Annotated in this window: 56 protein-coding genes (2 of these 56 only partly in view); 21 read left to right on the top strand and 35 right to left on the bottom strand. The window is 70.5% G+C overall.

Annotated features, from left to right (window positions below; translation table 11 throughout):
• Positions 1-348 carry the 3' end of a sensor histidine kinase gene (locus tag ACFO6V_RS02605; RefSeq protein WP_377131882.1) on the top strand. 879 nt of this gene lie to the left of the window's left edge, so 348 of the gene's 1,227 nt are visible here — the last part of the coding sequence; the start codon falls outside the window, past its left edge; it ends in the stop codon at positions 346-348.
• Complete coding sequence (locus tag ACFO6V_RS02610) at positions 345-956, top strand: response regulator transcription factor (protein ID WP_377131884.1); 612 nt, start codon at positions 345-347, stop codon at positions 954-956. Before ACFO6V_RS02605 ends, ACFO6V_RS02610 begins: the two co-directional genes overlap by 4 nt.
• Here ACFO6V_RS02610 and ACFO6V_RS02615 read toward each other — a convergent pair.
• Together ACFO6V_RS02615 and ACFO6V_RS02620 are read right to left on the bottom strand one after the other, a co-directional pair.
• Positions 953-1,354, bottom strand: a complete 402-nt coding sequence (locus ACFO6V_RS02615) for a YchJ family protein (protein ID WP_377131886.1) — start codon at positions 1,352-1,354, stop codon at positions 953-955. The two genes, ACFO6V_RS02610 and ACFO6V_RS02615, sit on opposite strands and share 4 nt — an antisense overlap.
• A 15-nt stretch (positions 1,355-1,369) precedes the next feature.
• Positions 1,370-2,203 carry a helix-turn-helix transcriptional regulator gene (locus tag ACFO6V_RS02620; RefSeq protein ID WP_377131888.1) on the bottom strand — a complete coding sequence of 278 codons (834 nt, stop codon included), beginning with the start codon at positions 2,201-2,203 and terminating at the stop codon, positions 1,370-1,372.
• A 101-nt stretch (positions 2,204-2,304) separates the two neighbouring features.
• Here ACFO6V_RS02620 and ACFO6V_RS02625 point away from each other — a divergent pair, with 101 nt between their 5' ends.
• Complete coding sequence (locus ACFO6V_RS02625; protein ID WP_377131890.1) at positions 2,305-3,072, top strand: SDR family oxidoreductase; 768 nt, start codon at positions 2,305-2,307, stop codon at positions 3,070-3,072.
• Positions 3,073-3,202: 130 nt separating this feature from the next.
• Here the strand turns inward: ACFO6V_RS02625 and ACFO6V_RS02630 are convergent, their stop codons facing one another.
• The 7 genes from ACFO6V_RS02630 to ACFO6V_RS02660 form a co-directional block, all read right to left on the bottom strand.
• Entirely contained in the window at positions 3,203-4,480 is a 1,278-nt protein-coding gene (locus ACFO6V_RS02630; protein ID WP_377131892.1) for an endo-1,4-beta-xylanase, read from the bottom strand.
• 146 nt (positions 4,481-4,626) lie between these two features.
• Positions 4,627-6,552, bottom strand: coding sequence for an ABC transporter ATP-binding protein (locus ACFO6V_RS02635; RefSeq protein ID WP_377132144.1), 1,926 nt, complete (start codon positions 6,550-6,552; stop codon positions 4,627-4,629).
• Positions 6,553-6,706: 154 nt separating this feature from the next.
• Positions 6,707-8,518, bottom strand: coding sequence for an ABC transporter ATP-binding protein (locus ACFO6V_RS02640; protein ID WP_377131894.1), 1,812 nt, complete (start codon positions 8,516-8,518; stop codon positions 6,707-6,709).
• Complete coding sequence (locus ACFO6V_RS02645) at positions 8,518-9,282, bottom strand: TetR/AcrR family transcriptional regulator (protein ID WP_377131896.1); 765 nt, start codon at positions 9,280-9,282, stop codon at positions 8,518-8,520. The genes ACFO6V_RS02640 and ACFO6V_RS02645 overlap by 1 nt, the downstream gene beginning before the upstream one ends.
• Before the next feature lie 144 nt (positions 9,283-9,426).
• The gene (locus tag ACFO6V_RS02650; protein WP_377131898.1) at positions 9,427-10,593 is read right to left on the bottom strand and encodes an SPFH domain-containing protein; all 1,167 of its coding nucleotides are present in this window, start codon (positions 10,591-10,593) and stop codon (positions 9,427-9,429) included.
• A gap of 142 nt (positions 10,594-10,735) precedes the next feature.
• A complete protein-coding gene (locus ACFO6V_RS02655; protein ID WP_377131900.1) occupies positions 10,736-11,164 on the bottom strand; it encodes an NfeD family protein in 429 nt (142 codons plus the stop codon).
• A 271-nt stretch (positions 11,165-11,435) separates the two neighbouring features.
• Entirely contained in the window at positions 11,436-12,221 is a 786-nt protein-coding gene (locus ACFO6V_RS02660; RefSeq protein WP_377131902.1) for an ABC transporter ATP-binding protein, read from the bottom strand.
• Between the two features lie 43 nt (positions 12,222-12,264).
• Between ACFO6V_RS02660 and ACFO6V_RS02665 the strand changes: the two genes are divergently transcribed.
• Positions 12,265-13,026 carry a hypothetical protein gene (locus tag ACFO6V_RS02665; RefSeq protein WP_377131904.1) on the top strand — a complete coding sequence of 254 codons (762 nt, stop codon included), beginning with the start codon at positions 12,265-12,267 and terminating at the stop codon, positions 13,024-13,026.
• A gap of 28 nt (positions 13,027-13,054) precedes the next feature.
• Here the strand turns inward: ACFO6V_RS02665 and glgA are convergent, their stop codons facing one another.
• Entirely contained in the window at positions 13,055-14,377 is a 1,323-nt protein-coding gene (gene glgA / locus ACFO6V_RS02670) for a glycogen synthase (protein ID WP_377131906.1), read from the bottom strand.
• A gap of 75 nt (positions 14,378-14,452) precedes the next feature.
• Between glgA and glgC the strand changes: the two genes are divergently transcribed.
• Entirely contained in the window at positions 14,453-15,694 is a 1,242-nt protein-coding gene (glgC, locus tag ACFO6V_RS02675; RefSeq protein ID WP_377131908.1) for a glucose-1-phosphate adenylyltransferase, read from the top strand.
• Between the two features lie 180 nt (positions 15,695-15,874).
• Complete coding sequence (gene serB, locus ACFO6V_RS02680; protein WP_377131910.1) at positions 15,875-16,495, top strand: phosphoserine phosphatase SerB; 621 nt, start codon at positions 15,875-15,877, stop codon at positions 16,493-16,495.
• Between the two features lie 96 nt (positions 16,496-16,591).
• Here serB and ACFO6V_RS02685 read toward each other — a convergent pair whose 3' ends face one another.
• From ACFO6V_RS02685 to fabG, 3 genes are all read right to left on the bottom strand, one after another.
• On the bottom strand, positions 16,592-17,131 hold the full coding sequence (locus ACFO6V_RS02685) for a SixA phosphatase family protein (RefSeq protein WP_377131912.1): 540 nt from the start codon (positions 17,129-17,131) through the stop codon (positions 16,592-16,594).
• Between the two features lie 17 nt (positions 17,132-17,148).
• Positions 17,149-17,919 carry an enoyl-ACP reductase FabI gene (gene fabI, locus ACFO6V_RS02690; RefSeq protein WP_357508011.1) on the bottom strand — a complete coding sequence of 257 codons (771 nt, stop codon included), beginning with the start codon at positions 17,917-17,919 and terminating at the stop codon, positions 17,149-17,151.
• Between the two features lie 160 nt (positions 17,920-18,079).
• Complete coding sequence (gene fabG, locus ACFO6V_RS02695; RefSeq protein WP_377131915.1) at positions 18,080-18,826, bottom strand: 3-oxoacyl-ACP reductase FabG; 747 nt, start codon at positions 18,824-18,826, stop codon at positions 18,080-18,082.
• Between the two features lie 249 nt (positions 18,827-19,075).
• Here fabG and ACFO6V_RS02700 point away from each other — a divergent pair, with 249 nt between their 5' ends.
• The 3 genes from ACFO6V_RS02700 to ACFO6V_RS02710 are packed head-to-tail and all read left to right on the top strand — an operon-like array spanning position 19,076 to position 20,672.
• Positions 19,076-19,441: a DUF3099 domain-containing protein gene (locus ACFO6V_RS02700; RefSeq protein WP_377131917.1), complete on the top strand. Its 366-nt coding sequence runs from the start codon at positions 19,076-19,078 to the stop codon at positions 19,439-19,441.
• 11 nt (positions 19,442-19,452) lie between these two features.
• Positions 19,453-19,704 (top strand): hypothetical protein, encoded by a 252-nt coding sequence (locus ACFO6V_RS02705; RefSeq protein WP_357508005.1) that lies wholly within the window; start codon positions 19,453-19,455, stop codon positions 19,702-19,704.
• Positions 19,701-20,672: an SURF1 family cytochrome oxidase biogenesis protein gene (locus ACFO6V_RS02710; protein ID WP_377131919.1), complete on the top strand. Its 972-nt coding sequence runs from the start codon at positions 19,701-19,703 to the stop codon at positions 20,670-20,672. The genes ACFO6V_RS02705 and ACFO6V_RS02710 overlap by 4 nt, the downstream gene beginning before the upstream one ends.
• A gap of 155 nt (positions 20,673-20,827) precedes the next feature.
• Here the strand turns inward: ACFO6V_RS02710 and abc-f are convergent, their stop codons facing one another.
• Entirely contained in the window at positions 20,828-22,426 is a 1,599-nt protein-coding gene (abc-f, locus tag ACFO6V_RS02715) for a ribosomal protection-like ABC-F family protein (RefSeq protein WP_377131921.1), read from the bottom strand.
• Between the two features lie 320 nt (positions 22,427-22,746).
• On the opposite strand from abc-f, the gene ACFO6V_RS02720 reads away from it, so the two are divergent.
• The 3 genes from ACFO6V_RS02720 to ACFO6V_RS02730 all read left to right on the top strand — a co-directional run bounded on the left by ACFO6V_RS02720 (position 22,747) and on the right by ACFO6V_RS02730 (position 27,221).
• On the top strand, positions 22,747-25,053 hold the full coding sequence (locus ACFO6V_RS02720; protein WP_377131923.1) for a glycoside hydrolase family 43 protein: 2,307 nt from the start codon (positions 22,747-22,749) through the stop codon (positions 25,051-25,053).
• Positions 25,054-25,222: 169 nt separating this feature from the next.
• Positions 25,223-26,437, top strand: a complete 1,215-nt coding sequence (locus ACFO6V_RS02725) for an MFS transporter (RefSeq protein WP_377131925.1) — start codon at positions 25,223-25,225, stop codon at positions 26,435-26,437.
• A 103-nt stretch (positions 26,438-26,540) separates the two neighbouring features.
• Entirely contained in the window at positions 26,541-27,221 is a 681-nt protein-coding gene (locus ACFO6V_RS02730; protein ID WP_377131927.1) for a hypothetical protein, read from the top strand.
• A gap of 82 nt (positions 27,222-27,303) precedes the next feature.
• On the opposite strand, the gene ACFO6V_RS02735 is transcribed toward ACFO6V_RS02730, so the two are convergent.
• The 10 genes from ACFO6V_RS02735 to ACFO6V_RS02780 form a co-directional block, all read right to left on the bottom strand.
• On the bottom strand, positions 27,304-28,677 hold the full coding sequence (locus ACFO6V_RS02735) for an aminoacyl--tRNA ligase-related protein (RefSeq protein ID WP_377131929.1): 1,374 nt from the start codon (positions 28,675-28,677) through the stop codon (positions 27,304-27,306).
• Between the two features lie 156 nt (positions 28,678-28,833).
• A complete protein-coding gene (gene ypfJ / locus ACFO6V_RS02740; protein ID WP_377131931.1) occupies positions 28,834-29,724 on the bottom strand; it encodes a KPN_02809 family neutral zinc metallopeptidase in 891 nt (296 codons plus the stop codon).
• A 78-nt stretch (positions 29,725-29,802) separates the two neighbouring features.
• Positions 29,803-30,351 carry a hypothetical protein gene (locus ACFO6V_RS02745; RefSeq protein ID WP_377131933.1) on the bottom strand — a complete coding sequence of 183 codons (549 nt, stop codon included), beginning with the start codon at positions 30,349-30,351 and terminating at the stop codon, positions 29,803-29,805.
• Between the two features lie 158 nt (positions 30,352-30,509).
• Entirely contained in the window at positions 30,510-31,922 is a 1,413-nt protein-coding gene (locus ACFO6V_RS02750) for a serine hydrolase domain-containing protein (RefSeq protein ID WP_377131935.1), read from the bottom strand.
• 28 nt (positions 31,923-31,950) lie between these two features.
• Positions 31,951-32,265, bottom strand: a complete 315-nt coding sequence (locus ACFO6V_RS02755) for a CHY zinc finger protein (protein ID WP_377131937.1) — start codon at positions 32,263-32,265, stop codon at positions 31,951-31,953.
• Positions 32,262-32,858: an energy-coupling factor transporter transmembrane component T family protein gene (locus tag ACFO6V_RS02760; RefSeq protein ID WP_377131939.1), complete on the bottom strand. Its 597-nt coding sequence runs from the start codon at positions 32,856-32,858 to the stop codon at positions 32,262-32,264. Before ACFO6V_RS02760 ends, ACFO6V_RS02755 begins: the two co-directional genes overlap by 4 nt.
• Complete coding sequence (locus ACFO6V_RS02765) at positions 32,852-33,553, bottom strand: energy-coupling factor ABC transporter ATP-binding protein (RefSeq protein ID WP_377131941.1); 702 nt, start codon at positions 33,551-33,553, stop codon at positions 32,852-32,854. The genes ACFO6V_RS02760 and ACFO6V_RS02765 overlap by 7 nt, the downstream gene beginning before the upstream one ends.
• Positions 33,550-34,785 carry a thiolase family protein gene (locus ACFO6V_RS02770; protein WP_377131943.1) on the bottom strand — a complete coding sequence of 412 codons (1,236 nt, stop codon included), beginning with the start codon at positions 34,783-34,785 and terminating at the stop codon, positions 33,550-33,552. The genes ACFO6V_RS02765 and ACFO6V_RS02770 overlap by 4 nt, the downstream gene beginning before the upstream one ends.
• A complete protein-coding gene (locus tag ACFO6V_RS02775) occupies positions 34,775-35,932 on the bottom strand; it encodes an ANL family adenylate-forming protein (RefSeq protein WP_377131945.1) in 1,158 nt (385 codons plus the stop codon). Before ACFO6V_RS02775 ends, ACFO6V_RS02770 begins: the two co-directional genes overlap by 11 nt.
• Entirely contained in the window at positions 35,929-36,603 is a 675-nt protein-coding gene (locus tag ACFO6V_RS02780; protein WP_377131947.1) for a biotin transporter BioY, read from the bottom strand. Before ACFO6V_RS02780 ends, ACFO6V_RS02775 begins: the two co-directional genes overlap by 4 nt.
• A 63-nt stretch (positions 36,604-36,666) precedes the next feature.
• Here ACFO6V_RS02780 and ACFO6V_RS02785 point away from each other — a divergent pair, with 63 nt between their 5' ends.
• Positions 36,667-37,314 carry a TetR family transcriptional regulator gene (locus tag ACFO6V_RS02785; RefSeq protein ID WP_377131949.1) on the top strand — a complete coding sequence of 216 codons (648 nt, stop codon included), beginning with the start codon at positions 36,667-36,669 and terminating at the stop codon, positions 37,312-37,314.
• Here ACFO6V_RS02785 and ACFO6V_RS02790 read toward each other — a convergent pair.
• A complete protein-coding gene (locus tag ACFO6V_RS02790) occupies positions 37,256-37,909 on the bottom strand; it encodes a DedA family protein (protein ID WP_377131951.1) in 654 nt (217 codons plus the stop codon). The two genes, ACFO6V_RS02785 and ACFO6V_RS02790, sit on opposite strands and share 59 nt — an antisense overlap.
• Positions 37,910-38,038: 129 nt before the next feature.
• Here ACFO6V_RS02790 and ACFO6V_RS02795 point away from each other — a divergent pair, with 129 nt between their 5' ends.
• The 4 genes from ACFO6V_RS02795 to ACFO6V_RS02810 all read left to right on the top strand — a co-directional run bounded on the left by ACFO6V_RS02795 (position 38,039) and on the right by ACFO6V_RS02810 (position 41,338).
• Positions 38,039-39,241 (top strand): sensor histidine kinase, encoded by a 1,203-nt coding sequence (locus ACFO6V_RS02795; protein WP_377131953.1) that lies wholly within the window; start codon positions 38,039-38,041, stop codon positions 39,239-39,241.
• Positions 39,241-39,870, top strand: coding sequence for a response regulator transcription factor (locus tag ACFO6V_RS02800; protein WP_464721165.1), 630 nt, complete (start codon positions 39,241-39,243; stop codon positions 39,868-39,870). The genes ACFO6V_RS02795 and ACFO6V_RS02800 overlap by 1 nt, the downstream gene beginning before the upstream one ends.
• 389 nt (positions 39,871-40,259) lie before the next feature.
• Positions 40,260-40,655 (top strand): DUF2510 domain-containing protein, encoded by a 396-nt coding sequence (locus ACFO6V_RS02805; RefSeq protein ID WP_377131958.1) that lies wholly within the window; start codon positions 40,260-40,262, stop codon positions 40,653-40,655.
• Positions 40,656-40,753: 98 nt separating this feature from the next.
• Complete coding sequence (locus ACFO6V_RS02810) at positions 40,754-41,338, top strand: NAD-dependent epimerase/dehydratase family protein (RefSeq protein WP_377131960.1); 585 nt, start codon at positions 40,754-40,756, stop codon at positions 41,336-41,338.
• Between the two features lie 11 nt (positions 41,339-41,349).
• On the opposite strand, the gene ACFO6V_RS02815 is transcribed toward ACFO6V_RS02810, so the two are convergent.
• The 5 genes from ACFO6V_RS02815 to ACFO6V_RS02835 all read right to left on the bottom strand — a co-directional run bounded on the left by ACFO6V_RS02815 (position 41,350) and on the right by ACFO6V_RS02835 (position 46,249).
• Positions 41,350-42,465, bottom strand: a complete 1,116-nt coding sequence (locus tag ACFO6V_RS02815) for a serine hydrolase domain-containing protein (protein WP_377131963.1) — start codon at positions 42,463-42,465, stop codon at positions 41,350-41,352.
• Positions 42,466-42,600: 135 nt separating this feature from the next.
• Positions 42,601-44,340, bottom strand: coding sequence for a DNA/RNA helicase domain-containing protein (locus ACFO6V_RS02820; RefSeq protein WP_377131965.1), 1,740 nt, complete (start codon positions 44,338-44,340; stop codon positions 42,601-42,603).
• A 157-nt stretch (positions 44,341-44,497) separates the two neighbouring features.
• A complete protein-coding gene (locus ACFO6V_RS02825; RefSeq protein WP_377131967.1) occupies positions 44,498-44,836 on the bottom strand; it encodes a nucleotide pyrophosphohydrolase in 339 nt (112 codons plus the stop codon).
• Positions 44,837-44,964: 128 nt separating this feature from the next.
• Positions 44,965-45,252, bottom strand: coding sequence for a DUF1330 domain-containing protein (locus tag ACFO6V_RS02830; RefSeq protein ID WP_377131969.1), 288 nt, complete (start codon positions 45,250-45,252; stop codon positions 44,965-44,967).
• 211 nt (positions 45,253-45,463) lie between these two features.
• On the bottom strand, positions 45,464-46,249 hold the full coding sequence (locus ACFO6V_RS02835; RefSeq protein ID WP_377131971.1) for a MafI2 family immunity protein: 786 nt from the start codon (positions 46,247-46,249) through the stop codon (positions 45,464-45,466).
• Positions 46,250-46,718: 469 nt separating this feature from the next.
• Here ACFO6V_RS02835 and ACFO6V_RS02840 point away from each other — a divergent pair, with 469 nt between their 5' ends.
• Entirely contained in the window at positions 46,719-47,123 is a 405-nt protein-coding gene (locus ACFO6V_RS02840; RefSeq protein WP_377131973.1) for a hypothetical protein, read from the top strand.
• Positions 47,124-47,136: 13 nt separating this feature from the next.
• On the opposite strand, the gene ACFO6V_RS02845 is transcribed toward ACFO6V_RS02840, so the two are convergent.
• Positions 47,137-47,763, bottom strand: a complete 627-nt coding sequence (locus tag ACFO6V_RS02845; protein ID WP_377131975.1) for an FMN-dependent NADH-azoreductase — start codon at positions 47,761-47,763, stop codon at positions 47,137-47,139.
• A gap of 87 nt (positions 47,764-47,850) precedes the next feature.
• On the opposite strand from ACFO6V_RS02845, the gene ACFO6V_RS02850 reads away from it, so the two are divergent.
• The gene (locus ACFO6V_RS02850; protein WP_377131977.1) at positions 47,851-48,465 is read left to right on the top strand and encodes a TetR/AcrR family transcriptional regulator; all 615 of its coding nucleotides are present in this window, start codon (positions 47,851-47,853) and stop codon (positions 48,463-48,465) included.
• Between the two features lie 73 nt (positions 48,466-48,538).
• Here the strand turns inward: ACFO6V_RS02850 and ACFO6V_RS02855 are convergent, their stop codons facing one another.
• The 3 genes from ACFO6V_RS02855 to ACFO6V_RS02865 form a co-directional block, all read right to left on the bottom strand.
• The gene (locus ACFO6V_RS02855) at positions 48,539-49,087 is read right to left on the bottom strand and encodes a DUF1062 domain-containing protein (RefSeq protein ID WP_377131980.1); all 549 of its coding nucleotides are present in this window, start codon (positions 49,085-49,087) and stop codon (positions 48,539-48,541) included.
• 323 nt (positions 49,088-49,410) lie between these two features.
• Positions 49,411-49,917 carry an HAD domain-containing protein gene (locus ACFO6V_RS02860; RefSeq protein WP_377131982.1) on the bottom strand — a complete coding sequence of 169 codons (507 nt, stop codon included), beginning with the start codon at positions 49,915-49,917 and terminating at the stop codon, positions 49,411-49,413.
• Positions 49,917-50,492: a hypothetical protein gene (locus tag ACFO6V_RS02865; RefSeq protein ID WP_377131984.1), complete on the bottom strand. Its 576-nt coding sequence runs from the start codon at positions 50,490-50,492 to the stop codon at positions 49,917-49,919. The genes ACFO6V_RS02860 and ACFO6V_RS02865 overlap by 1 nt, the downstream gene beginning before the upstream one ends.
• A gap of 409 nt (positions 50,493-50,901) precedes the next feature.
• On the opposite strand from ACFO6V_RS02865, the gene ACFO6V_RS02870 reads away from it, so the two are divergent.
• Entirely contained in the window at positions 50,902-53,715 is a 2,814-nt protein-coding gene (locus ACFO6V_RS02870) for a tetratricopeptide repeat protein (RefSeq protein WP_377131986.1), read from the top strand.
• A 31-nt stretch (positions 53,716-53,746) separates the two neighbouring features.
• Here the strand turns inward: ACFO6V_RS02870 and ACFO6V_RS02875 are convergent, their stop codons facing one another.
• A complete protein-coding gene (locus ACFO6V_RS02875) occupies positions 53,747-54,550 on the bottom strand; it encodes a hypothetical protein (RefSeq protein ID WP_377131988.1) in 804 nt (267 codons plus the stop codon).
• Between the two features lie 258 nt (positions 54,551-54,808).
• Between ACFO6V_RS02875 and ACFO6V_RS02880 the strand changes: the two genes are divergently transcribed.
• Positions 54,809-55,242: the 5' portion of an NUDIX hydrolase gene (locus ACFO6V_RS02880; protein ID WP_377131990.1), read on the top strand. The gene runs 37 nt beyond the window's last position; 434 of the gene's 471 nt are visible here — the first part of the coding sequence; it begins with the start codon at positions 54,809-54,811; the stop codon falls past the right edge of the window.

Here is a 55,242-nt window from a genome sequence, read left to right on the forward strand (position 1 = left end):
GCCGCGAGCCTTCCGCAAGGGCCCCGCAGCCTCCTCGGCCTGGTCGTGCGGGAGGCCACCACCAACCTGCTGCGGCACAGCCGGGCCACACGCGCGGCAATGGTCCTGGTGCCCGACGGCGCGGGCGCCCGCCTCCTCATCGACAACGACGGCGTCCGGCCGGCCGAGCTGGACGGCGGGCAGGTGGGTCTCGACGGCGGGCCGGCCGGGCTGGGCAGCGGGTCCGCCGGCGGCGGTGACGGCACAGGCCTGGTGTCCCTCGCGGAACGGCTCGACGCCGTCGGCGGGCACCTCTCGTGGACCAGCGAGGGCGACCGGTTCGTGGTCACGGCTACGGTGACCGGATGATCCGCCTGCTGCTGGCCGACGACGAGGAGCTGCTGCGCGGAGCCCTCTGCTCCCTCCTCGACCTCGAGGACGACCTCCAGGTGGTGGCTCAGGCCGCCACCACCACGCACGCCGTGCGGCTCGCCGAGCAGCACCGGCCCGACGTCGCCGTGCTCGACCTCGAGATGCCGCCCACCGACGGGCTGCACGCGGCCGCGCAGATCCTGGCCCGGGCCGACGGCACGCCGCCCCGCGTCATCATCGTGACGCGGCACGCCCGGCCGGCGGTCCTGCGCCGGGCCCTCGCCGCGGGCGTGAGCGGGTTCGTGCCCAAGTCCACGCCGGCGGCGCGGCTGGCGCAGATCGTGCGCGACGTCGCCGTCGGGCGCCGGTACGTCGACCCGGAGATCGCCGCGTCGGCGCTCACGGAGAACGAGTGCCCGCTCACCGACCGCGAGCTGGAGGTGCTGCGCGAGGCACGCACCGGCGCCCAGGTCGCCGAGATCGCGGCAGCCGTGCACCTCGCGCCCGGGACGGTGCGCAACTACCTGTCGTCGGCGATGGCCAAGCTCGGGGTCGCCACCCGCCACGCCGCGGCGCATCGTGCCTGGGAAGAGGGCTGGATCTAGCGGTCGTTCGCCTCGCGGTCGCCGTCGACGTAGTACCAGCGGCCGCCCTCACGGACGAAGCGGCTGGTCTCGTGCAGGCTGCCGCGAGCGCCGGTGGCCGGGTAGCGGTAGAAGGCGGTGAACTCGACGACGCCGGTGGTGTCGAAAGGGCCGCCGCGTTCGGTGCGGTGGACGTCCAGGCGACGCCACTGCTCGTCGCCCAGCCCGGCGGTGTCCGGCCGGGTAGTGGGCGCCCACGTGGCGAGCAGATAGGCCTCGTCCCCGACCGCGAACGCCGAGTACCGCGAGCGCATCAGCGCCTCGGCGGTCGGGGCGGTGGCGGCGCCGGAGTGGTAGCGCCCGCAGCAGGCGCCGTAGGTGTCACCGGAGAGGCAGGGGCAGCGGTCGTCGTCGTGCACCAGGTGATCTTCGCACTACGCGAAGGTCTCGTGCCCCAGCACCGCCAGGAGGCGGATCTTCTCCTCGGCCTCGCTGCCCGGCTCGGGCGTCAGCACGAGGAGCGCCTGCGACTGGTCCTCGGTGAACAGCGCCTGACAGGCGACGTCGATGCGGCCGAGCTCGGGATGCACCAGCGTCTTGTGCTCCTCGAAGCGGCGGGACACCTCGTGCAGCTCCCACATCCGGACGAACTCCGGGCTCTCCCGCAGCAGGACGCGCAGCATCTCGTCGGCGGGTGAGCCCGGTCCGGCCGCGCCGTGGGCGGCCCGCAGCGAGGCGACCTGGCTGCGGCCCTGCCGCTCGTGGTCCTCCGGCGGGTACACGTTCCTGGAGTCGGGCTCCATGAACCAGCGGTAGACGGAGCTGCGGGCCAGGCCGGTCTCCGGGGGCGTGCCGAAGATCGCCTCGGCGAGCCGGTTCTGCACCAGCGGCTCCCCCAGCCCCGACAGGATGAGCGCGGGGGTGTCCTCGAGCCGGTCCAGCACGCGCAGCAGGGCCGGCGCCACGTGGGACTCGAGCGGCACACGCCGCGGCACCCCGTGGCCGGCGAGCCGGAACATGTAGTCCCGCTCCTCGACGGTCAGGCGCAGGGCGCGGGAGAGCGCCGCGAGCATCTGCTCGGACGGCTGCGGCCCGCGCTGCTGCTCCAGCCGCGCGTAGTAGTCCACGGACATCCCGGTCAGGGCCGCCACCTCCTCGCGGCGCAGTCCCGGTGCCCGACGGCGCGGCCCCGGCACCAGTCCGACGTCGGACGGGCGCAGGGCCTCCCGGCGTCGGCGGAGGAAGTCGGCGAGCGCTGCGCGGTTCATCTGCCTATCGTGCGCCGCGCCGCGCACGGGAGCCAGGGATCGCGGGTCCCTGGTTCACCGGGTCTCTCCCGCCGTCGGTCCGGGCGGCGCACGGTGGAGGCATGAACATCACCGGTAACACCATCTTCGTTCCCGGCGGGACCCGCGGTATCGGCCTCGCCCTCGCGCTGCGGCTCCAGGCCCGCGGCAACACCGTGATCGTCGGCGGGCGCAGCACCGAGACGCTGGACGCCCTCGCCGCCGACCACGGTCTCGCCGTCGTCCGCATCGACACGGACGACGCCGAGTCGATCCGGACGGCCTCCGCCGAGGTGATCGAGCGGTTCCCCGACGTCAACGTGCTGGTGCCCATGGCCGGGATCATGCGGGCCGAGAACTGGCGCACCCCGGGCTTCCTGGCGGACGCCGAGGCGGTCGTCACGACGAACGTGCTCGGCCCGATCCGGCTGATCGCCGCGTTCACCGAGCACCTGCAGTCCCGGCCGGACGCGACGATCCTCACCGTGTCCTCGGGTCTGGCCCACGCCCCGCTGCGGGTCACCCCGACGTACAACGCGAGCAAGGCCGCGATCCACATGCTGTCGGAGTCGATCCGCCTGCAGTTCGCGGGCACGAGCGTGTCCGTCACGGAGCTGGTGCCGCCGTCCGTGCAGACCACGCTCATGCCGGGCCACGACGAGGACCCGCACGCCATGCCGCTGGACGAGTACGCCGACGAGACCGTGAGCCTGCTGGAGGCCCAGCCCGACGCGCACGAGATCCAGGTCGAGCGGGTCAAGTTCCTCCGCTACGGCGAGGTCCGGGGCGACTACGACCAGGTCGTCGACGCCCTGAACGCGTCGGAGCCGATCGCGGCCCCGGCGAGCTAGCCCCCAGGTCTCGACAGGCTCGACCAACGGATCCCGCTGGTCGAGCCTGTCGAGACCACCGCCCGTTGGTCGAGCCTGTCGAGACCTCTGTACTGACAAGACGGGTCTCGACAAGCTCGACGGGGTGGGTCTACCGCCCCGGGACCACCGCGATCACGTCCACGCTCCCCGCCGCGTCAAGTGTCACGTCGCCGGCACCGCCGTCGGCCGCCTCGATGCGATAGTCCCCGAGGAAGCCGCCGAACCGCACCCGGCCCTCGGCGTCGGTGCGCAGCGTGGTGGGCGGCAGCCACCACTCGCCCTTGACGAGCTCGCGCAGCCGGTCGAACGCGGGCTTGCGCGAGCCGTCCTCCCGGAGCAGCCCGCCCGGGGCGTTCAGCCACATGCCCCGGTCGGACAGGCCCCAGTACGTCATCGCCTCGACGCCCGGGTGCGACAGCAGCGTGCGGTAGTGGCGCTCCACCTCGTCGGCCTGGCGCGCCTCTCCCTCGGGCGTCGACGGCCACGACTCGACCTGCCAGTCGTTGAGGTCCTCGATGTGCGCGGGCATCACGTCGCCCGACATGAGCGTCGTCTCCGTGAAGTGGATCGGGATGTTGTACCGGGAGAACCGGTCCAGGATCTCGAGCGTCTTCTCCTCGCCCCAGTAGCCCTGGTGCATATGACTTTGCAAGCCGAGCCGGTCGATCGGGATCCCGGCCTCCAGCACCGCCTCGATGAGGCACTCGTACGCCGTGGACATGTCGAAGTCGTTGAGCAGCAGCGTCGCGCCCGGGTCCACTGCCCGCGCCTCCTCGAACGCCATCCGGATCATCTCGACCCTGCCCTTGCGGCGCGCGAGGGGCGTGATCGCGTTCTCCTCGGCGGTGAACACGGGCATGATCACCACCTCGTTGATCGCGTCCCAGGTGTCGATCACGCCACGGAACGCCCCGACGTCGCGCCGGATGCGCTCCCGCTGCAGCCGCTCCACCTCGGCATCGGGCAGGCCGCGGAGCCAGCCCGGCTGGACCGTGTGCCACACGAGCGGGTGCCCCTTGACGACGACGCCGCGCTCGGCGAACCAGCGCGCCGCGCCGAGCAGCGGCTCCGTCCGCGGCGCCCCGCGCTCGGGCTCGAACGTGCCCCAGTAGAACGGGAGCGTCGTCTGGTTGAAGACGTCGAACCACGCGTCGGCGAGGCGGCCGTCGTACTCCGGGTCCTGCGAGGTGCCGTTCGCCAGGTCGATCAGGTCGAATCCGATGCAGCCGAACAGGAACGCGTGCCGCGTCTGCCGCACGACGACGTCGTGGTCGGCCAGCGGCGCGCCGTCTGTTCCCCGCAGGGTGACGGTGGCCTCGGCGCGGCGGTGCGCCAGGCTCGGGTCGGGTGTGCGCCCTTCGTCGGGCGCCGTGAAGAGAGAGGTCACGCGCCGACCCTAGCGGCGAGCGTCATCGCCGTGGAGTCACCACGAAGACGTCGCCGGCCGGACGGCGAGATGACCATGCACCTGCTGCCAGTTCTCGGCGGATGCCGGCAGCAAGTGCATGGTCATCTCTGGGTCGCGCGTCCGCGCTACGTCGCCGCCGGCTCCTCCACCGCCGGCGCCGCGAACTGGCTGGCGTACAGCCGCGCGTACGCGCCGTCGGCCGCGAGCAGTTCCTCGTGCGAGCCCTGCTCCACGATGTCGCCGTGCTCCATCACGAGGATCACGTCGGCATCGCGGATCGTGGACAGGCGGTGCGCGATGACGAACGACGTCCGGTCCTTGCGCAGCCGGCTCATGGCCTCCTGCACCAGCACCTCGGTGCGGGTGTCCACGGACGACGTCGCCTCGTCGAGCACCAGGATCGCCGGGTCGGCGAGGAACGCCCGTGCGAGGGTGAGGAGCTGCTTCTCGCCGGCCGAGACCGACGAGCCCTCCTCGTCCACGACGGTGTCGTAACCGTCGGGCAGCGTCCGGACGAACGGGTCCACATGGGTGGCCCGGGTGGCGGCGAGGAACTCCTCCTCGCCCACCGTGTCGCCGTCCGGCACGCCGTACCGCAGGTTCTCCTCGATGGTGCCCTTGAAGAGCCAGGTGTCCTGCAGCACCATTCCGACGGACGAGCGCAGGTCGTCGCGCGACATGTCGCGCGTGTCGACGCCGTCCAGCGTGATGCGCCCGCCGTCCACCTCGTAGAAGCGCATGAGGAGGTTGACCAGCGTCGTCTTGCCGGCACCCGTGGGACCGACGATGGCGATGGTCTGGCCCGGTTCCGCGACCAGGTTGAGCCCGGTGATGAGCTGCTGGTCGGGCGTGTACGAGAACGAGACGTCCTCGAACGCGACCCGCCCGCGCACCGGCTCCACCTTCTGCGACTCTGCCGGGTCGGCGGTCTGCTCGGGTGCGTCCAGGAGGTCGAACACCCGCTCCGCGGAGGCGACGCCGGACTGCAGCAGGTTCATCATCGACGCGACCTGCGTGAGCGGCTGCGTGAACTGGCGCGAGTACTGGATGAACGCCTGCACGTCACCCAGCGACAGCGTGCCCGACGCCACGCGGAGCCCACCGATGACCGCCACGATCACGTAGTTCAGGTTCGCGAGGAACCCCATGGCGGGCTGGATGGTGCCCGAGATGAACTGCGCCTTGAAGCTCGCCCCGTACAGCGAGGCGTTCTCCTTGGCGAAGGCCTCGGCGGTGGACTCCTGGTGCCCGTAGACCTTCACGAGCGCGTGACCCGTGAACGACTCCTCGATGTGCGCGTTGAGGCGTCCCGTGGCCGCCCACTGCTCCACGAACTGCGGCTGGCTGCGCTTGGCGATCTGCATGGTCATGACCACGGACAGCGGCACCGTCACCAGCGCGACGAGCGCCAGGATCGGCGAGATCCAGAACATCATGAAGAGCACGCCGACCACGGTGAGCGCCGCCGTGACGAGCTGCGCGAGGGTCTGCGTGGTCGTCTGGGCCACGTTGTCGATGTCGTTGGTGACGCGCGACAGGATCTCGCCGCGCTGCTTGGCGTCCACGTAGGACAGCGGGATGCGGTGCAGCTTCGCCTCCACCTGGTCGCGCAGGTCCCGCATGGTGCGCTGCACGACGCCGGTGGTGATGCGCGCCTGCAGCCAGCCGAACAGGAACGCCCCGACGTACGCCGCGACCACCCAGCCCAACGTCTGAGCCAGCAGCGCGAAGTCGATGCCCTGCCCGGGCACGACGCCGGGGACGCCGGACAGCAGGTCGGCTTGTCGGTCCTGGCCCTGGGCCCGGAGCGCCGCGATCGCCTGCTCGGTGGTCCCGCCCGCGGGCAGCTGCGCCCCCACGAAGCCGGCGAAGATCACGTTCGTCGCGTCGCCGAGGAGCTTGGGGCCCAGCACGGTGAGCGCCACCGAGCCGACCCCGAACACCATGAGGACCACGACGTTCAGCCGTTCGGGCCGCAGCCAGCCGGCGAACCGGCGCAGCGAGCCCTTGAAGTCCATGGGCTTCTGCACGGGCATGCCCATGTTGCCCATCGGCCCGGGTCCCGGGCGCGGGTTGGGCGGGCCGGGTGGCGCCGACGGCGCGGCCTTGGTGGTCTTCTCTTCCCCGCTCACGCTGCCTCCTCCTGTGTCTTGCGGGACACCCGCACCCGGTCGGCAGGCAAGATCGCGGCTTCGCCATTGTCGATCATGCTGCCTCCTCCAGGCTCATCTGGGACGTCACGATCTCCTGGTACGTCGGGTTGTCCGCCAGCAGCTCCGCGTGCGTGCCCCTGCCGACGATGCGGCCGTGGTCGAGCACCAGGATCTGCTCGGCGTCGCGGATGGTCGCGACCCGCTGCGCCACGATGATCGTCGTCGCGTCGCGCGTCTGTGGCCGCAGGGCCGCCCGCAGCCGCGCGTCGGTCGCGTAGTCGAGCGCCGAGAAGCTGTCGTCGAACAGGTAGATCCGCGGTCTGCGGATCACCGCCCGCGCGATCGCCAGCCGCTGCCGCTGCCCGCCGGAGAACGTGGCACCGCCCTGCGCCACCACCGCCTCCAGGCCGCTGCCGTTCTCGTCGTTGCCCAGCGCCTCGACGAAGTCACGGGCCTGCGCCACCTCGAGCGCCGCCCACATCTCCTCCTCGGTGGCGTCGGGCTTGCCGTACCGGAGGTTGTCCGCGACGGTCCCGGTGAACAGGAACGCCTTCTGCGGCACCAGCCCCATGAGCGAGCCCAGGTCGCGCTGCGTGACGTCGCGGACGTCGATCCCGTCGATGCGGACCGTGCCGCCCGTCGCGTCGAACAGACGCGGCACGAGGTTGAGCAGCGTCGACTTGCCCGCGCCCGTCGAGCCGATGATCGCGGTGATCTGGCCCGGCTCGGCGGCGAACGTCAGGTCGTGCAGCACCGGCGCCTCGGCGCCCGGGTAGCGGAACTCGACGTCCTCGAAGGTGACGCGACCGCGCGGGCCTTCGTCCTCGCCGGTCGAGCCTGCCGAGACCTCGCCGTCCGCCTCGCTGGTCGAGCTTGTCGAGACCAATCGCACCGGGTTCTCCGGGTCGACGACCGACGACTTCGTCTCGAGGACCTCCCCGATCCGCTCCGCCGCAACCGCGGCACGCGGGATCATCATGAAGATCATCGTGGACATCATCACGGCCATGAGGATGTACATGAGGTAGCTCAGGAACGCCGTCAGGGAGCCGATCTCCAAGCCTCCCGTCTCGATCTCGCGCGCGCCGAACCACAGCACCGCGACCGAGGACATGTTCATGATGAGCATGACCACGGGAAACGTGAGGGCCATCAGCTGGCCGGCGCGCAGCGAGGTGTCGTACAGCTCCTCGTTCACCACGCCGAACCGTTCCTTCTCGCGGCGTTCCCGCACGAACGCCCGCACGACCCGCAGGCCGGTGATCTGCTCGCGCAGCACGCTGTTGATGGCGTCGATGCGCTTCTGCATCCGCCGGAAGTGCGGGACCATCCGCCACACGATGACGCCCGCCGTCGCGGCCAGCACCGGCACGATGACCAGCAGGAGGCCGGACATCGTGACGTCCTCGGACAGCGCCAGGATCACTCCGCCGACCAGCATGATCGGCGCCATCACCATGATGGTGAAGGTCATGAGCACCGTCATCTGGACCTGCTGCACGTCGTTGGTGCCGCGCGTGATGAGGGTCGGCGCGCCGAACTGCGCCATCTCCCGCGCAGAGAACGTCTGCACGGTGTGGAACAGGTCGCGTCGCATGTCCCGGCCGAACGCCGTGGCGACCTGCGCACCGAAGTAGACGGCGACGACCGAGGCAACGACCTGACCCAGCGACACGACGAGCATCCAGCCGCCGGTGCGCCAGATGTGGCCGATGTCGCCGACCACCACGCCGTCGTCGATGATGTCTGCGTTCAAGCTGGGCAGATAGAGCGCCGCGAGCGTCTGCACCAGCTGCAGGACGAGCACCGCTACCACCGCCCAGCGATACGGGCCCAAGTACTTTCGGGCAAGCGTGACAAGCATTAAATGCAGTTCCCTTCGAGGCTGGGGGCTGGAGAACCAGGGGTGAGGGCGCCCGGTGCCGCAGTACTGGAGGCTGCTGCGTCCGGGCGTTCAGGGCCAGACTTTTTCGCTGGCTCGTTCGGTGGACCGGCGAGGCCGTTCACGAGGGCGTCGGCCAGGACGTCGGCGGGGATCGTCGGCAACAGGTTGTCGAACCGCATGTGCGCGCCCGCGATGGCCGACTCGATGAGCGAGATCGCCACGTCGACAGGGACGCGCAGTCGGTGCAGGTCGGGCGCCAGGACTGCCGTGATGCCCGCGACGGTGGCCTCGTGCTGGCTCAGGCGCTGGGCCATGAACTTGTCACGGAACGCGGTCATCCGCTGGCGCGAGGTGTCATCGTCGACCGGGGGCAGGGCTGCCTGCAGGTGACGCAGCACGGACATCCACCGCATGACCTCGGCAGCGCGGCCGCGACCCGTCTCGATCACGAGCTCCAGCCGCCGCTCCAGCGGGAGTGCCGAGTCGATGGCGGTGAGCTCGGCGAGCGCCTGCTCAGGCCCGGCCGCGCGGTGCAGCCCTTCGACCGCTACCGCCCCGACCAGCGCCGTCTTGTCGCCGAACGCCCGGAACAGGGTGCCCTCCGCGACGCCGGCCGCCTGCGCCAGCTCGCGGGACGTGACGTCGTTGCCGCGCTCTGCGACGAGCGGGAGCACCGAGTCGATGATGGCCGCCTTGCGGTCCTCCGGCGCCATCGGGGCTGCCCGCCGTCGTGCGTTGTCCATGCCTCGACGCTAAATGAGTGAGCACTCACTCCGCAACTCGTTATCCGGGGAGCGTAAGAGCGACGAAGTAGAGCGCCTGTCCGACTCTCCCCCGTGACACCAGGGAGAGCGGACAGGCGCTCTACTTCGTCGCTTTGCTCAGGCTCAGCCGGCCGGCGGGGCCGGCGGGGCCGGGGGCACCGGCGGAGGCGGCGTCGTGCCACCGGCAGGTCGCTGCCCGCGCTCGTGGCTCGGGTCGAACGGCTCGCCCGACCGGGTGCCGGCGCTCGTCGCGTCGGCCACGGCGGCCTCCGCCTGGCGCTGCGCCTCGGCGAGGGCCTCGCTCGGGTCCTGCAGGAGCGGCTTGTCGAGGACCGGCGCCGCGGTCGGGCGCGGGCCGTCGGACGGGCTGCCACCGCCAGGAGGCGTCGGGATACCCGGCGTGCCCGGCGTGCCGCCGAAGCCCTGGGCGATGCTGCCCAGCGCCGCGGTGAACTCGGTGGGGATGACCCAGGTCGTGTTCGACGTGCCCTGCGCGATCTTCGGCAGCATCTGCAGGTACTGGTAGGCCAGCAGCTTGGAGTCCGCGTCGCCCTGGTGGATGGCGTCGAAGACCTGGAGGATCGCGCGCGACTCACCCTCGGCCCGCAGGATCTGCGACTGGGCGGCACCCTCGGCGGTCAGGATCGCCGACTGCTTCTCACCCTCGGCGGTCAGGATCGCGGACTGCTTGATGCCCTCCGCGGTCAGGATCGCGGCACGGCGGTCGCGCTCGGCGCGCATCTGCTGCTCCATGGCGCCCTGGATCGAGGGCGGCGGCTCGATGGACTTGAGCTCGACACGGTTGACGCGGATACCCCAGCGCCCGGTCGCCTCGTCGAGCACACCACGGAGCTGGCCGTTGATCTGGTCACGGCTGGTGAGCGTCTGCTCGAGGTCCATCGAACCGATGACGTTACGCAGCGTCGTGACGGTCAGCTGCTCGATCGCCGTGATGTAGTTCGCGATCTCGTAGACCGCGGACTTGGCGTCCGTCACCTGGAAGTAGATGACGGTGTCGATCTCGACGACCAGGTTGTCGCTGGTGATCACCGGCTGGGGCGGGAACGACACGACCTGCTCACGCAGGTCGACGCCGGCGCGGACCCGGTCGACGAACGGCACCAGCACGTGCAGGCCGGGGTCGAGCGTCTTCGAGTACCGGCCGAGGCGCTCGACCACGAGCGCCACCGACTGAGGAACGATCCGCACCGCACGGATCACCGCAACGATGCCGACGATCACGACCAGGGCAATGATCAGATAGAGCAGGACTTGCCCGAATTCTGCCACGACGTCTCCTTACGCGGGCACCTAGGCCCGCACGGACTGTTTCAAGCTTCTGACTTGGGACTGCTTCACGCTGGGACCACAACACGCTGGGACTGCAACAACGAGGGTCGCGCCTGGCGCCAGGCGCCAGGCGGTCAAGCGGCTATGCCGGCTCGACGACGGCGGTCGCGCCGTCGATCTGGACCACACGAACGCTAGTGCCGGCAGCCAGCAGAGGCGAGCCGGGTACGGCTCGCGCGCTCCACACCTCGCCGCTGAGCTTGATCAGCCCCGACGCGGTGCTGACCTCCTGGACGACCGACGCGGTGCGCCCCACGTTCGCCTCGGCGTTGGTGGGCGCCTTCGGCGTGCTGTTGCGCAGGTGACGAATGAGCGTGGGCCGCAGCGTCACGAGCAGCACCACGGATGCCACGACGAAGACGATCGCCTGCACCCACAGCGGAGCACCGGACGCGTTCGCCACCCCTGCGGCCAGCGCGCCGCCCGCGAACATGATGAAGACGAAATCCAGTGACAAGAGTTCGATCAACGCGAATATCAGCGCTGCGCCTACCCACCACAACCAGGCCATGGGTGCTCCCTCCGAGCTTCCACTCCGGCTGGTGACCGGTCGTCGGCGGAACCTCTCCGCCGACGGGTCCTCGCGGTGAATCTACCGCCACCTCGGACCTTTGCCCGGACTTTACCAAGGTCCACTGACACTGCGGTAGCAAAACCAGTGTTTCAACTTGGTTTCTTTGTTGCGCTGAATATTTCAGCGTCGACGACGCCGACGCGCATTGATCGCGCAGGGTTCTACGCAGGATGAGCGGCCGGATCAGCCGGCCGGATCGGACCGCGGCTCAGCGGGCCGCGCGAGCGAGCCAGCGCCCGCCGCCGTGGGCCACGATGAGCGGGAGCCCGAACGCCGCCGAGAGGTTGTCCGCGGTGAGGACCTCCTCGATCGGGCCGGCCGCCTGGATGCCCGCCTTCTTCATCAGCAGCAGGTGCGTGAAGCCCGGCGGGATCTCCTCGACGTGGTGCGTCACGTGGACGAGCACCGGTGACAGCCGGTCGTTCGCGAGCTCGGACAGCGCAGCCACCAGCTCCTCGCGGCCGCCCAGGTCGAGACCGGCCCCGGGCTCGTCGAGCAGCAGCAGCTCCGGGTCGGTCATGAGGGCTCGGGCGATCTGCACGCGCTTGCGCTCGCCCTCCGACAGGGTGCCGTAGGTGCGGTCGGCGAGGTGGTCGACGTCGAACAGCGCCAGCAGGTCCTTCGCGCGCTGCTCGTCGAGCTCGTCGTAGGTCTCGTGCCAGCGGCCGGTCACGCCGTAGGCGGCGGTCAGCACGACGTCGCGCACCGTCTCCGCCGTCGGGAGGCGCTCGGCGAGCGCCGCGCTCGAGATACCGATCCGCGGGCGGAGCTCGAACACGTCGACCCTGCCGAGGGTCGAGTCGAGGACCTTCGCCGTACCCGACGTCGGGTGGAGGCGCGCCGCGACGATCTGGAGGAGAGTTGTCTTGCCCGCACCGTTCGGGCCGAGCACGATCCACCGTTCTCCTTCGTTCACCTGCCAGTCCACGGAATCGAGGATGGTCGAGGTGCCGCGACGGACGGTGACGCCCGTGAGTTGGAGAACCGAGCTCATGGGCACCGACGATACCCGAGGAGTAGTCATTTACAGTTCTGCGGTGGACACCGATCAGGACCTCCCCCGGAGCGTGCTGCTCGCCCTGTGGCTGCAGGGCATAGGCGACACCTCGGACGCTGTGAAGTCCGTGGTGGGCGACGACGAGCCGCACACCGTGGAGGGGCTACCCGGCTTTGCCGATGGCACCGACCTCGACACGCTCTTCACCGCCTGGACGACGGGGCCGCGCGAGGTCTGCGCGCTGCTGCCCGCGCCCGGCGACCCGGCGGGCGTGCCCGCGGTCGCCAACCTCGAGGCCACGGAGGCCGGGGAGTGCGTGGTGGTCACGACGCCGGACGGGAGCTGGGCCGCGGTGCCGAAGGTCCAGGCGTTCGGCAGCCACATCGAGCCAGGGCACATGGTGACGTGGCAGGTGCTGGAGGTCCCCGCGTGGACCACCCTGGTGCTCGGCGCCGTCGGCTCGGTCGCCGACGCCGAGCGCGAGCTCCGCACGAGCCTGATGACGGCCACCGACGCGCTCGACCAGCTCGACGTCGCCCGCTGGCGCGACGACGCCGCCGACGCCATCGAGCGGATCCGGTCCGCCAGCACGTCGTCGTGGCCGGTGCCGCACCTGGACGGGCGGCGTGCCCGCGTGCTGGACCTGGCCAGCCGCCTGCGCGCCATCGTCGCCCTGGGCACGGTGGACGACGGCGGCGCGGTGAACGTCTTCCAGGTCGACCAGCGGTCCACGGCGCTGCGCGAGGTCGACCGCACGGCCCGCCACGCGATGAGCGCGGCCACCTACGGCGAGGTCCGCTGAACCGCCGCTGCTCGCCGCGGTCAGCCGCTCAGGCCCGTCCGAGCACCTGCCGGTAGACCTCCATCGTGCGCTCGCCGATCGCCGACCAGGTGAAGTGCTCCTCGGCCCGGCGGCGCCCGGCGGCCCCCATCGCCGCTGCCGCCTCCGGGTCGGTCGCGACGCGGGTCAGCGCCCCCGCGAGGTCGGCGACGAAGCGGTCGGGGTCGAGCGGCGTGCCCGTCCCGTCGTCGGACTGGTCGATGGGGACCAGCAGGCCGGTGACGCCGTCGTCGACCACCTCGGGGATGCCGCCCGTGGCCGTGCCGACCACGGGCAGGCCCACAGCCATGGCCTCCAGGTTCACGATGCCGAGCGGCTCGTAGACGCTCGGGCAGACGAAGACCGTGCAGGCCGCCAGGACCGCGATCAGGTCGGGGCGCGGCAGCATCTCCTCGATCCAGACGACGCCGGTCCGGGACTCACGCAGGCGTTCGACCAGGCGCAGCACCTCGGCCATGATCTCCGGGGTGTCGGGTGCGCCCGCGCAGAGCACCAGCTGCACCTCCGGGGGCAGCTCGGCGGCGGCGCGCAGCAGGTACGGCAGACCCTTCTGCCGGGTGATGCGGCCGACGAAGACGACGGCGGGCCGGTCGGGGTCGATCCCGTGGCGGCGTACGGTCGCCGCGGCGGCGGCCTGCGCGGCGTCGTCGTCCGCGGCGGGACGGCGCCAGCCCGACAGGTCGATGCCGTTGTGCACCACGTGCACGCGCTCCGGGTCGAGCTCGGGGTAGACGCGCAGGATGTCGGCCCGCATGCCCGCCGACACCGCGATGACGCCCGCCGCACCCAGGTACGCGGTGCGCTCGGCCCACGACGAGAGGGCGTAGCCGCCGCCGAGCTGCTCGGCCTTCCAGGGGCGCAGCGGCTCCAGGGAGTGTGCGGTGACCACGTGCGGCACGCCGTGCAGCAGCCCGCCCAGGTGGCCCGCCATGTTGGCGTACCAGGTGTGGGAGTGGACCAGGTCGGCGCCCGCGACGTCGTCGGCCATGACGAGGTCCGTGCCGAGGGTGGCCAGCGCGGGGTTCGCGCCCGCGAGCGCCTTCGGGGTCACGTACCCGGTGACGCCGGACGCCTCGGTCGCGGCGTCGCGCGGGCCGTCGAAGCAGCGCACCCGCACGTCGGCGTGCTGCGCGAGCACCGTGGCGAGCTCGGCCACGTGGACGCCCGCACCGCCATAGACGTGCGGCGGGAACTCGCGGGTCAGCAGGTCGACCCGGAGGCTGTCGGCGGGCCGCTGCGCGGTGCGGGGCGCGGGGCCCGTGGCGGGTACGGAACGGGGGGCGAAGCCTGGGGCGGCAGCGACGTCGGACATCTTGCCAACCTAGCGTGCGCGAAGTCTCAGCGTGCCATCTGACGGACCAGCGCAAAAGGGCCTAATGTCACCCGTATGGCTTCCGCTCCTCGCGTCCTAGCGATCGTCCTCGCCGGCGGCGAGGGAAAGCGGCTCATGCCGCTGACCGCCGCCCGCGCCAAGCCCGCAGTGCCCTTCGGCGGCATCTACCGTCTGGTGGACTTCGCTCTCTCCAACATCGTCAACTCGCGTTACCTGCACGTCGTCGTGCTGACGCAGTACAAGTCCCACTCCCTGGACCGCCACATCTCCAAGACGTGGCGCATGTCGCCGCTGCTGGGGAACTTCGTGGCGCCCGTCCCCGCGCAGCAGCGCGTGGGCAAGCACTGGTATCTCGGCAGCGCCGACGCGATCTACCAGTGCCTCAACATCATCGATGACGAGCGGCCCGACATCGTGGTCGTGGTCGGCGCCGACCACGTCTACCGCATGGACTTCTCCCAGATGGTGGACGCGCACATCGAGTCCGGGGCGCGGGCGTCGGTCGCCGCGATCCGGCAGCCGATCGGCATGGCCGACCAGTTCGGCGTCATCGACGTCGACCCTGCCGACCCCACGAAAATCCGCGAGTTCCTGGAGAAGCCGACCGATCCGACGGGGTTGCCCGACTCCCCCGGCGAGATCCTCGCCTCGATGGGCAACTACGTGTTCGACGCCGATGCGCTGGTCGAGGCCGTCACGAAGGACGCGGCGAACCCGGACTCGCGGCACGACATGGGCGGCGACATCATCCCGGCGTTCGTCGCGCAGGGCGAGGCCGGCGTGTACGACTTCATCCGCAACGACGTGCCCGGATCCACCGACCGGGACCGCGGCTACTGGCGTGACGTCGGCACCATCGACTCCTATTACGACGCCCACGTCGACCTCATCGCCGTGCACCCGATCTTCAACCTCTACAACTACGACTGGCCGCTGTACACGGGCTACACCGGCCTGCCGCCGGCGAAGTTCGTGCACGCCGGTCCGGGGCGCATGGGGCACGCGGCGGACTCGATCGTCTCGCCGGGCGTGCTGATCTCGGGTGCGCAGGCCGCGGGGTCGGTGCTCTCGCCGGGCGTGCACCTGCACTCGTACTCGAACGTGTCGAACTCCGTGCTGATGGACGACGTCCAGGTGCACCGGTACGCGCACGTGCACCGGGCGATCGTCGACAAGAACGTCATCGTCAACGAGCGGGCCCGGATCGGCGTCGACCACGACGAGGACCGCGCGCGGGGCTTCACGGTCACGGAGTCGGGCCTGACGGTGGTCCCAAAGGGCACGGTCGTCGACTGACCCGGCGCCGGCGCCCCGTCGTGAGGCGTCGAACGTAGGGGTGGTCGCTGTCTGGAGGTCCGGACGGCGACCACTCCTACGTTCGGCGCCGGTACCGCGACCGGGCCTCCGTTCGACGCGTGTGAGCGCAGCACGTGGACCGCTCGGCGGAGCGATGCGGTGCTCCGGCACACTGGTCCCGTGAAGCGACTCATCGTGACCGACGTGGACTCGACCTTCTTCCGCCAGGAGGTCATCGAGCTCATCGCCGAGCATGCGGGCACCCGCGACGAGGTCGCGGCAGTGACCGAGCGGGCGATGCGCGGCGAGCTGGACTTCGCGGCGTCCCTGCGGGAGCGCGTCGCGACCCTCGCCGGCGTGCCCGTCGCGGCGCTGGACAAGGTGCGCGCCGCCGTCGAGCTGACGCCGGGCGCGCGCGAGCTGGTGGCCGAGTGCCAGGCGCGCGGCTGGGCGTTCGGGCTGGTGTCCGGCGGTTTCGCGGAGATCGTCGAGCCGGTCGCGCAGGAGCTCGGGATCACGCTGCTCCGCGCCAACCGCCTGGAGGTCGCGGACGGCGTGCTGACCGGCCGGACCGTCGGCCCCGTCATCGACCGCGCGGCGAAGGCCGCGACGCTGCGCGAGTGGGCCGAGGACCTGGGCATCCCGCTGGAGCACACGGTCGCCGTGGGCGACGGCGCGAACGACCTCGGCATGATCGAGATCGCGGGCGTAGGCGTGGCCTTCAACGCCAAGCCGGTGGTGCGGGAACAGGCCCCCCACTCGATAGAGGACCGCCTGGACAAGGTCCTAGACCTCCTCTGAGCCACCTGTCAGAAACCGACGGACGTGTCAGACGCTCAGGTCACCAGGGTGATCTGTACGTCTGACACGTCCGTCGGCGTCTGACACGTCGTCAGGTCAGGCGGGGCGGGTCACCTCGGTCAGGCGGGCGAGCTTGCGGTCCCAGTCCGACCATGGGACGTCGGCCTCCAGGACGGAGTACGTCGCCGTCGGGACGCCCACACGGACCTGCGCGAGCGCGTCGTCCTTCGACCCCGGGCCCGCCAGCAGCTCGGCGGTACCCGCCATCGCGGGCTCGTGACCGATCACGAGCACGGTCCGGCTGGCCGGGTCGAGCTCGCGCACGAGCGCCAGGACGCCGCGCGGCATCGCTCCCAGGAGCTCGTCGGTGTACGCCACCGGCGGCTCCCCCAGGTGCTTGCGCGCGAGGTCCCACGTCTGGCGGGTGCGCACCGCCCCGGAGACGAGGACGGCGTCGGGCACGAGGCCGGACGCGACCAACGCCGCACCGACCTTCGCCGCCTGGTCCCGGCCACGCAACGCGAGCGGCCGGTGCTCGTCGGGAAGTTCCGACGGCGGCTCCGCCTTCGCGTGCCGGAGCAGCACCAGTCGCCGCACCGGCAACGTAGTGGGCTCCGTGCCCGACGCTCTGCCCATCAGTGCCTCCTGCCCATCTATTGACCCATGGCGTGCACGCCGCCGTCGACGTGCACGATCTCGCCGGTCGTCGCCGGGAACCAGTCCGACAGCAGCGCGCACACGGCACGTGCCGCCGGCTCAGCGGTGGTCTGGTCCCAGCCGAGCGGGGCTCGGGTCGGCCAGGCGTCCTCCATCGTCGCGAAGCCCGGGATGGACTTGGCGGCGGTGGTGCGGATCGGCCCTGCCGAGACGAGGTTGCAGCGGATTCCTTCGGGGCCGAGGTCGCGCGCCAGGTAGCGGTTCGCGGACTCCAGGCCGGCCTTGGCCACGCCCATCCAGTCGTAGACCGGCCAGGCGAACTGCGCGTCGAACGTCAGCCCGACGACGGCGCCGCCGTCCGTCATCAGCTCACGCGCGGCCACAGCTATCGACTTGTACGAGAACGTGGAGACGTGCAGCGCGGTGGCGACGTCCTCCCAGGTACCCGTGAGGAAGTTGCCGCCCATGACGGACTGCGGGGCGAACCCGATCGAGTGCACCACGCCGTCGAGCCGGTCGAAGCCCTCCGCGCGCACGGCGTCGGCCAGCGCGTCGAGGTTCTCCTGGCTGGTCGCGTCCAGCTCGACCACCGGCGCCTCGACCGGCAGCCGCTTCGAGAAGGCCTGCGTGAGCTTCATCTGCCGCCCGAAGGACGAGAGAATCACCTCGGCGCCCTCGTCCTGAGCGAGCCGGGCTGCGTGGAATGCGATCGACGAGTCCGTCAGCACGCCCGTGACGAGCAGCTTCTTACCTTCGAGGAGACCCATGTTGTCCTTCCGATCGGGCGCAGGCGTGCCGAGGCGACCCCTGCGCTGGGTGCGAGCGTAATGCGAGTTGCGGCGTGGAACGAAACTCCGCGCCGTGCCGCATGGCAAAAGTGGTGGATATGTTCGGGCAAAACCGCAGGCCGCGGCGCCAGAGTACGGCTCAGTGCCCCATCCCGAGACCACCGTCGACCGGGATGACCGCGCCGGAGACGTAGCCGGCGGCGTCGGACGCGATGAACGACACCACGGATGCGATCTCGTCCGCCGACGCGAAGCGCCCGGCCGGGATCGTCTTGAGGTAGCTCGCGCGCACGTCCTCGGACAGCGCGGCGGTCATGTCCGTCTCGACGTAGCCCGGCGCGACGACGTTCGCCGTGATGCCGCGCGCGCCGAGCTCGCGCGTGATCGACCGCGCCATGCCCACCAGGGCGGCCTTGGACGACGAGTAGTTGACCTGGCCGGGGCCGCCGGACATGCCGACGATCGAGCCGATCAGCACGATGCGGCCCTTGCGGGCCCGGATCATGCCCTTCGACGCGCGGCGCACGCAGCGGAACGTCCCGGTGAGGTTCACGTCGACCACGGACTCGAACTCGGCGTCGCTCATGCGCATCAGGAGCTGGTCCTTGGTGACGCCGGCGTTCGCGACGAGCACCTCGACCGGCCCCATGTCCTTCTCGATGGCGGTGAACGCGGCGTCGACGGCGGCGGAGTCGGTGACGTCGGCCACATAGGCCTCGACACCCTTGGGCAGGTCGCCGCCGCGGTAGATGGTGGCGACGCGGTCGCCGTCGGCCACGAAACGCTCGGCGATCGCGCGGCCGATGCCGCGCGCGGCGCCCGTCACGACGACTACCCGGCCGGTAGGACCTGCAGCGATGCTCTGTGTGTCGGGCGTGGTGGTCACCTGAACTCCTCGATGCTGTGATGATGCACGTTCGCATGAGGCCGCGCGAGGCTGGGGCGGCGGCCGGTACCTGGCTCGATCCGGGTCCGTTGCGACGCTACCCCGCGCGTCGGGCGGACGCCGCGCGCGGCGGGCCCACAGGGATCCACTGGTCCTTGTGGGTTTTCTACAACAACCTGTGAGCAACGCCGCGCGTGCGCCCGTCCGGCGGCGTGTCTGACGGGCACGTCCCGGACGTAGACTGGCGAGATGAGCGAGCCGGTTCCGTCCATCACCTCGGCCCCAGAGCCGCTGGCAGTGGACCAGGCGCGCCGCACGCGCAGCTATCTGATCCAGATGTCCATCCGCGTGGTGTGCATCATCGGCGCGGTGCTGGTGGACGGCTGGGTCCGCTGGGCGCTCGTCGCCGCCGCTGTGGTACTGCCCTACTCGGCGGTGCTCATCGCGAACTCCGGACGGGACCAGGTCACGCACGACACCTCGCCCGTGACGCCCGCTGCGGCGCCCGCGCTCACCGAGCTGTCCGACATCGCCCCCGACGCGCCGCGGGCCCCGGACGCGCCCGCCCCGGACGCGCCCGGCGCCGGGCGCGTCATCGACCACGTCGACGACTGAGGGAACTACTGATGGACCTCCTCGGCCTCTCCGGCCCCGCACCCGACCCCGTACCCGAGGGCGAGCTCATCTGCAGCGCCAAGGGCTGCCGCGAGCAGGCGGCGTGGGGCCTGCTGTGGAACAACCCCAAGCTGCACACGCCCGAACGCCGCAAGGTCTGGCTCGCGTGCGACGAGCACCGTGAGCACCTCGAGCAGTTCCTCGCATCGCGGTCGTTCTGGAAGCAGACGGTGGCGGTGGCGGAACTGGACCGGGTGTCGTGAGCGACGGCGCTGCGACCGACCGTTCGGGCGTGATGAGCGACGGCGCCGCGAGCGCCCGGGGCGACGAGTCCCGCGGCCCGCGCACGACGCGCCAGTGGGTGATCCTGGCGGTCGCCGCCGTGGTCCTCGCCGCCCTGTGCCTGGTCGCGGGCCGCTGGCAGTGGGACCGCGCCGAGTCGCGCAATGCGGAGATCGACCTCGTGAACGCCAACTGGTCGGCGCCGGTGGTGCCGGTGGACGAGGTCCTGGCCGGGCCGGGCGCCGTCGTACCGAAGGACGAGGTCTGGCAGCGGGTGGAGCTGACGGGCGAGTACGTCACCGACGCGACGGTGCTGCTGCGCAACCGGCCCGTGGGCGGGCAGGGCGGGTACCACGTGCTGGTCCCGTTCGAGGCGCGGGTCGGCGGGCAGGACGTCGTCATGGTGATCGACCGCGGGTTCGTACCGCTCGGTGCCGACGGGTCGCGGCCCGACGCCGTTCCCGCGCCGCCGTCGGGCACCGTGACCGTCGTGGCGTCGCTGCGGGCCGACGAGCCCGCCTCCGACCGCGACGCGCCGCCCGGGCAAGTGCAGGCGATCTCGACCGAGCAGGTGCTCGCGGCGGGGCCGGACGGCGCAGCCTGGGCCGAGGGTCGCACCGTGGGCGCGTACGGCGCGCTGCGGGCCGAGGAGCCCGCGCCGCAGACCGGGCTGGCGTCCCTGCCCAAGCCGGACACCGACCCCGGGTCGCACCTGTCGTACGCGTTCCAGTGGTGCATCTTCGCGATCGGCGCGATCAGCGGGTACGTGCTGCTGTGGCGCCGGGAGCGCGGGGCGCTGCGCGGGGAGACCGTGTCGGCGGGTGACCTGCTGCTGGCCTCCGGCGAGGCGGCGGACGGCGAGGGTGTGCGGGCGCGCAGGCCGGCCCGGGAGCGGCGTCAGACGGCCGAGGACGAGGAAGACGCACTGATCGAGGCCCAGCTCCGCTGACCCTTGTCGCCGAAGTAGAGCGTGTGTCCGGACACACGCTCTATCTCGCGTGCCGGGCGTCGCCGAAGTAGAGCGTGCGTCCGGACACACGCTCTACTTCGGCGAAGCCGGGTCAGGCTCTTTCCGTGTCGCCCGAGCCGGCGGTCCGCTCCGGCTCAGGCAAGGGAGACGAGCTCCTGGTAGCTGTCGTTCCAGAGGTCTTCGTCGCCGTCGGGCAGCAGCAGGACGCGCTCGGGCTCCAGCGCCTCCACGGCGCCGTCGTCGTGCGTGACCATCACTACCGCGCCCTCGTACGTCTTCAAGGCCCCGAGGATCTCGGCGCGCGACGCCGGGTCGAGGTTGTTCGTGGGCTCATCGAGCAGCAGCACGTTCGCGCCGGACACGACGATCGTCGCCAGCGCCAGGCGCGTCTTCTCGCCGCCGGACAGCACGTTGGTCGGCTTGTAGGCGTCGTCCCCGCTGAACAGGAACGAGCCCAGCACGGACCGCACCTGCGTGTCCGTGAGGTCGGGCGCGGCGTGCCGCAGGTTCTCCACGACCGTCACGTTCATGTCGAGCGTGTCGTGCTCCTGCGCGTAGTAGCCGAGCTTGAGCCCGTGGCCGGGCTCGACCTCGCCCGTGTCGGGCGCCTCGACGCCCGCGAGGATCCGCAGCAGCGTCGTCTTGCCCGCACCGTTGAACCCGAGGATGACGACGCGGGACCCGCGGTCGATCGCCAGGTCCACCCCGGCGAACACCTCCTGCGACCCGTACGCCTTGGACAGCCCGCTCGCGGTGAGCGGCGTGCGCCCGCAGGGTGCCGGCGTCGGGAAGCGCAGGTTGGCCACGCGGTCGGACACGCGCTCGGCCTCCAGGCCGCCGAGCATCTTCTCGGCGCGCTTGATCATGTTCTGCGCCGCCGTGGCCTTGGTCGCCTTGGCGCGCATCTTCTCGGCCTGGGCGAGCAGCGTGCCGGCCTTCTTCTCGGCGTTCGCCCGCTCCCGCCGGCGACGCCGCTCGTCCGTCTCGCGCTGCTCGAGGTACGCGTCCCAGCCGAGGTTGTACTGGTCGAGCTCGCCGCGGTTGGCGTCCAGGTGGAACACCTTGTTCACGGTGGCGCGCAGCAGGTCGGTGTCGTGGCTGATCACGATGAACCCGCCGTTGTACGCCTTGAGGTAGTCGCGCAGCCACATGATGGAGTCCGCGTCGAGGTGGTTGGTGGGTTCGTCGAGGAGCAGCGTCTCGACGCCGCTGAACAGGATGCGCGCCAGCTCGATCCGGCGGCGCTGGCCACCGGAGAGCGTGCCGAGCGGCTGCGCCAGGACGCGCTCGTCCAGGCCCAGGTTCGCGGTGATGATCTGCGCCTCGGACTCCGCGGAGTAGCCGCCGGCCGCCAGGAAGCGCGCCTCGAGCTTGGGGTAGCGCTCCATCGCGGCGTTCTGCGTCGCCTCGTCGAGGGACGCCATCTCGCCCTCGGCCTGGCGCATCTTGGAGATGACCTTGTCCAGGCCGCGCGCGGACAGCACGCGGTCCATCGCGAGGACCTCGAGGTCGCCGGTGCGGGGGTCCTGCGGCAGGTAACCGATGTCGGTACCGCGCACGATCTGCCCGCCCGACGGGAGGGTCTCGCCCGCGAGGGTCTTGGTCAGCGTGGTCTTGCCTGCACCATTACGGCCCACCAGACCGATCCGGTCGCCCGAGGCGACCCGGAAGTTCGCCTCGCTCAGCAGCACGCGCGCGCCGACGCGCAGCTCGACGCCATGGGCAGTGATCACGCAGGTGTTCCTCACGGTTGGGGTGGTGGGTGGTCGTTCGGCCCACAGCGACGGGGGCCCTTCCAGTCTACGGGGTCAAGGCCAGGGATTACGGTGCGTTGCCTCACTCGGACGCCGGGCAACCGGGCGACCCCGACACGGTGCACGGAATCGTCGGCGTGTCGCGTGCATCGTGTCGGGGTCGTCGCTCGGTCCTGGACGGGACCGCCCGGCGACGGTACCTTCACGTCTGGTACTACGTTGTACCAGATACTCCGTCGTGACGATGCGGCGGCCACGTCGCCGGTGACGTGGTGCGACCGCCCGAAGGGATGAGACACATGGAGATACGGTTCGTCGCCGTGCTCGCCTCGCTCGCACTGGCCCTGGGTGCCACGGCGCCAGCCGCGGCCGCACCACCGCCGTCCCGCAGCGCGCAGCCGCCGTCCACCACCTTCACCAACCCGATCACCGAACCGTTCGCCGACACCTATGCCGATCCCGCGATCATCCGCGGCAAGGACGGCTGGTGGTACCTGTACGCGACGAGCGACCCGCTGGTCTCGGGCGGTCCGTTCGGCAACATGCACGTGTCGAGGTCCAGCGACCTGGAGTCCTGGGAGTACGTGGGCACGATCTTCGACAACGAGAACCGGCCGTCCTGGGCCGCGAGCGCCTCGTACTTCTGGGCGCCGGACATCCGGTACGTGGACGGCCAGTACGTCATGTACTACACGGTGACCGACACGGAGGCGAACCCGGACCCGTGGGACTACACGATCGGGGTGGCGACCGCGCCGACGCCGACGGGGCCGTGGACCGACTCCGGCGGGCCGGTCCTGGACCCGCGCCCGGCGGGCGGCGACACGTACCTGAACACCATCGACCCCGCGCTGTTCGCCGACGACGACGGGTCGCGCTACCTCTACTTCGGCGGCTTCAACGGGGGTCTTTGGGTCACGCGGCTGGACGAGTCGGGCACGCGGGCGGTGGGTGAGCTCACGCGGGTGACCGTCGCGGACCGGTACGAGGGCGCGTTCGTGGTCAAGCGGGACGGCTGGTACTACCTGATGGGGTCATCGGCGAACTGCTGCGCCGGGCCGGTCACGGGGTACAGCGTCTACACGGGGCGGTCGCGGTCGCCGCTGGGCCCGTTCACGGATCACGAGGGCGTGAGCCTGAACGAGTCGCGGGTGGGCGGCACGCAGGTGGTGGCGCAGAACGGGAACCGGTGGATCGGCGTCGGACACCACGCGGTGCTCACCGATGCCGCCGGGCAGGACTGGATGCTGTACCACGCGATCGACAAGGACGCCGCCTGGCTGGAGGAGCCGGGCGGCGTGAACCGGCGTCCCACGCTGATCGACCGGATGGACTGGATCGACGGCTGGGCGGTGGTCAACGCCGGCGCGGGGCCGAGCGAGGGTCCGCAGGCAGGGCCGGTGGCCGCGAGCGGTCTCGGCATCGTGCGCGGCGACCCGGCGTCGGGGTCCGGTCTGCGGCGGGTCGCCGGCACGTTCACGCGCGGCTTCGACGACTCGGGCGACGCGGGCGCGCTCGCCCGGCTGGTCCCGGGCCGGCGGGATGCCGCCGTCGTGCGGACGGCTCCTGCGCCCCGCGACGTGCGGGTCGAGGCCGACGTACGGCTGCCCGACGCCGACGCCTCGTTCACGGCGGCCCTGGGCGGGTCCGGCCGGGCCGCCGTGCTGGTGCGGCTCGACGCGGAGGCGCGCGAGCTCGTCGTCGGACAGGGGCGGCGGGAGCTGCGGGCCGCGCTGCCCGTGAACGCGGACCTGCGCGACTGGCACGTGCTGACCGTCGAGGCGCGGGACGGGGCGGTCAGAGCCCGGCTCTCGTCGAGCGGTCTGGGCGACGTCGACGCCGAGGTGCGGTTCGAGCCGCGTACCCCGCTCCCCCGGCAGGCTCCCGTGCACCTGACGGCCGACGGCGGCGAGGCGCGGCTCGACAACCTGACCGTCGTGCCGGCGCACGAGCCGGTGACCCGGCGGGTCGCCGAGCCGCGGGCGGGGGCGGTCACGTTCGCCGAGGAGTTCGACGGCGAGCTCGGCCCGGGCTGGGACTGGCTGCACGCTCCGTCGGCCGGACCGTCCGGCGTCGAGATCACGGACGGCGCCCTGTCCTGGCCGCTGACCGGCCACGACCTGGTGGGGTCGGCCAACGACGCACCCGCTCTGCTGCGCGACGCGCCGGAGGGCGACTTCGTGCTGGAGGCCACCGTCACGCTGCCGCTGGGCGAGAACACGGTGCGCAACTACCAGCAGGCGGGCCTGCTGGTGCACGCGGGCGACGACGACTTCCTGCGGCTCGCGCCCGTGTCGATCTGGCAGACCCGTCAGGTGGAGTTCGGCAAGGAGCTCACTGCCGACGGGCGTACCTGGTTCGGCGGGCACGTCTCCGGGCCGGTCGCCGACACGATGCACCTGCGCCTGTTCCACACCACCGACCCGGCCACGGGCGAGCACGAGTACCGGGCGGCGTCCTCGCGCGACGGCCGGACCTGGCGCTTCGGCGCCACCTGGACCCTCCCGGCGAACACCACCCCCAAGGTAGGCGTCTACGCGGGCGGCGGCGCCACCCCGGCGACGACGGCAACCTTCGACAAGGTGCAGCTCCGCGAGCTTGGCTGACCCCCGCGCGGGTCGCCGGGCGCACCTGTCAGACGCTCCGGCATGTGTCAGACGCTCAGGTCACTCGAGTGATCTGAGCGTCTGACATGTGCGGCGGCGTCTGACAGGTGGGTCACATGTCGGCCGGTCGCCTTGCCAGCGGGGCTCGGCCTGGTCTGGGATGGAGCTCATGCCTTCACCGAGCCACCGGACCGCACCCTGGCAGCCCGGCGACGTCCGCGAGGCGGCCGGCGGGTTGTTCGCTCTGGCGCTCGCCACGTTCGTCGCCATCACGACCGAGCTGGTTCCAGTAGGGCTGCTTCCCCTGATCAGCGACGACCTCGACGTCTCCGAAGGTGTCGCCGGGCTGCTCGTGACCGCCTACGCGTTCATGGTCGCGGCGCTCGCCGTGCCGCTGACGTCGGCCACACGCAAGCTGCCCCGCAAGACGCTGCTGCTCACCACGCTCGGGATCTACGTCCTGAGCAACGTGATCGTCGCGGTCGCGCCCACGTTCGCGCTCGTCGCGGTGGCCCGGGCGCTGGGCGGCGCGGCCCACGCGGTCTTCTTCTCGGTGAGCATCGGGTACGCGTCCCGGCTGGTGCGCCCGCACCTCGCGGGGCGCGCGCTCGCACTGGTCACGCTGGGCGCGTCCGCGGGCTTCGTGCTCGGCGTGCCGCTGACGACGTCGCTGGGCACCGCCGTCGGCTGGCGCACCTCGTTCCTGGTGCTGGCCGGGGCGTGCGCGCTCGCCGGGGTGCTGACCGCGCTGCTGCTGCCGTCCGTCGCCGGGGGTGGCACTCCCCCGGCCGACGCCGCCCGGGGCGCCCGCCGCACCGCGCTCGCCCAGGTCACGTCGGCGAACGCGCTCGCGTACCTCGGCCACTACACCGTCTACACCTACGTGTCGGTGCTGCTGCTGGCGGCCGGCCTCGCGACGGCGGCGCTCGGCCCCGCCCTCCTCCTGATCGGCGCGCTCGGCCTCCTCGGCGCCTGGTACGCCGCGGCCCGGCTCGACGTCCGGCTCCGGCAGACGACCGTCGTCACGCTCGGGGTCGTCGCGGCCGGGATCCTCGCACTCGGCCTCACCTTCCCAGGCACCGTGGGCACGCTCGCGGCAGCCGCGGTGTGGAGCATCGGTTTCGGCGCGGTCGCCGCCGTCTTCCAGACGGCGGCGATCCGCACCCGCGGGGCCTCGCCCGACGTCGTCGGGGCGCTCGTCAACTCCACCGCCAACATCGGGATCGGTGGCGGGGCGGCGCTCGGGGCGCTGGTGCTCGACGGCGTCGGGCTCCCCGCGGTGCCCTACGTCGGTGTGGCCCTCGTCGTGGCGGCGCTGGTCGTGGTGCTCGTGGCCCGCCGCGCGTTCCCGGCCGGGCCAGCCGTGGAGCAGACGGCGGAGTAGGACGTCGGGCCGCTCACGAGCACCACGGACGGCCACGGGTGATAGGGCCGACGTTTCACCGCCAGAGCGCGCGGTGGAACCGTCTCGGACGTACGGTCCGCCCATGGGCACAGACTCCCCGAGCGTTCCCGTCACCGTCGCCGACGCACTACCCAATCTCCGCACCGGCCGGCTGGCCCGCGGAGATGACCTGACGAACAACCGACCGGCCAAGCACCTCCTCGATGAACGTAGCGCCTACACCCGGCAGCACCTCACGTCGGTGCTGCGCGGCAGGCTCACCGGACGACCCGACGAGCGGCACCGGGCACTGAGCCGCAGGATCGCCGGCGTGCGGGCCGTCGCCCAGGAGCTCTGGGAGCTCGTGGCCAAGCGTCCCGTCTGGCGCGTCCTCCAGTCGGTACGCTCGGCCCCCACCACACGCTCGGGGCAGCGCCCCGCCGAGCTCGAGCTCGACCAGCTCGTGATCGGGCCGTCCGGCGTCTACACCATCCACTCCGTCTACCGCCCCACCCAGGACGTGACCGCCGACCTCGCCCGGGACGCCGCGCGCCGCACCCAGGAGATCCTGGGCCGCGCGACCCGCGTGCCGATCAACGTGCAGGCGCTCATCGTCTTCGTCCGGACGGATCAGCCCCGCGTGGAGGGTCCGCGCGACGGCGTCGAGGTGCTGACGGCGAACGAGCTGGTGCCGTGGCTCGAGAGCCGGCGACAGATGCTCACCGAACGTGAGCTCGAGATCATCCACCTGGCAGCCCGGGACTACCGCACCTGGGCCCCCTGACCCCGCCTCCTGTGCTGGTCGAGCTTGCCGAGACCCCCTGCTGGTCAAGCCCGATACCGCTGGTCGAGCCTGTCGAGACCCCTCACAACCCGACCCGCGCCACCCGCTTCCTTGCCGCCTCCGCAAGCCTGTCCCCCAGCTCGGAGAGCAGTACAGAAGACTTCACGCCCGACGCCGGGTCGGTCACCGCGAGCACCCCCGCCTCGATCTCGCGCGGCCCGAGCACCCCCAGCAGCGCGTCCCGGCGCTGACGCGCGAGCCGGATGCGGTTGCCGAGCGAACCGTCCCGTTCCACACGTACGCGCAGCCCGCGGGCGCGCAGGTCGGCGGCCAGCTCATCGGCCTGGTCCACCGCACCGCCGCCGACCCCGGAGTCGTCACCCGCACCGCCGTCACCCGCTCCGCCGTCGACCCCCGAACCGCCCACCGGCAGCAGGCAGACCTGCACCGGCGCGAGCCAGAACGGCAGCCGGCCGGCGTGCCGCTCCAGGAGGAACGCGACCATCCGCTCCATCGCGCCGACGGTCCCGCGGTGGATCATCACCACCCGCTCCCGCTCGCCGGACGCCGCCACGTAGGTCAGGTCGAACCGCTCCGGCTGGTTGAAGTCGAGCTGCACGGTCGCGAGGGTCTCCTCGTGCCCGCGCGCGTCGAGCACCTGGACGTCGATCTTGGGCCCGTAGAACGCCGCCTCCCCCGCCTCGGCGCGCCAGTCCAGCCCGCCCGCGAGCCGGGTCAGCACCGCCCGGAGCGCCTCCTCCGCGGTTGCCCACTCCTCGGGCGCGCCGAGCCACCTGCCGGAGTCGTCCCGGCCGGACAGCCGTAGGTACGACACCTCGATCCCCAGGGTCTCGAGCACCTCAAGGACGGCGGCCAGCGCGACGTGCACCTCGTCCGCCACCTGGTCGGGGCGGCAGAACACGTGCGCGTCGTCGAGGCTGATCTGCCGCACCCGGCTCAGCCCGGACAGGACGCCGGACCGTTCCGCCCGGAACATCGGCGCGAGCTCCGAGTACCGCACGGGCAGGTCGCGGTACGAACGCGGCTCGGACGCGTAGATCTGCGCGTGGTGCGGGCAGTTGGCCGGGCGCAGCACGAGCGGGTCGACGTCGGAGTCGCCCATGGCCATCGGCGGGAACATGTCGTCGGCGAACTTGGCCCAGTGACCCGACCGCTCGAACAGCGACCGCTTGCCGAGCACTGGCGAGTACACGGGTTCGCAGCCGGTGCGCAGCGCCACCTCGCGGGCGTACTGCTCCAGCTCGTACCGCACGGCCGCGCCGGCGGGCAGCCACAGCGGCAGGCCTGGACCGACGAGCGGGCTCGACTCGAAGATCCGCATGTCGCGGCCGAGCTCGCGGTGGTCGAGGACCGGTTCGCGCCGGTCGGCGCCCGGCTCGTGCCGGCCGGGCTGATCGTGCCGATCGTGCTGATCGGCGATGACGGCGTCGTTCATGGTTGCTCCTTCGATGGAGGAACCGCCCCGGTGCCGGGCAAACCAAAAGCCCCGGAGCGAGCTCCGGGGCTTGGGTTGCTGAGTACAGGGTCAGCGCGCGCCGGAGGGGTCCGGCGTCGTCGTGCGTGCGCTGAGGTGCATACGCCAACCGTACGGTCAGAGGGACGACGCGTCCAGCGCGTTGCAGTCCTGGATGGTCCCGCCGTTGTAGCCGATGCTGAACCACTTGACGCGCTGCTCGCTGGAACCGTGCGAGAACGCCTCGGGGTTCACGTCTCCGCCCGAACGCCGCTGGATGTTGTCGTCGCCGACGGCGGCCGCCGCGGAGAGCGCCTGCTCCAGCTCCTGACGCTCGATCGGTTCGAGGAACGGGACGCCCGTGTCCGGGTCCTCGGTCGTGGCGGCGGTGCCCGCCCACATGCCGGCGAGGCAGTCGGCCATCAGCTCGATGCGCACCGAGTCGGACTCGGGACCGGTGCCCGACCGGTCGGCCCGCTCGAACAGCCCGAGCTGGTTCTCGATGTGGTGCCCGAACTCGTGCGCGGTCACGTACATCTCGGCCAGCGGTCCGCCCTCGGCGCCGAACTGGCTGGAGAGCTGGTCGTAGAACGCGAGGTCCTCGTACACGGTGGTGTCGGCCGGGCAGTAGAACGGCCCGGTGGCCGACGTCGCGGAGCCGCAGCCCGTGTCGACGGCGTCGGTGAAGCTCACGACCTCGGGCATCTGGTACTCGACGCCGCCCTGCTCCGGAAGGGTCGTCGCCCAGTAGGCGTCGAGCGACTGGACCGCGGCGTTCAGGCGGCACTCCGGGTCGGTGTTGGCCTGCTCGGCCGTGCACTCCCCGATGTAGCCCGCCTCGCCGGTGTCCCCGGCGCCCGACGTGGTGCCGCCGAGGATGTCCTGCGGGCTGTTGCCGGTCACCAGCATGTACACGAGCGCGATGACTATCGCGATGCCGCCGCCACCGCCCACGGCGACGGCGCCCCGGCGTCCGCCGCCCTTGCGGACCCGACCGCCCTCGAACTGACCGCCCTCGTTGAAAGTCACCTGCCAACGCTACCGCGACGGGGAACCAGTCACCCGGAGACCCCGCCCACCGACCAGCGGTGGGGCGGGGTCAGCTGGTCAGCAGGGGTCGATCTTCCAGACCGGGTTCCAGTAGATGTTCTTGCCGGTGTTCGGACCGATCGTGTCGACCACCGAGTTGTCGGCCCGCAGGAACCGGGCCGTCACGTTCTGGCTGTTCTGGGCGTAGACGGTGCCCGTGAAGTTCGTCAGCTCGTAGTACTGCCCAGGCTCCAGGCAGTAGTAGAGCGCGTACGCGGACCAGAGGCCGTCGGCCTCCTGGTTGCGCACGCACAGGTGGGACAGCGGGCAGTCCTCGACCCGCTGCTGCGACTCCGCCGCGCTCAGGTTGGTCTGGACGATGCTCGGCTTCGGCCAGATCGACGGGTCGCCCTTGGCCGGTGCGTACGACGCCGCCTCGTCCGACGCCGACCAGCTGCCACCGCCGTCGAGCTGCGCCGCGCCCGCGGGCGCTGCCACGCTCACCCCGAAGACCGACAGCAGCGCGACGACGACGGCGACCAGCCGCCGCACCGACCTCGTCCCGCCGGTGCGCCTGCTGCCGCCCGTACCCACGCCCTCGCTCAGACCAGTGCTGGATGTGCTCATCCTTCTCAGTCCTCCCGTGCTCTCCATTGGCCTGCCTCTCAGGCCGTGGCGAGCGTAGGGTCGCGTCGCGATGCGCCTCCAGACAGTTCGGTGCAGGCCGAAAAGGGGGTACGGACCGTACTTTTCGCCCGCGTCCCGGACTCTTCTAGCGACCGCCCCTACTGGCTGAGCACCCGCGTCCGGTACTCCTCGACCGGCCACGCCGTCATCGCACCGAAGCGGGCGGCGACGACGGCGCCGGCGCCGTCCCGCTCGGCCTGTACCGGCTCGCCCACCGCGCCGAACCCGGCGACGGACTCCTGCGCGAGGCGCCCGTCCGACACGACGAGCCGCTGCGCGACCTCGGCCGGCTGCGGGTGGCGCGGGTTGATGGTGTGCAGGATCCCGCCGAGGTCCGCGACGTCGAACACGCCCCACAGGTTGGCGAACCGTCCGACGGGCGCGTCCGCGGGGACGGCCGGCAGCGGGTTCCCGCCGGCCGCGGCCGCCGCGACCTCGTCCGCCGCCGCGAGCGCCAGGTTGACGATCTGGATGACGCCGTTGGCGATCTGGGTGGCGATGCCGTCGACGGCGTTGGTCAGGGCGGAGACCACGAGGCCGTCGACGGGGTCGATCCAGGTGCGCGTGATGTGGCCGGGGTAGCCGCCGGAGTGTCCGACGAGCTCCCGGTCCCCGACCTTGCCGAGCTCGATGCCGACGCCGTACCGGCCCAGCTCCTTGCCCCGGACCGCTACCGTCGACTCCTCGCGCTGGACCAGGCGCTTGCTCTTGTCGGTGAGCAGCGTGGTGTCGCCGAGCATGTGCGTGGCGCCGTAGCGGACCATCTCGAGCGCGGTGGAGTACCAGCCGGTGGCCGCGGCCATGGCGCGGGTGTCGACGTGCGGGATGACGCGGCGGGCGTCGTCGTGCGAGATGCGGCCGGTGTGGCCTGCCGCGTACTCGTCCGCGCGGGCGGGGTCGAGCTCGGTCCCGGTCCGGGTGAGCCCCAGCGGTTCGACGACGGCGGCGCGCGCCACCTCGTCGTACGTCTTGCCGGTGACGCGCTCGATGATGATGCCGAGCAGGCTGTAGCCGATGTTCGTGTACTTGAAGTGCTCGTTCGGCTCGAAGACGACGCCCTCGGTGCGGACGCACTCCAGTACCTGCTCGCGGTCGAGGAAGGGGCGCTCGTACTGCCAGAAGTCGCCGTCCGACGAGTCGCGGATGATGCCCGCCTGGTGGCCCAGCAGCTCGCGGACGGTGATCCCTGCTGCTGTGGCGTCGCCGAGCTCCGGGACGAGCGCGCCGACGGCGTCGTCCAGGCGCAGCTCGCCGCGTTCGACGAGCTGCATCACCAGGACGGTCGTGAATGTCTTGGAGTGGGAGGCGACGCGGAACAGGTGGTCGCTGGTGAGGGCCTCCCCCGTCTCCAGGTTCGCCGTGCCCCAGGCCAGGTCGACGAAGACCTCGCCGCGGCGGCCGACGGCCAGCTGCAGGCCGGGCATGCCGTGGTAGGCGGCCTGGAACGAGGCCCAGTCGGCCAGGTAGGGGGCGATGGAGCGGAGGGTCTGCGCGGTGCGGTCGTCAGTCACGGGGACGACTCTCTCAGGTCGGTGCCACTTAACCGAAGTAGAGTGAATGATGGCGAGCGCAGCCGGGGTTGAACGGGGCCGCGCAGGCCGGGCAGCTTCCCGCACCCACGTACTGGGTGACGGTCAGCTCCGTCCAGCACGCCCCGCAGAGCACCGCGCGCTGGCCGCCCGCGCCGGGTGGCCACGGCCGTGACGGGTGGTCGGCGGTCTGGTCGTGGCACAGGTGGCACGGGTAGTACCGGCCGCAGCACGCGAACCGGATGGCGACGATGTCGAGCGGCGTCCGGTAGTGGACACACCTGGTCTGCTCGTCGACCGTGGGGCCGAGCACCTCGGGCCTCATCGCACGCCCCGGGCGGCAAGGGCGTCGCCGAGCTGGTCCGCGTGCTTGAGCGCCATGACGAGGAACGGCATTGCGAAGTGCCTCAGGCTCCGCCCGCCGCCGCGGGCCCGCTGCGCCTCGCGCACGTCCCGGGCCAGGCCGGCGAGCACCGGCAGCGTGCTCAGGGTTACCGACAGCGTCAGCGCCGCGCGCCGCGGGTCGATCCGCAGCCACGCCAGCGGCTGCATCGCCCGCTCGATGGTCTCCAGCAGCTCGGTCGCCGGGGTGGTCAGGGCGAGCAGCGCGGCGAGCGCGCAGGCGACGGCGACCCGCGTGGTGTTCGCCGCGGCGCTCTCCGGGCCGAGGAAGACGAGCTGGCCGACGAGGGTCAGGCCGATCACCCAGCGGATCGTGACGAGCTGCCGGCCGAGCTCACGCAGCCCCGCGCCGGGCACCGCGTAGCACGCGAGGCAGACGACGGCCATGACCCCGGCGGCCCACCACGTCACCGGCAGCAGGCAGATGCCGAGCACTATCAGCAGGAGCAGTGCGGTCTTCGGACCTGCCCGGAGGCGGTGCCACGGGCCGTCGCCGGGGCGGTACAGGGTCACCATCTGATGCCCGCCTCGTACGTGGCGATCACCTGCGCGGGCGCCCCGATCTCGGCCACCCTCCCGTCCTGGATCAGCACCGCCGTGTCGCAGCGCTGGGCGAGCCCCAGGTCGTGCGTGACCAGCACGAGGCGGTGCGAAGGGTCCGAGTGGGCCGCGTCCGCGAGCAGGTGGTCGGCGACCCGGCGGGCGTTGCGCGCGTCCAGGTAGGCGGTGGGCTCGTCGGCGACCACCAGGTCCGGACGCCGCACGAACGCGCCGCACAGGGCGAGCAGCTGCTTCTGGCCGCCGGACAGGTCGTGCGACGACCGGTCGGCGAGCTCGGCCAGGCCGAACTCCTCGAGGGCGGCCGCGACCCGGTCGGCCTTCTCGGCGCGCGGCAGCTTCTCGCTGCGCAGCGAGAAGGCGACGTCCTCCGCCACGGTGGGCATGATGATCTGCGCGTCCGGGTTGCTGAAGATCACCGCGACGCGGCGGCGCAGCTCGGCGGCCTGGCGCACCGGGTCCAGCCCGAGGACCCGCACGGTGCCGGCGGTGGCGGGGACCAGGCCGCTGAGCAGGCGGCCGAGCGTCGACTTGCCGGAACCGTTCTCGCCGATGACGGCGATCGTCCGCGCGTCCAGCGACAGCGTGACGTCGCGCAGCACCTCGGTGTCGCCCAGGCGCACGCCCGCGCCCTCAAGGTTGATACCGCTCATCGGACCACCTCGAAGACCGCCGCGACGCCCAGCCCGCCGCCCACCGACGCCGCCGCGACGCCGAGCGTCCCGGCGGGGGCGCCCGGCGTCCCGGCAGGGGCGCTCCCGCGGACGAGCCGCCCGAACAGCCGCACCACGCTGATCGCGCCGCTCGCGCCCCACGGATGACCCAGGGCCAGGGCTCCGCCGTCTGCGCACACGCGCGGGTCGTCGTCGGCGAGGCCGAGGCGGTCGAGCACGGCCAGGGACTGGGCGGCGAACGCCTCGACGATCTCGAACGCGGCGACGTCACGGAGGCTGGCGCCTGCGCTGTCGAGGGCGGCGCGCACCGCCGGCGCGGCCCCGACTCCGGGCAGCGCGGGGTCGCAGCCGACCACCGCATGCCCCCGCAGGACGAGGCCCGGGGCGCGGCCCGCGAGCCGGCGGGGTACGACGGCGACCGCCGCGGCCCCGTCGCTGATCCGCGTGGCCGTCCCCGCGGTGAGGGTGCCGCCCTCGAACAGGGCGGGCAGCCGGGGCAGCAGCGGCTCGGCGACGCCGATGGAGTCGTCGGCGGTCAGTCCCGCGAGCGGGACGAGCTCCGCCTCGAAGCGTCCCGCATCGCGGGCGGCCCGGGCCCGCTGGTGGCTGCGTGCGGCGTGGGCGTCCTGCCGTTCCCTGCTGATGCCGTCGGCGGCGGCCAGGTCCTCGGCGGCGCGCACCATGTCCGGGTCCGGCCAGCCCTGCGGGGCGAACGGGGCGCGGTCGTAGGGCACGCCGTCGAGCGACCGGACCGGGGCCGTCGAAGGGCTCTCGACGCCGCCCGCGATCCGCGGCCGGTCGTCCCCCGCACGGATCGCCGTCGCGGCGTCGAGCACCGCGGCGAGGCCGCTGCCGCACTGCCGGTCCACGGTCGCGCCGGGGACCTCGACCCCTAGCCCCGCCGCCAGGGCGGAGATCCGCGCGGGGTTACCGCCGGGCCCCATGCAGTTGCCGAGCACGACATCGGCGATCGCAAGCCGGCGTCCCGGCGGTGACACTACCAATCCGAGGTCGGTTGCTCTGCGTAGACGTTGTCTACTGACAGCAACCGACCTGGGATTCGTAGTGTCACCCACCGCTGCCTCAGCATCGGCGAGCGCGGCGCGCAGGACGGGCGCGGCGAGCTGCTCGACGTTCAGGGCCGCGAGCGCCCGCCCGCGGGTGCCGATCGGCGTCCGGCGGGCGGCGATGACTACCGCTTCATCCGGCAACCCTGGTCACCTCCCCGGCGAGCGCCCGGCGGACGATCTCGGCGCGTGCGGGCTTGCCCGACGCATTGCGCGGCAGCTCACCGGTGAACCAGATCCGGGGCCGGTGCGCCGGGCCCAGCCGGGACGCCGTGCTGCCGCGCAGCGCGCCCGCGGTGATCGCGGGGGAACCGGGGGCCGGCTCGACCATCGCGGCGACGAGCGACCCGACGTTTCCCGCGGGAAGTCCGAAGACGACGGCGTCCGCGACGGCGGGAAGCCGGCGGAGCTCGGCCTCTACCTCCTCGGGGATCACGGTCGCCGAGGCGGTGATGATGGCGCCGTCGGCGCGGCCGCGGAGCCGGAGCGTGCGGGTCCCGGTATCGACGCCGGTCGAGGGATCGAGCTCGGCGAGATCACCGACCGTCGCCCAGTCCCCGTCGGTCCGCAGCGGCCCGCCGGCCCCGAGGTACCCGAGGGCCGCGTACGGGGACCGCACCCACAGCTCGCCGTCGCGCACGTCGAGGTCCACCCCGGGGAAGGGGCGCAGGCCGGAGCCGTCGTCGACCGCGACGAACGAGAGCTCCGCCGCGCCGTAGTAGGCGATCACGCGGATGCCCCGGGACTCGGCGTCGGCCCGCAGGTCCCGGTCCAGGTGGGAGCCGCCGACGAGGGCGGTCCGCACGCGCGGGAGCCCTCCGCCGTCGAGCAGGGCGCGCAGCGCCTGGGGCGTCCCGTGGAAGGAGGTGGCCTCGGCGAAGCCGTCGCCGTCCTGCCCCGGGAACAGCGGGCGCGGGCCGCCGCCCAGCGCGTGCGCCAGGGAGAACAGCGTGAGCGAGGACGACGGCGGCGCGGGCAGGGCGACCAGGCGTTCGGCGTCCGGCACGGCGTCGTCGTAGAGAAGCGCCGAGACGGCGGGGAACGACTGGGCCCAGGATGCGGCGGTCCGCAGCACGATGCGCGGCATGCCGCTGCTCCCCGACGTGAGCGTCGCCCAGGCCGCGTCGGCCGGAGGACGTGCGTCCCGCACGAGGGCACGCACGGCCGCCCGCTCCGCCTCGGGCCGGCGGACGTCGTCGACGAGCGGGATGTCGCCGGCCGCGCGCACCGCACGGAGCCGGTCGACCAGCCCGTGCGTGGCGCCGTCCAGCACGACGATGCGTGAGGTCATGGGGCCGGCGGTGTCCGGTCGTCGGTTTCCCGGCTCTCGATGTCCGAGCTCTCGGCTCCCCGGCCCTCGGTCTCCCGGCTCACTGCCGACCGCCAGTTCCGCCGGAACGCGCGGGGATACGCACGCAGCAGCGTGGAGACGGTGACCGTCGCCAGCACGGCCTTCACCAGGTCACCGGGGACGAACACCAGGCTGGCCACCGCCGTCTGCGGGAGCGACAGCCGGGTCACCAGGCTCTGGACGGGCAGGCCGAAGGCGTAGATCACGAGGATGCCGCCGACGACCATCGCGAGCGCTGTCCGCCAGATCGTCGGCTTGCGGGCGGACGAGTGCACGATCAGGCCGACGACGAACGCCCCCGCGATCCAGCCGATCAGGTAGCCCGCGGACGGCCCGACGAAGACGCTGATGCCGCCGCGCCCGCCGGCCAGCAGCGGGAGCCCGGCCGCGGTGAGCGTGAGCAGGGCGAGGACCGCGAGCGCCCCGAGGCGCGGCCCGAGGATGGCACCGGCGAGCATCACCCCGAAGGTCTGCGCGGTGATCGGCACGCCGCCGAAGACGCTGAAGCTGCCCGGCAGGCCGAGGGCCGCGATGAGGGCGGCGAAGACCGCGACGCGGGCGAGGTCGCTCGCCTCGAACGCTCTGCGCGGTGTTCCGTGGTCGTCTCGCACTTGAGTCCTCGCTTCATCCTGAACGGTGTTCACCTGAACGGCGTTCTGCACCATACTGTGGCGATGAGCGGATCACCAAGACACAGCCGTGACGACGTGTCGGACATGGCCCTCCGCCTCCTGGACGAGTACGGGCTGCCTGACCTGACGATGCGGAACATCGCCACGGCGCTCGAGGTGCGGGCGAGTGCGCTGTACTGGCACTTCCCGAACAAGCAGGCGCTGCTGGCCTCGGTCAGCGCGCGGATCCTCGGCCCGATGGCGGACGTGCGGGTCGAGGACATGACGGTGTCCGAGGCCCTCCGAGGGCTGGGCGCGCGTCTGCGCGAGTGCCTGCTCGCCTACCGCGACGCCGCCGAGCTGGTGTCGAGCTCGCTGGCGCTCGGGCTCGTCGACTCGCCCGTCCGGCCGCAGCTGCTGGCGGTCACCCGCCGCGACGGGGTGCCGGACTCGCTGTCGCGGGTCGCCGCGGAGGCGGTCATGCACTTCGTCGTCGGGTACACGTTCCACGAGCAGCAGCGGCTGAGCGCGGACTCGTTCGGGCTGCTGCCCGCGGCCGAGTCGCTGGACCCTCAGAACGCGAGCACGCAGCCCGCCCAGAGCGGGGACTTCGAGGAGGCGCTGCGGATGATCGCCGAGGGCCTGGAGACGCTCAGCGCTTCCGCACGTGCCGGGGCGAGTCCTGGTCCTGGCGACCGCGCAGCGTCTTGACCAGCCACCACACGACCAGCGCCACCACGACGACGATGACTACCTTCTGGAAGACGCCGACGCTCTCCTCGACGATGTGCCACTGGTCCCCCAGCAGGTAGCCCGCGCCGACCAGCAGGGTGTTCCACACGCCGGAGCCGAGCGTCGTGAAGGCGAGGAACCGCCAGATCGACATGCGTTCCACGCCCGCGGGGATGGAGATCAGGCTGCGCACGATCGGGATGAGCCGGCCGATGAGCACCGCCTTGTCGCCGTGCCGGGTGAACCAGGCTTCGGCCTTGTCGACGTCCTCCAGCGACACGAGCGGCATGCGGTCCACGATCGCGCGCAGGCGGTCGCGGCCGAGCCACGCCCCCAGGCCGTACAGGAGGACGGCGCCGACCACGGAGCCCGCCGTCGTCCAGATGAGCACGTGCCACAGGACGAGGGTGCCCTGCGCGGCGGTGAAGCCTGCCAGCGGCAGGATCACCTCGCTCGGCAGGGGCGGGAACAGGTTCTCGAGGGCGATTGCTACGCCAGCGCCCGGTGCGCCGAGGGTCTCCATGAGCCCCACGGCCCAGTCGGCGACGGTCGTGGCGAAGCTTTGTGTCGTCATGGGCCCTACGCTATTTGACTGCGAGGGGGTCGGTTGACTGCGGTTCCCCGTCAGGTCGTGCGGGTATGCCGCAGGTGGGGTGTGGTTTTCCGCAGTTCGCTCGGGACGCGGCGTCCCTATCCTGGCGAGGTGGACCCCGCCCCCGCCGTCTGGCGCAGCACTCCCGCCCGCATGCTGTGGGGCGCGACCCTCGGCGCGGTGACGTGGCCCGTGGACCTGGTCTTTTCCGTGGTTTCTCTGCTGCGCGGGCCGACGCCGTTCGGGCCGGTTCGGTCGCTGGTCGCCTGGCACCGCCGTCGTACCGTGCGTTTTCTCGGGTGGGCCGACGACGGGGTGGTGCTCACCTCTCCCCGGGCTGCGCGGTATCTCGCGGCGCGGGCTGTTGTCGGTTTCGTGGGCACGCTGGTGCTCGGGCTGCTGGCGTACGGGATGTTCGCGGTGGTCGCGGGGCTGGCGTCGTGGCTGTTCGACGTGCGGCTCACTGTCGACGAGGCGTTCCAGGGTGACGGGCTGTCGACCGCTGGCCTGCTCGGGATGATCCCGGTCGGCGCGATCCTGCTGTACCTGGACCTGATGGGGCTCGTCGGGGTGGCGCTGCTGGACCGGTCGGCGGCTGCAAGGTGGCTGGCGCCGAGCCGGAGCGAGCGGCTGGCGGCGCAGGTCGAGTCGCTGACGGTGAGCCGGGCGGATCTGCTGGCGGCGCTGGATGCGGAGCGGGGGCGGATCGAGCGGGATCTGCATGATGGCGTGCAGCAGCGGGCGGTGGCGCTGGGGCTGCTGGTGAATCGGGCGCGGCGGGCTGTTGGTGCCTCGTCTGGTTCGTTGTTGTTGGAGCAGGCCGCGCGGGAGGCGGAGCTGCTGGTGACGGACCTGCGGGATGTCGCGTGGCGGGTGCGGCCGACGACGCTGGACACGCATGGGTTGGCGCCGGTGCTGGCGGAGCTGGTGTCGCGTGCTGAGCCGCCGACGGTGCTGGAGTGGGACTCTCCGGAGCGCCTCCCCTTGGCTGTCGAAACAACGATCTATTACGTGGTGTCGGAGGCTCTGACCAACGTGGCCAAGCACTCGGGGGCTGGCGAGGCTCGGGTGCGTGTCTCCGTTGGTCAAGCTGCCGCATCCGACCCGGCCACCGTTGGTCGAGCTCGTCGAGACCTCCCGATCTCGGAAGTCCACGTCACCATCACCGACAACGGCACAGGCGGCGCCCTCCCCCACCCCGGCCACGGCCTGGCCGGGCTCACCGGCCGAGTGGCTGCCGCCGGCGGCAGCCTCACCATCGACAGCCCGCCCGGCGGCCCGACCAAGATCGAGGTGACCCTCCCGTGCGAGTGATGCTGGCCGAGGACTCCGCCCTGCTCCGCGAGGGCATCCGCAGCCTCCTGACCGACGAGGGGCACGACGTCGTCGCCGCCTACGGCTCCGCCGAGGGGTTGATGCAGCGGCTGGAGGCCGAGCGTCCCGACGTCGTCGTGCTGGATGTGCGCATGCCGCCCACCCACACCGACGAGGGCGTGCGGGCCGCGGTCCAGATCCGGGCGCGCTGGCCGGAGGTGGGGATCCTCGTGCTGTCGCAGTACGTCGAGCGGGAGTTCACGCAGGTGCTGCTCGGGGATGACGCGCGCGCCGTCGGCTACCTGCTCAAGGACCGGGTGATGGGCGTCGACGACTTTCTCGACGCGCTGGACCGGGTGCAGGCCGGCGGGCTGGTGCTGGATCCGGACGTGGTGCGGCAGCTGTTCCGGGACACGTCGCATCCGCTCGGGATGCTGACGGAGCGGGAGCGGGAGGTGCTGGGGTTGATGGCCGAGGGGCGGACGAATGCGGGGATCGCTGCGACGTTGTTCGTGTCGACGTCGGCGGTGGAGAAGCACTCGAACGCGATCTTCGACAAGCTGGGGCTGCTGGCTGAGGACGGGTACAACCGGCGGGTGCAGGCGATCTTGCGGTATCTGGAGTCGTGACTTTCTCAGGAGCGGTTAAGGGCTCGGACCGTCGACCCCCCGACGGTCCGAGCCCTTCGCTTTATGCGCTCACCACAGGCCGCCGCCCTTGCGGCGCTTGGAATTGCTGCTCCCCCACAGCCTCTTGAACAGGCTCTTGCTGCGGCCCTTTGTCGTGCTTCCCCACGTGCCGCGCTTCAAGCTCTTCGCGCGAGACTTCCTACCCCATAGACCAGCCATCAGCGACCTCCTCGCGTACGGACAGGCTTCAAGGCTACGTAAACCTGCTGGCCACGTGAATCACACGCCGCAATGAAGATCACCCGCCATCTGGTCAACTGCGCGTCGGCGGTCGGCTTTCATTGGGGAGGCGCGACGACGTCGCACTGCGAGACGACACAGGAGACTCAGTGACGCACCCGAATTCCGCAGGCTCGGCCGGTCCAGGGTGGTACCCGGATCCGATCGACCCCGGTGTGGAGCGCTGGTGGGACGGATCAACATGGGGTGCGCCCAAGACTCCATTTGTACCTCCCGCACAGGCACGGCGGCCCCAGCCTGCTTCGACAAGCACTCTCCGCGGAACGGCCCGGGCGCGTTGGGCGCTGGGCCTCGGGATAGCGGCCCTCCCCATGCTGCTTATCCCACCCTTCGGTCCGTTGGTTGCGATGGCTGGCCTGACCGTCTCGGTCCTCGAGCTCCGCTCCGGCAATCGTCAGACCAGCGTGGTGTGGGCCACCGCTCTCAGCGGGATCGGGGTCGCGCTTACCCTCCTCGTCGTCGCGGTGGGCCTCGCTTCTAGGTGATCGGCGCCTTCTGCACGGGTGGTTCGCTACGGGTCGTGGTCCGTGGGCAACTGGCCGGGCTCGGCCGCACGATGCGGCACGTCTCCTAGGGTTGTCCAGTGCGCATCTTCCTTGCCGGGGCGACCGGTGTGATCGGGTCCCGACTGCTGCCGTTGCTCGTTGCTGCCGGCCATGACGTCACAGGGACAACGCGTTCGGCTGAGCGCGCGGGCATGATCGAGAAGGCCGGCGGCACTCCGGTCGTCGTGGACGTGTACGACGTCGAGGCGCTCACCGCCGCCGCCGTCAAATCCCGGCCTGAACTGGTGATGCACCAGCTCACGGATCTGCCTGACGATGCCGCAGACATCCCGGCGCGGGCTACCGCGAACTCACGGATGCGGACCGAGGGGACGGCCAATCTGCTCGCGGCAGCATTGGCTGCGGGTGGAGCGCGGATGCTGGCGCAGTCGATCGCGTGGACGCCGCCTGGGCGGGGCGACGCCGTGGCCTGGCACGAGGCTGCCGTTCTGGACGCGGGTGGGGTCGTGGTTCGGTACGGGCAGCTCTATGGACCGGGGACGTATTACGAGACCGAGCCGCCCGCGCCCGCGCGGATCCGCGTAAGCGATGCCGCGCAGCGGACGGTTCCGTTGGTGGAGGCGGCTTCGGGGGTTGTTGTGCTGGCCGATCCAGAGGACTGACTAGCTGCCTGTCATGTCAGGCAGTACGCCGCGCCGGTGGCGGCTGCGAACGAGACAAAGCCGTCGTCTTTGCCGGAGGCGAGGAGCATGGTGAGGCTCCGGCCGTCGTCGCGCCGATAGGCGTAGGTGACGTAGCCGAGGAGTTGGCCGCCGTGTCCCCAGAGCTGGCCGCCGCAGGGCAGGTCGAAGCGCTCCAGGCCGAGGCCGTAGTGGAAGCCCATGCCCATCGGGACGGTGGTGCGCATCTGTGCGAGCGAGTCCTTGCTGATCAGGACGCCGCCGAGGAGGGCGTCGAAGAATGCTTGCAGGTCGCGGGTCGTGGAGATCATCTCGCCGGCGGCCCAGTCGAGGGAGACGTTCTGCTCGGTGACGTCGACGGTCTTGCCGTCCTCAAGTGTGGTGCTCGCGTGGATGGCGGGTTCCGGGATCGATGGTTCCGAGCCCGGGAACGATGTGTCGGTCAGGTTCAGCGGCCTCAGGATTCGCTGCTCGATCACGGTGCTGTACGGCTGGCCCGTGACCGTCTCGATGAGCTTGCCCGCGACGATGTAGTTGGTGTTCGAGTAGCGGAAGTCGGCACCTGGCGCGAAGTACGGCTCGTGCCGGAAGGCCTCGGACAGCAACTGGTCGGGCGAATAGGTGGTGAAGCGTTCGCCGCCGCGCCACCGGTTGGTGGACCAGCCTTCGCCCTTCATGTAGTCGTAGAGGCCGCTGGTGTGGTTGAGGATCTGGCGGACGGTGATGTTGGTGCCGTTCGGCACGACTCCAGTCAGGTAGGTCTCGATGGGTGCGTCGAGGTCGATCCGGCCGTCGTCGACGAGCTGCAGGATTGTCGTCGCCACGAAGGTCTTGGTGATACTGCCGATGCGGAAGTGCTCGGCGCCCGACGGCCGTGCGGCGCCGCCTGGCGGCGGAGAACCGGACGTCCAGGACCCGGACGGCCCCGGTTCGCTGACGGCGAGGAGGGACGACGAGGTCGACGCCGCCGTGCTCACCGCAACTGCGGCAAGCGTCTGCTTGCGCGCGAGCGTCATGGAGACGGTGAGGGCTGTGGTCGCGGCGACAGCGATGACCAGGAGCATCGCGATGACACGCGGGGCACGGCTAGGTCTGGGAGTCGTAGACATGCCGTTCAACGTAGAAATACGAGACTTGAAGGAGACTGCGCAAAGCCACACGAGGGCATGCAGGAATACTCAGATGTGGCTGGTGCCGCCGCACGGACCCCACTGCGGCTTTGTGCCGGGCCCAGCCCGTCCAGGTCACGTCAACTGAGGCGGAGCCGTCGAGAGGTACGGCCGCAGCCGTTCCCGAAGAGCTGGATCGCAGACGTAGACGTAGGTCCCGATGATGCCGCGCGTGAGCAGAACTCCGTAGACGTTACGGATGAAGCGCAACAGGTCCTCGTCGGTGTAGACGATCCCGAGCTGACGGTTGTTCTCCTGCCCCTTCTTGTCGAAATAGTTGGCGCGGTCCATCGTGACCCGCCCGCTTGCGTCGAGACGCAGGTCGGGGCCGATGATCACGCCCGCGTAGTTCAGGTCGTATCCCTGGATGGTGTGAATCGATCCGACTTCCTCGAGCGACGTCGGCGAGTCGACCCAGTCAGTGGCCCTTCGGTTCCAGCGCAGTCGCTGGCCGTCGATCTCGATGTCGTACAGCGCGTCGTCGGTGAGGTCGTCCTTGCTCAGCCAGGGCCAGGCATAGCCAGCAACCAGGCGTGCCAACCCGTGCTCGCGATCCTTCTCCCGGATCGCCGACACCATCTCTCCCAGATCATCGAACATCCGCAGGTCGTAGGGGACGAATGATGTTCCGGCTGGCTCACGGGGGACATCTGCCAGCACATCGCGCACGTACTGCACATAGTCCGAGCCCGCCCTGACGCGCATCTGCGAGGTGAGTGCGTACAAGCGCTTCCCGCGACGCGCCACCTCGACCACAGCCTTCTGCTCGGCTCGCGGGATGTCGGCGGGCATGACGCTCTGCTCGCCGTCGAGCATGAGCACCTGGTGCTGGCTCCGCGCCCGGATCCAGTCGAGCTGGGTGTATCCGGGGTCGTCATCGCCGAACAGCCGCTTGTTGATCTCTGCGAACTGAGTGTTCATCGCGCCATTCGACTGACTCGCCCGCTGTCCGAGCCTGTGCGCCTCGTCCACGACGAGCAGGTCGAACTTCTCCGTCGCGTTCCCGACCGCGAAAGGGCTCAGCACCATCGAAGGGCTCAGCCCCGCCGTCGTCCGGAAGACCCGCTGGATCGTCTTGCGCAACGACTGCTGCGGCACCACGAGCCCGAAGCGTTTGCCCCGCACAAGGTCCGGGTAGCCCTCCGTGAACAGGTCCGAGAACATCTCGTCGCCATCGACCAGCTCCGGATGTTCGGTGTCAGCAACATCCTTGAGGAGCTTCAACAGGAATACTCCCACGATGGTCTTCCCGGTGCCTGGCTCGCCCTGAATCACCGAGGTGGTGCTGAGGCCGGCTTCAATATCTTCGAAGAGTCCTTCCGCGACGCTCTCGACGACGCTCGCCTGGTTCGGGGTAAGCGCCTTGAACGGCGAATACTTGAACAGGTCGGAGTTCTCGATCTCCTGGATGCTCCGTCTGAGCATCCCCAGCCCACGCAGCGCTTCGAAGATCTTGTCGAACGTCTCCCGATACTCGCGACGTCGGTAGTAGTCGGCGTCGGTGATCCCGCCGTTGCGGTTCCGGACCGTGTATCCATCGCCTGCGAGATAGGTGATGAGCTTCGACTCGAGATCGAGGCACACCGACTTGTGGAATGTGTCGTCCAGGACGATCCGCAACTGCTTCAGGTCACTCTTCAGCCGCCTATGCTGGTCCATACGGCTCGCGAGATTGAACGTCTCACCCACGTACACCTCGCGCCGCCTGCTGAGGACGTAGACGGCTGGCCAGTTCGTGTATCTGCCGCCGCGCGACCGCAGATGCGCACCGGTCTTCGTGGTGTACGGCAGATCCTCGATCTCGAAGTTGCTCATGCTCCACCCCACCCCGAGGCTCCGGCAGTTCCCAGCTCCAGCTCTGCCCTGCGTCCGCCGGAAACCACATCGCGCAACCCACCATCCACCATGTGCCGAGGGTATCGGCCGAGGTCAGAGCGCACTACAAAAGCCCCACAGCCGCCGTCCCAGGACCTCAGGATGAGGCCTCCAGCGGCGGGAACCTGCCGTCGTTCCTCGTGATCTTCGCGTGCGCCGCCCGTATCAGGTCCACCCCGCAGACGTCGGCAAGCTGGACGAGGTAAAGGAAGACGTCGGCAAACTCCTCCTCGACGGCGCCCCGGGTGTCAGGGTCCGCCAGCCGCTCGTGGACCTGATCGTCCGTCAGCCACTGCATCTCGGCAAGGAGCTCACCCACTTCCCCTGCGAGCGCCATCGCGAGATTCTTGGGCTTGTGGAACTGGCCCCAGTCCCGCGCTACAGCAAAGTCTCGGAGCCGGTCGCGTACGGACTCGATCGTTGCGTCGTCGTTCACGGGTCGATTGTGCCCGTTGCCGCCGGTGACGAGTGTAGGTGGCTCGGACTGTCGTACGCCGATTCCAACCGACCCCGCCATAGGCAGCGCGGTGAGGCCAGCTAGTCAAACCGTCACGCGACCAGCCCTCAGACGCCCTCTACGAGAACGACGCGAAAGGTTGCACCGTTGAAACGGTGCTTCGCCGCAGCCTGGTAGGCGGGGCTGTCATACCAGGCACGCGCCTCGTCCATGGTGGGGAACTCAATCACCACGACCCCCTCCGGCTCAGGGCCTTCAAGCACCTGCTGGGGACCGTACGCCGCGAGGATCTTCGCTGAATGCCCCTCGAACGTCTTTCCGACGTTCTCCAGATAGTTGTCGACTTCGGACTGGTCATGCGTGCTCTCTTTGAGGAACACGATGTAGGCACTCACGACAAGGCTCCTTCGAATGATTTCTAGGGCAGCATGCAGGCGGGAACGACTGGCCGACGGGCCACCTCATTCCTTCGGGCCACGAGCCTAGCGCCTGGTCACGGCCGTGCCCCGCCGAAACCACCGGGGCGCAACCGGCGCTCGCAACCGTTCCCTCGACCCTGTCGAGTCAGCCCAGCCGGTCGTTGGACGATTCTGAGATCAGTACCGACTACCCGCGGGCGGCACGCACAAGTTCGGCGTATTCGGGGCTAATTATGTCGAGTATCTCGATACAGGACGCTGCAACGTTTTGGTCGCCGTTTACAGCTTCCCGCACGAGCAGCCAACTGGCGGTCGCCGCCTCGTCCACGCACCGCGCTCCAAGGTCGTCGTCGCGGTAGCTCGCGGCATGAACGATGTGGAAGATTAGGTCCAGGATGCCGAGCTGAGCCGACGCGTCAACTCCGTCGGCCAGCGCCGCGAGGAGAACCCTCAGGGTTGGCTCGGCGGCACTGAAGATGTCGTCCCGTGAGAAGACATAGCTCTCCATGGTTGCCCAGAGCGCAGGCCACTGGTCAACCGGCGCGTTCGCGATGAAGGCGCTGAGAACCTTGCCGAATTCCGACACCGGTCCATCCATCAGCTCGTACCGCGACCACTCGGTCGTGTCGACTAGCCTCTGCGCGATCCCCGCAGCCGGTCTGCGGTGCGGACGCCACAGGTCAGGCAGGGCCGGTTCCTTGCGCAGATAGACCCACATCTCTTCGGCAAGCAGTGACCGCGACTCGGGCGGAATGGCAGCCACGGCGTCAAGGCTGACTGCAACTTCCTCAGGGAAGTCGGCGATGACGTAGGTCTCCGCCAGCGAGCAGTCTTCATGGTCCGTGGGGCCAGGAACGTGGTCATAGATCATCCGGCCCTCGATACGGGCCTCACCGAAACGAACCGCCACGCCGCGCAGCCCGGGTGTGACCGCGTCCCAGAGCGCGCTCTGCAGCGAGAGGAGAACGCTCATGCGTGAGAGTTGGGTGGTCACGGGCGCCTACCAGCCCATGTCCTGCGCGACGGCCGACTGCGCTTCGTCGATCTCCGCCTGCGTCACACCCGGGAGTACGGTCTCCGTCTCGAATCTTGTCAGCAGATCCATCAGTGCCTGCTTCTGCGCAGGGTGCGAGATAGGAACAGCGTCCAGGTCAACCGACATGAGTCAGTCAAACAATACGACCGCGTCGGCACGCCACAGGTCCACCCGCACAAGCGGCAAGTCCGAGTTCATGTCCGGATCATGGCAGGCGGCAAGCATCGGCCATCGCACGTCGCTCTTCCGAGTCGCGGCGCCTGCCTGACGCTGATGTGCCGCGCGCGCTTAGACCCGGTGAGATGTGTAGCAGTCCGGGCGAAGGCGCATCAATGCTGGGCCGTACCATCCAGGCTATGACGGCCAGACGCGAACCCACACAACGCGGGGACCAGGAGCAGTCGCGATGAGCAGCCGGGATGACGAACTCGCCAACCCAGGTCCCGGCGTAGCCGGCGAAGCCGTCGGATCGCTCGCCGCCCTCTTCGGCCCTGTGGCACTGCTGATGAACGTGTGGAACGCCTACGGATTCCTGACGGAGTCCACACCCGAGCCGCGGCACACGATCTTCTACGCGGTCGTCGCCGCAATCATGCTGACCGGGGTCGCCTGGACTTTCGTCTCTGCCCGACGGCGGAACGCGCGCGTTATCGCGTACGTCTGGCACCTGCTGGTCGGCATCTGGGCGGTCACGGCGATTGCGCTGCTGATCGTGCCCCAGGTGGACTGGCGCTCCCTCAACGATCCCTCACCCGTAGAGCAGAACGTGGACTACAACCCCTGCTACTCGGGCGGAGATCCCTGCGGCTGACCAAGCACCGAGGTCAGAACGACCCAGCGACCTCAAGCACCGCAGCATGCGCCTTCTTGCGCGCCAGATCGACGTCCGCCGCGGCAAGGTTCGGCTGGAACCGGACGCTCGCAATGTCGCTGACCCCCGCCCACCGCAGCCACCCCTCGAAGAACGGCTTCTGGAAGTCGCTCCCGAACTCCGGCCCACGACCGTCGCCCCAGACCGCACCGGTGTAGATCACCGCGGCCTTCTTGCCCGTCAGCAGCCCCTCATAGCCCGTCACGGGGTCGAACCCGAACACCATGCCCGGCTGCGAGACGACGTCGATGAACTGCTTGAGGACGTAGGGCACGCCCGAGTTCCACATCGGGACGCTGAACAGGTACCGGTCGGCGGCGTCGAACCGGGCGAAGGCCGCCTTGGCCGCCGACCACGCGGCGACGCCCTCCCCACTCGGCTCCACGCCCGCGAAGACGTCCATCTTCACCTTCGCCGCGGCGGGCCCGAACTCAGGCAGGGTGCCGTCCCACAGGTCGAAGTGCTCGACGTCGACGCCGGGGTTGGCCTGGCGGTAGGTGTCCAGGAACGCGGTGGCGAGTCCCAGGGACTCGGACGCCTCGCCGCGTGGGGAAGCGCTGATGTGCAACAGTCGGGTCATGGTCAGCTCCGGTGTGTCGGCTCGACGGCAACGCGAAAACGGAATAGGTTCCGCTTCATGAAGGAAGTTAGCGGAACAGATTCCGCTTTGTCAACGAGTCTTCCCCTGCCCGTGCACGGGCAGCCCGAAGGCGCGGCCCGATCCCGGCGCGCAGACGCCGCCCGCAACCAGGGCAAGGTCCTCGACGCGGCGGAGCGGCTCTTCGCGCGCGACGGTGTCGAGCGCGTGACCATGCAGGCCGTGGCCAAGGAGGCCGGCGTGGGCGTGGGCACGCTCTATCGCGGGTTCGGCGACAAGGCCGGCCTGGCGATGGCGCTGCTCGGCGAGCGCGAGCGCCAGTTCCAGGAGCTGATGATCTCCGGCCCGCCTCCGCTCGGCCCTGGTGCCGAGCCGGTCGATCGGCTGGCGGCGTTCGTCGCCGGGTACACCGAGCTCGTCGCCGAACAGCTGGAGCTGGTCCTGCTGTCGCAGACGGCGGCTCCGGGCGCCCGGTTCCGCAGCGGGGCGCACGGCCTCTGGCGCACGCACTGCCGTCACCTGCTGAGCCTCGCCGGCACGCCCTCCCCCGTGCTGCGCGCGGACGCACTCCTGGCGGCGCTGTCGGGCGAGATGATCGCGCACTGGCTGACCGAGGAAGGCAGGGACCTCGCGGAGGTCACCGAAGCGATGGTGAAGCTGGCGCGGGCGTTCGCCTCCGAGTGACCCCGGACCCAGCGCGCCGGAGCGCGGCCTGCCCGGCAGATCATGCCGGACAGGCCGCACTCCCAAGCAGGGTTCAGCGCTTGAGCGTGAAGGTGAAGTCGCCGGAGAGCTTGCCGCTCAACCGGACTGCCGAGACGAGTTTCCCCGTCAGGAGCAGCCTCTCGACCTCGCCCCGCGACAGACCGCAACCGTCAGCGATCAGTCGCACTGGCCGGACGGGGATCCGCGCCGCGAACCGGACCGAGACGTCGACCACCTCGTGGTCCAGGTCATCCGGTCCGTCGGTGTCGAGACGCCAGGCGCCGTCCCAGTCCAGGGTGATGCGATTGCGGCGCTGCACCGCCGGATCCTGGAGCACCTCAGGCACCAGGCCAGGATCGTTGTTGTGCAGCCGGTCCAGTAGCTCCGGCCGGATGGAACGCACCTTGACCCGTTCCAGAACCGTGAGCTTGATGGTCTCCTCGCAGACGGTACAGAGCGCGAGAAGCCATGCGTCGATGAGTTTGTGGTGTGCGTTAACGCGGAATTTTCCGCTTGCCCCGAAGCGCTCGGAATCGCACGCGTGACAACGGCGGCGAACGAGCGGCAGGCAGGTGGGCACGACTGCCCAGGTTTTGAGCATAGAAGTACACCGGTCTCAGTGAGAGGTCCGCAGCAAAAAGGTGCGCGGCGCACATTCGCGACGCGCGACACATCAGCACTCGGGAAATCTCACAGGGTGTACAACGGCACGACCTTGGCTCGGGGACTCGGTTGGGCAGCACGCTAATGGTGCACAGCAGCGCTGATCTACTGCTTTTCGGGCTTCCGCGATAGATCCACGACCACTCTCGACCGTCATCCAGCACGCTCCGGAGCACCAGAACAACCCGTCAGATGGACTCCCTCAGCCTGCTGAACACGAGTCAGGTCGTGCCGACCGTGCGGCCTGGTGAAATGCGCTCCTCATCGCCCCACGTCCCGCACCCACGCCGCGACCACATCCAGGTCATCGGCAGTGACTCCGACGGTGGAGTCCACCTTGTGCAGCAACGCCTCACCTGCATGACCGACCTCGACGAACCGCCGGCCCGTCTCCCCGATCACATCGTCGATCCACACGAACGGCCGCCCGTCCGCGATCCGCACCTGCGCCTCGGTCTTCCACTGCAGGCGGCCCTCCCCGATATCGCCGACGTAGGCGGGCAGGTCAGCCACCGGCAGCCGCCGCAGGCCGAGCAGGGTCCCGATCACCTCGTTGGCGGCGTCCATCCACGCCGTCGCCCACACCAGGTCACATCCGAGTCCGGTCAGCAGCGGGCCAAGCGCCCGGTCGATCCGCGCCAGATAGGGGTTCGACGACGCCGTCCACACCTTCGGTGCGTCCGGAACCGCCAGCATGCCGGGACCATCGAACGGCAGAAGCGTTCCGTCGACGTCGAGGAACAGGATGGGGCGCGAGGCACCGGTCACTACGCCACGCCCACAGCTTCCTTGAGCGTCCTCGCGGCCAGCCGGGCAGCGCACTCCTCCACCGCGCCATGGCGTTTCCTGTTGCCGCCTTGCTGGGATGGACAGAGTGCGACGGCGGCGACATCAGCAAGCAGACCAACCTGGTCGACCGGACCGAGCGGAGACGCTGGCAACAGTACGTTTGCGATGAGACGATCTGCTGCCTTGGAAGCCATCTTTCCAGCAATCACTGAGCCAGTGCGTTCAGCGACCCTGTCACCGACAGCTGTGGCGACATCGCCGATGAGCTTGCCGGGCAAACTACACACCTCACCGACCATTGCTGCGATCGCGCACTTGACGTGCTTCTCGTCCGATGCGCCGAGCTGCCGAGCGAGAGCCATGCGCTCCCTGCTACTGAGCCGCTCCCACTCAGCGATACACGCCAGTTCGACCTCTTGTGCCACCAGTTGCCGGAGCTGCTCGATGCCGCCAGCTTCCGTAAGGTCGATCTGCTCCGCAGCGGCCACGACCAGTGTGTTTCCTGTGGTCGCTTGCATGATCTCGAGGACCGCAGAGACTCTCTCCGCAGGCACGAACCCCGCCTGGTGTCCCAAGAACCTGATCGCGACAGTCTTCTTGGCACAGCGGTATCCGCCTCTGGGATCACTGCTCGCTCGACACATGACGCCCCCTTGATCCGAACCAAAACCGCCGCCAAGCAAGGGTTTCATCCGGCTTGCATCAGGTCCAGGTAAACCAGAGCGTCGATCTCCTCAGACCTCCTGCTTCCAGGCACCTCCGCTCGGCAACTCACGCCGCCAAGGTCACGGCCGGTCACAACCAGAAGCACCCACCTCCGCATGCCGCGAAAATGCACGCTTCCCGAAATATCCGGTTCCTCGTACTCTCAAACCTGTGACGGCGGCGGGGTCCGGGGGGCCCACGGGCGAGAGCGGGCGGCGCCTGTGGGTATACGGCTTCGCTTCGACGCTCGCGGTCATCGTGGGAATCGCGGCTGCGATCCTGCCCGAGTCAGTGCCGACCTGGGTGCGGCAGACGATGGTCGCGGGTGCCGTTGTCGGTGGCGTTCTCGGGGCGACGCTCCTCGAACGCTGGTTCACCCTGCATGACCGCCGCCAGGAGGCCGCGGACCGAAAGGCGCACGATCGCCTCGCCTCACAGCAGCTCGGTGTGCGTCCACCAGGGGACGAGGACGCACCGGGCCGATTGCTCTCCCCCGTTCGGGACGGCGACCAGCAGATAGTCCGGTTCGTTGGCCGCGAGGGCGTGCTTCAGCGGCTCGTCGACTGGTGCGCCGACGGCTACGAGCCGGGCAAGCGATCGCTGAGGGTACAGCTGGTGACCGGGTCGGGTGGCGTCGGCAAGACCCGCCTGGCGCAAGAGCTGCAGGCGATGATGCGGACGGCGCACGGCTGGGAGTGCCGCAATCTACGCACCGGCGTCGAGGCAGAAGCCATGCAGGTGCTTCGCCGCGCCCACCCCGAGGCGCCGGTGTTGTTCGTTGTCGACTACGCCGAGAACCGAAGTGATGGGGTCGCCGAGCTCTTGCGCCAGGCGAACAGCGATCCGGGGACGGTACGCGTCCTCCTCCTCGCCCGACGAGGCGGGCGATGGTGGTCCGACCTGTGCCAGGAGCCCGACGTCGGCGCCGTCCTCGGCACGTACGACCCCATCGAGCTCTCCGAGCGGGTCGTACCGCACGACGCGGACGGCGGGCGCCTCGCTGAGCAGCAGCGGATAGTCGATGTCGCGGTCCAGGATTTCGCCGCGTACCTCGACAAGCGCCCCGTGCCGGTGACACTGCCCGATGTCGTGCCCGGCGCGCGGATGCTCGATCTGCTGTCCATCGCTCTGGTCCAGGTGCTGCGTACCGACAACGGGCTGTCCGGATCCGCCGTCCCTCGACACACTCATGCAAATGTCTCGATGCAGGCCGTCTTCGACGAGCTGCTCCGCCACGAGGCACGGAGCTGGACCAGATCAGCGCACGAAGCTGGTATCCCCACCGACGCACCAACTCTCCGGACCCTTGTCGCGGCCGCGTGTCTTCTCGGGGCGGAGAGCCAGGCCGAGGCCGAGGCGCTGGTTCAGCGCGTGGCGCCGTTGTGCCCGCCCGGCACTCGACTAGACGCCCGGTCGGCAGCCCGGTGGCTGCGCGAACAGTACCCGCCCACGGACGGCCTGCCGGAAGGCTCGGACGGCCCGGTGCTGGTCGGAGACCCCGGTTGGGTCGGGAGTCTGCACCCCGATCGCCTCGCCGAGCACCTAGTCGTTTCCATGCTGATGGGCACCGACGCCACCGACGCCACACGAGCCATGGTGAGCTCGGAGCGGCGAGTTAACCTGCTGCGCGACCTGAAGGAAGATCAGGCCGTCCGAGCCATGATCGTCCTGACCCGCGCCGCATCCGACCCTTCGCGCAGCCAGAACTACGGCCCGACGGCCACGTCCGCGTTGCAGAGCCCTGATTACGACGCCGCTCGCGTACCCCGCGCAGGCCATCTCGATCCACGGCGAAGCGACGACGTCGCCCAGCTCGCCCTCGATCTCGTCCACGGTATCGACGTCAGCTGGAGCACGGTGACCGCGGTCCACGAGCAGCTTCCCTGGCCGGACCCGCCGAGCGCGCTCCACGACGTCGGGCACCACGTCGCCGAGCTGCTCGTTCGTGCGGTCGACAGCGACCGGCTTCTCGAGCACACCGGCCGGACCGCGCACGCTCAGCATGTCCTCGGCAACTGGACGTTCACCCTTGGCCGTTATGACACGTCCCTGGCCGCACGAGAAGAGGCAACCCGCCTCTACCGGAAGCTGGCCAGGCAACGACCGAAGCGATACTGGCCGAACTTGGCCCAGTCGCTCGACAACCTCGGAGACTCGTTCGCCGCTCTCGGCCGCAACAGGGAGGCGCTTGAGGCGTGTCATGAGGCGGTGGGCAGGTGGCGCCAGCACGCACATGTGGATCCTGACCGCTTTCTTCCAGCCCTGACGAAGTCGCTGCACAACCTCGGAGTCTCCTACCGCGACCTCGGCCTGCCTCGCGAAGCCCTCACAACGCACCGAGAAGCGCTGGCCGTGCGCCGGCGTCTGGCCGAGCAGCATGATCGCCATCGAGCCCCGCTTGCACGATCGCTGAGCTCGATCGGGCGATGCCACGCCGACCTCGGCGCCGTCGAGCAGGCACATTCCGACTATCTAGAAGCGCTGGAGCACTGGCGGCGGCTGGACACCGAGACACCCACCCGTTACGAGCCAGATCTCGCGCTCGCGCTCGGAGATCTAGGAACCACGTACGGGCTTCTCGGCCAGGCCGAGGCGGGATTGGCCAAGCACCAGGAGGCTCACCAGATATGGCTCCGCCTATCGGCCCGGAACCCGGTGCGCTTCGAACCGGGACGCGCCCGCTCCCTGACCAACCTCGGCATAGCCTTCGCAAGCCTCAGCCGTGTGGAGCAGTCGGTACGAGCCCATGACGAGGCGCTCACCGTCTATCGCGACCTCGCGTACCAATATCCGAGCCGGCGCGAACAGAGCCTCGCCTGGAGCCTGGGGAGCTTCGCCGCCTCCCTCGCATCGTGCGGGCTCGACGAAGCGGCAGAAGAAAGGTTCGCCGAGGCACTCACACTTTTTCGCCGTCGGTACGAGTCGGGCGCACGATCAGTCCTGTTCGTGACGGGCTACCGGTCCGCAATCGACGGCTACGTGGCCCTCCTGACGCCAGCGGGACGACATGACGAGGTGAAGGAGCTTCGCGCGGACAGTGCGCGGCTGGGCCAGTTCCTCGCCGACCTATGATCCCTGCCGGTCTCGCGCTTCCGGCTTGCGCTCACGCGAGCGGCACAATCACCAGGGTCTTGTCGTCGTGGCGCTTCGAACGCACCCACCTGCGTCCGTCCGGGTCTGTGGCCTCGGCGGCGTGCAGGTCATCCAGGACCTGATCCGGACCATGCGCCATCGCCTCTGCGTAGACGTCCCGCCACGTGTCGGCGTGCGGATGCCGACCTGGGTCGACGCCGTCGGTGGCGAGCAGCACCCCGGTCAGCCGCGCCCGGTCCGTCGTCGCCGTCACCCCGTGATAGGCAGCGTCCGGGTCAGTACCCGCCACGTAGTAACCACCAGGCACGTTGCGCCATCGAGCCTGCTCCTGCTGCAGCTCGATGAGCAGTGCGCGATGCCCCTCGTCGTAGCCCCGACCTGCCGAGAGCCGGGAGCGGTACTTGTCACGCTTCGCACCGAGGACGTCGCCGATTCCGTCGTCCGTGTGGATCGTCTCCGACCCGTCGGTGTGCAGCAGGGCCACGATGCTGTCGCACAGCACATAGGTCTCGACCGTCTCCGATGACCAGCGAGCGATCGCCACCGTGCACGTCGGACTGGTCTCGGGTACGAGGCGCTCCGTGTCACGGACGTTCTCGATGGCCGCCGCGACCAGGTCCGGTATCGGCTCACCGCTCGGCAGCATGTGCGCCAGGACCTCGCCGATGCGCCCCGCGAACCAGCCCGGATCATGCGACCGGTCACCCGCCACCGACGTGGCGCCGTCGAGTGCTATCGCGAAGCCACCGCCAACGAAATAGCGGTCCTGGTTCTGGGATGAGTCACCGGCAAGTGTTGCTGCGCGCGAAGTCACGCAGGAGACCCTAGTACTACAGCCGTAGATCGGGTCGCTGACCTGCGGTGACGCTGGACCTGGGGCGGCCACGGCCGGGATGCTTCGTTGCTTGTGGGCGCGGCCGAGGCTGGCTACGACTTTCGTCTCGTCCTCGGGGACGCCGGGCACAGCCCTAACCATGGCGGCGTCCTGTTGCCCGACGCGCTCCGTTGGGTCTTCCGAAGGCACGACCCAGCGGGCGCACGGACCATCGGTCGTGTCTGCCAGACTGCCGACGTGACTCAGCCACCGCGTGCAGTTGCCCTTGTAGTCCGCAATGGGCGGATTCTGATCATGAAGCGCTACTACCGGCGCGACATTGCGGGCGACTGCCGAGTCTGTGGCGAGGACGGGCGATTGACGGGGCCTTGTCCTGGTCACCATTACGCGGTCCTCCCTGGTGGTGGTGTGGAGTCGGGCGAGACGCCGGCGATGGCCGCAGAGCGTGAGCTCCTTGAGGAAGCGGGTATGACAGGGCGGGCCGGCGAGCTGGTTTGGGCTGCCACCCACGCCGGGCGTCAAGCCTCCTACTTCGTGATGGAGGACGTTGTTGGCGAGCCGGTGCTGGGTGGTGGTGAGGCGGATTCCCATTCGCCGAACAACAGCTTCGAGCTTGCGTGGGCCGACGCCCGGCTGGTGCACGACATCGGGATGCGTCCTCACGAAGTCGT

Origin of the sequence: Promicromonospora alba, from assembly GCF_042654905.1 — a bacterium.
In the GTDB taxonomy this organism is placed as follows: Bacteria; Actinomycetota; Actinomycetes; order Actinomycetales; family Cellulomonadaceae; genus Promicromonospora; species Promicromonospora alba.

What these genes read in the sequence shown, in the direction of transcription:
- glgC (WP_377131908.1), top strand. Translation starts at nt 14,453, where the DNA reads ATGGCTTCCGCTCCTCGCGTCCTAGCGATCGTCCTCGCCGGCGGCGAG.
- ACFO6V_RS02620 (WP_377131888.1), bottom strand. Translation starts at nt 2,203, where the DNA reads ATGAACCGCGCAGCGCTCGCCGACTTCCTCCGCCGACGCCGGGAGGCC.
- ACFO6V_RS02855 (WP_377131980.1), bottom strand. Translation starts at nt 49,087, where the DNA reads ATGCTCAAAACCTGGGCAGTCGTGCCCACCTGCCTGCCGCTCGTTCGC.
- ACFO6V_RS02845 (WP_377131975.1), bottom strand. Translation starts at nt 47,763, where the DNA reads ATGACCCGACTGTTGCACATCAGCGCTTCCCCACGCGGCGAGGCGTCC.
- ACFO6V_RS02655 (WP_377131900.1), bottom strand. Translation starts at nt 11,164, where the DNA reads ATGGCCTGGTTGTGGTGGGTAGGCGCAGCGCTGATATTCGCGTTGATC.
- ACFO6V_RS02815 (WP_377131963.1), bottom strand. Translation starts at nt 42,465, where the DNA reads ATGTCTACGACTCCCAGACCTAGCCGTGCCCCGCGTGTCATCGCGATG.
- ACFO6V_RS02775 (WP_377131945.1), bottom strand. Translation starts at nt 35,932, where the DNA reads ATGACCTCACGCATCGTCGTGCTGGACGGCGCCACGCACGGGCTGGTC.
- ACFO6V_RS02735 (WP_377131929.1), bottom strand. Translation starts at nt 28,677, where the DNA reads ATGAACGACGCCGTCATCGCCGATCAGCACGATCGGCACGATCAGCCC.
- ACFO6V_RS02720 (WP_377131923.1), top strand. Translation starts at nt 22,747, where the DNA reads ATGGAGATACGGTTCGTCGCCGTGCTCGCCTCGCTCGCACTGGCCCTG.
- ACFO6V_RS02730 (WP_377131927.1), top strand. Translation starts at nt 26,541, where the DNA reads ATGGGCACAGACTCCCCGAGCGTTCCCGTCACCGTCGCCGACGCACTA.
- ACFO6V_RS02640 (WP_377131894.1), bottom strand. Translation starts at nt 8,518, where the DNA reads ATGCTTGTCACGCTTGCCCGAAAGTACTTGGGCCCGTATCGCTGGGCG.
- ACFO6V_RS02765 (WP_377131941.1), bottom strand. Translation starts at nt 33,553, where the DNA reads ATGAGCGGTATCAACCTTGAGGGCGCGGGCGTGCGCCTGGGCGACACC.
- ACFO6V_RS02685 (WP_377131912.1), bottom strand. Translation starts at nt 17,131, where the DNA reads ATGGGCAGAGCGTCGGGCACGGAGCCCACTACGTTGCCGGTGCGGCGA.
- ACFO6V_RS02800 (WP_464721165.1), top strand. Translation starts at nt 39,241, where the DNA reads ATGCTGGCCGAGGACTCCGCCCTGCTCCGCGAGGGCATCCGCAGCCTC.
- ACFO6V_RS02785 (WP_377131949.1), top strand. Translation starts at nt 36,667, where the DNA reads ATGAGCGGATCACCAAGACACAGCCGTGACGACGTGTCGGACATGGCC.
- ACFO6V_RS02835 (WP_377131971.1), bottom strand. Translation starts at nt 46,249, where the DNA reads ATGAGCGTTCTCCTCTCGCTGCAGAGCGCGCTCTGGGACGCGGTCACA.
- ACFO6V_RS02755 (WP_377131937.1), bottom strand. Translation starts at nt 32,265, where the DNA reads ATGAGGCCCGAGGTGCTCGGCCCCACGGTCGACGAGCAGACCAGGTGT.
- ACFO6V_RS02645 (WP_377131896.1), bottom strand. Translation starts at nt 9,282, where the DNA reads ATGGACAACGCACGACGGCGGGCAGCCCCGATGGCGCCGGAGGACCGC.
- ACFO6V_RS02700 (WP_377131917.1), top strand. Translation starts at nt 19,076, where the DNA reads ATGAGCGAGCCGGTTCCGTCCATCACCTCGGCCCCAGAGCCGCTGGCA.
- ACFO6V_RS02760 (WP_377131939.1), bottom strand. Translation starts at nt 32,858, where the DNA reads ATGGTGACCCTGTACCGCCCCGGCGACGGCCCGTGGCACCGCCTCCGG.
- glgA (WP_377131906.1), bottom strand. Translation starts at nt 14,377, where the DNA reads ATGTCCGACGTCGCTGCCGCCCCAGGCTTCGCCCCCCGTTCCGTACCC.
- ACFO6V_RS02725 (WP_377131925.1), top strand. Translation starts at nt 25,223, where the DNA reads ATGCCTTCACCGAGCCACCGGACCGCACCCTGGCAGCCCGGCGACGTC.
- ACFO6V_RS02610 (WP_377131884.1), top strand. Translation starts at nt 345, where the DNA reads ATGATCCGCCTGCTGCTGGCCGACGACGAGGAGCTGCTGCGCGGAGCC.
- ACFO6V_RS02660 (WP_377131902.1), bottom strand. Translation starts at nt 12,221, where the DNA reads ATGAGCTCGGTTCTCCAACTCACGGGCGTCACCGTCCGTCGCGGCACC.
- ACFO6V_RS02840 (WP_377131973.1), top strand. Translation starts at nt 46,719, where the DNA reads ATGAGCAGCCGGGATGACGAACTCGCCAACCCAGGTCCCGGCGTAGCC.
- ACFO6V_RS02820 (WP_377131965.1), bottom strand. Translation starts at nt 44,340, where the DNA reads ATGAGCAACTTCGAGATCGAGGATCTGCCGTACACCACGAAGACCGGT.
- fabI (WP_357508011.1), bottom strand. Translation starts at nt 17,919, where the DNA reads ATGGGTCTCCTCGAAGGTAAGAAGCTGCTCGTCACGGGCGTGCTGACG.
- ACFO6V_RS02625 (WP_377131890.1), top strand. Translation starts at nt 2,305, where the DNA reads ATGAACATCACCGGTAACACCATCTTCGTTCCCGGCGGGACCCGCGGT.
- ACFO6V_RS02790 (WP_377131951.1), bottom strand. Translation starts at nt 37,909, where the DNA reads ATGACGACACAAAGCTTCGCCACGACCGTCGCCGACTGGGCCGTGGGG.
- ACFO6V_RS02705 (WP_357508005.1), top strand. Translation starts at nt 19,453, where the DNA reads ATGGACCTCCTCGGCCTCTCCGGCCCCGCACCCGACCCCGTACCCGAG.
- ACFO6V_RS02635 (WP_377132144.1), bottom strand. Translation starts at nt 6,552, where the DNA reads ATGGGCAACATGGGCATGCCCGTGCAGAAGCCCATGGACTTCAAGGGC.
- ACFO6V_RS02745 (WP_377131933.1), bottom strand. Translation starts at nt 30,351, where the DNA reads ATGAGCACATCCAGCACTGGTCTGAGCGAGGGCGTGGGTACGGGCGGC.